This is a genomic window from Pseudomonas sp. 1152_12 (assembly GCF_052850675.1).
Genome location: NZ_VXCW01000014.1, coordinates 1 through 57,671, shown reverse-complemented (window position 1 = coordinate 57,671; position 57,671 = coordinate 1). Strand labels below are relative to the sequence as shown.

Sequence of the window (57,671 nt, the reverse complement as noted above, 5' to 3'; positions counted from 1 at the left end):
TTGGTCAGCAATCGCCTGATTAGAGAAGCGATCCACCAACGTCTGCTTGTACTCAGTCAGGTCTATGCCTGGCACCGGCGCCAGGTTCGGCGTGACGTCCAAGTCCATGTAAGCGCGCATATACGCCACCAATACCGGGTCATTCATGGTGTCGTGAACAAACCGATAGCCCTTGAGAAAACCCAGGTAAGTCAGGGCCAGGTGGCTGCCATTGAGCAGGCCGATTTTCATCTCTTCGTACGGGGTCACGTCATCGGTGAACTGTACGCCGACCTTTTCCCAGGCCGGGCGGCCGTTGACGAATGTGTCTTCCAGCACCCACTGCACGAAAGGTTCGCACACCACCGGCCAGGCATCGTCGATGCCATGGTCATCATGCAATTGCAGGCGGTGGGCGGTGCTGGTCATCGGCGTGATGCGGTCGACCATGGCGTTCGGGAAGCTCACGTGGGCCTTGATCCAGTCATGCAGCTCGGCGTTGTGCAGGGCGGCGAAGGCCAGCAACGCCTTGCGCGTGACGGCGCCGTTGTGGGGCAGGTTATCGCAGGACATTACGGTAAATGCCGCAACACCGGCCGCACGGCGTTGGGTCAGCGCGGCGCAGATAAAGCCGAACACGGTTTTCGGCGACTTCGGGTGCGCCAGGTCGTGCTGGATCTGCGGCAGGTGAGCCATGAATTCGCCGTTGCTGTCGTCGATGCAGTAGCCGCCTTCGGTGATGGTCAGCGAGACGATACGAATCTGCGGGCTGGCCAGTTTGTCGATCAGTGCCTGGGCGCTGTCTTCGGCCAGTAACATGTCGCTGATCGAGCCGATCACGCGCACTTCGGTGTCGTCGGTGTCACCCAGTTCATACAGGGTGAACAGATAGTCCTGACCGGCAAGGTCATCGCGGGCTTTGCGGTCTTCGCTGCGTAAGCCAACGCCGCAAATGCCCCAGTCGAGGCCCTCACCGGTGTTCATCAGCGCGTCGGTGTAATACGCCTGGTGCGCGCGGTGGAAGCCGCCGACGCCGATATGCGCGATCCCTTGCGTGGTGCTGGTAATGGCGTAGGCCGGGATTTTCACTTGCGGCGCCAGTTGGGTGAGGTTCTGTTTATTCAGTTTCATCACAAGTCTCGCGAAATCAGGCGGCGGCGCGCAGTGGTCGGGTCACGGCCACGCCGTCGGTGTCGAACAGATGGCAGTGCGCCGGGTCCAGGTGCAGCTGCAGGATTTCGCCGTACTGGCTGGCCATGTCGCCGCGAATCCGCATGGTCAGCGGCTCGCCGTTGGCGGTGATGACGTGGCAGAAGGTGTCGCTGCCCAGGCGTTCGCCGACGTCGGCGGTGACGGTCAGCGTGGTTTGCCCTGGCGAGGCGATTTCCAGATGCTCTGGGCGAATGCCCAAGGTCACCGCGCTGCCCACGCTCAGGGTGGCGCCGCTGAGCGGCAGACTAATCAAGGTACCCGCGTCCAACTGGACTTCGCAGCCCTGGCCTTCGACGCGGGTGACTTTGCCCTTGAGGAAGCCCATTTTCGGCGTGCCCAGAAAACCTGCCACAAACAGGTTGGCCGGTTGGTGGTACAGCTCCAGCGGCGAACCGACCTGTTCGATGCGGCCGCTATTGAGTACCACCACTTTGTCGGCCAGGGTCATGGCTTCAACCTGGTCGTGGGTCACGTAGATCATGGTCGCCTGCAGCTCTTTATGCAGGCGCGCCAGTTCCAGGCGCATCTGCACGCGCAGGGCGGCGTCAAGGTTGGACAGCGGCTCATCGAACAGGAAGATTTTCGGATTACGCACAATCGCACGGCCGATGGCCACACGCTGACGCTGGCCACCGGACAGCTGCTTAGGCTTGCGCTCCAGCAACGGGCCGAGTTCGAGAATGCGCGCCGCCTCGCTGACTTTGCTCTCCACCAGCTTCTTGTCGACGCCGGCCAGGTCCAGGGCAAACGACATGTTCTTGCGCACGCTCATGTGCGGATACAGCGCGTAGGTCTGGAATACCATGGCCAAATCGCGCTTGGCCGGGGTGACTTCGGTGATATCGCGGCCATCCAGCTCGATAGTGCCTTCGGTGACTTCCTCAAGGCCCGCGATCAAACGCAGCAGGGTGGATTTACCGCAACCCGACGGGCCGACGAACACCACAAATTCCTTGTCGTTCACTTCCAGGTCAATGCCCTTGATGATCGAGAAACCTTCGAAGCCTTTTTGCAAATTCTTGATTTTGAGGTTGGCCATGATGGGCCTCCGCTTGGAATTATTATTTAACTGCGCCGAAGGACAAACCACGCACCAGCTGTTTCTGGCTGAACCAGCCAAAGATCAGGATCGGCGCACAGGCGAGGGTCGAGACGGCGGACAATTTGGCCCAGAACAAACCTTCGGGGCTGGAGTAAGAGGCGATCAGCGCGGTCAATGGCGCGGCATTCGAGGAGGTCAGGTTCAGCGACCAGAACGCCTCGTTCCAGCACAGGATCAGCGACAGCAGCACGGTAGAGGCCAGGCCGCCCTTGGCGATCGGCAGCAGCACGCGGACCATTTCCTGCCACAGGGTGGCGCCGTCCAGGCGCGCGGCTTCGAGGATGTCCTTGGGGATGTCCTTGAAGTAGGTGTACACCATCCACACCACAATCGGCAGGTTGATCAGGGTGTAGATGATGATCAGCGCAATGCGCGTATCCAGCAGGCCAAGGCTCTTGGCCAGCAGGTAGATCGGCATCAAAACGCCCACCGGCGGCAGCATCTTGGTGGACAGCATCCACAGCAAGGTGCCTTTGGTGCGCTGGGTTTCGTAGAACGCCATGGAGTAGGCAGCCGGCACCGAGATCAGCAGGCACAGGGCAGTGGCGCTGAACGAAATCACCACCGAGTTCCAGGCGTAGGCGAAGTAGTTGCTGCGCTCGTTGATGTGCAGGTAGTTCTCCAGCGTCGGCGTGAAGATGAACTGCGGCGGCGTGGCGAACGCGTCGATTTCGGTCTTGAAGCTGGTCAGCACCATCCAGAAGATCGGGAAGAAAATCAGGATTGCGATGGCCCAGGCCAACGTGCCAAGCAGCAGGCTTTGCAGGCGGCGGGATTGTTGAAGCGTCATGGCGCGGCCCTCAAGGCTTGTCAGTCAGGTTTTTGCCGATCATCCGCACCAGGATGATCGCCGCGATATTGGCGATGACCACGGCGATCAAGCCGCCAGCCGAGGCCATGCCCACGTCGAACTGCACCAGCGCCTGGTTGTAGATCAGGTAGGCGAGGTTGGTCGAGGCGTAGCCGGGACCACCGTTGGTGGTGGTGAAGATTTCGGCGAAGACCGAGAGCAAAAAGATCGTTTCGATCATCACCACCACGGCAATCGGGCGCGCCAGGTGGGGCAGGGTCAGGTGCCAGAAGATCGCGATGGCGCCGGCACCGTCCAGGCGCGCGGCTTCTTTCTGTTCCTGGTCGAGGGACTGCATGGCGGTCATCAGCAGCAGGATGGCGAAGGGCAGCCACTGCCACGACACAATGATGATGATCGACAGCAATGGGTAGTGCGCCAGCCAGTCCACGGGTTCGGCGCCGAACAGCTTCCACACGGCGGCGAGAATCCCCGACACCGGGTGGAAAATCAGGTTCTTCCAGATCAGCGCACCGACGGTGGGCATGATGAAGAACGGCGAAATCAGCATCACCCGCACGATGCCGCGGCCCAGGAACTCGCTGGCCTCCAGCAACGCGCTGATCAACACGCCGAACACCACGCTGATCAGCAACACGCTGCCCACCAGTAACAGGGTGTTGGTGGCGCCAGGCAGGAAGCCCGAGTCGGTGATGAAGTAGGTGAAGTTTTCCAACCCCACGAATTGGTTTTCGCCAGGGTAGAGCAGGTTGTAGCGGATCAGCGAAAAGTACAGGGTCATGCCCAGTGGCACGATCATCCACAGCAGCAGCAAGGCCACCGAGGGGCTGACGAGGAACCAGCCGGGGTTGGCCAGGCGGTTTTTGGGTGTTGTATTCATGGTATTCAAGGCCAATGCAGAGCAAGAATCGGAGTGCAGTCAATGTGGGAGCGGCGGTGCGACGATTCGACTTGCTCGCGAAGGCGGTGTGTCAGCCACAAGTGCATCAACTGGAAGACCGCATTCGCGAGCAAGCCCGCTCCCACATTTACAGAGGTGAGTCAGGGCTATTTGGGATAACCCGCCCGCTTCATTTCACGCTCGGTGGTGGTCTGCGCGGCGCTCAAGGCTTGATCCACCGTCTGTTGACCGGTCAGCGCGCCGGAGAAGAACTTGCCTACCTGAGTACCAATCGCCTGGAACTCAGGAATGGTCACCAACTGGATACCGATATACGGCACCGGCTTGAGGGTCGGTTTGGTCGGGTCGGCAACTTTCAGCGACTCCAGCGTCACCTTGGCGAACGGCGCGGCCTTCATGTATTCGTCGCTGTAGGTCGATTTGCGCGTGCCAGGTGGTACGTTGGCGATGCCGTCGGTCTTGGCTACCAGTTCGCCGTATTCCTTGGACGTTGCCCAGGTGGTGAACACCTTGGCGGCATCCTTGGCTTTGGAACTGGTCGGGATCGCCAGGCTCCAGGAGTACAACCACGAGGTGCCCTTGTCGGTCTTCTCGTGCGGCGCGAAGGTGAAGCCGACGCTGTCAGCGACCTTGCTCTGAGACTTGTCGGTGACGAACGAACCGGCCACGCTGGCGTCCACCCAGATCGCGCACTTGCCACTGTTGAACAGCGCGAGGTTTTCGTTGAAACCGTTGCTGGAAGCACCCGGCGGGCCGGATTTCTTCATGTTGTCTACGTAGAAGTTCAACGCGTCCTTCCATTCCGGACCGTTGAATTCCGGCTGCCATTTTTCATCGAACCAGCGCGCGCCGTAGCCGTTGGCCAGGGTGGTGATCAGCGCCATGTTCTCGCCCCAACCGGCTTTGCCGCGCAGGCACAGGCCGTATTGCTCTTTGCTCTTGTCGGTGAGTTTTGCCGCGAATTCGCCGATCTGGGTCCAGGTCGGGTGCTCGGGCATGGTCAGCCCGGCGTCCTTGAACAGGTCGGTGCGGTAGTAGGTGATCGAACTTTCGGCGTAGAACGGCAGGGCGTACAGCGAACCCTTGACGGACAAACCGTCACGCACCGAAGGGAATACGTCATTGAGGTCGTAGGACGCCGGCAGATCCTTCATCGGCTCCAGCCAACCTTTGGCACCCCACAGTGCAGCTTCGTACATGCCGATGGTCAACACGTCGAACTGTCCGCCTTGGGTGGCGATGTCGGTGGTCAGGCGTTGACGCAGCACGTTTTCTTCGAGCACCACCCAGTTCAGCTTGATCTCCGGATGCTCGGTCTCGAAGGTTTTCGAGAGCTTTTGCATGCGGATCATGTCGCTGTTGTTGACGGTGGCAATGGTCAGGGTTTGCGCGCCAAAGCTGACGGCGCTGAGGGTCATGCATGCAGTCATACACGTCGATGCAAGCAGAGTTTTTGCTGTGAACTTCATCGCGCACTCCATTTCTGCGCCCAGGGGGCTACAGAAGGACAGTTATTGTTGTTGTGTCTTCCTACAAGCAGTCAGGAAGAGTGTGCGTTGATTACAGCCTTGAAATGGGCGTGTGACAAATCCTTGGGCACACTTGAGCTGATACTTTTTTGCACTCGGCAATCGATTGCATGAAACCTTTCAGCAACGCCCGGCCTGGTCAGCCGCTGAACCACCAGGGTCTTGAACCGGGTGATTCAACGGCTTGGCGTAAGTGGGGACTGGCGCGTTGAGGTCTACTAGGCCGGTGTGGCAGGTGTAAATGTCTTCCACTCATGATCGTGCGGGCGACGTGGGTTTGGGAATTTCTCTAGAATCCAGTACCTGTCTTTCATGACTTCAAATTGAGTGACGGTACCCACGGGCGCTTTGACGGGCACGTTCAAGCGTTTTGAGAGCTCTTCCGAAAAGCCGGTACTGCCTGATTTGCAACTGATCATCCTGATATGGGTGGCCCCGGTTTTTTTCAGCATGGGGGCAATCAATTTTGCAAATGCTTCAGGCGAGTGGGACGCTGCGCCTTTCAGATCGCTTTTGAATGTAGCGCCGCCTTTATCACCATGCCCGATGATGTTTAGTCTGATTTCCGTGCTGCCCACTGTCCGGTCCAGAAAGTACTCATACTGACCGTCTTCCGAGGTCGTAAAAGCAATGCTGTTTTTCAGTTTGTCAGCCTCGGACAACGCCTTGAAGGCTTTATATTCACCCATGTTATGCAGCTCTTTTGAGGTGTCTTGAACTTCTGCAGTGCCCGCAATTGTTCGGGTCTTTGGCGGGCCGAAGCGCTTGGGACGGTAGTCGACTGACACCTCTTCATAGATTGGATTTTGCATCGTTCCCCAGTTTACTTTTACTTTTTCACCACTCTTCTTTTCCACATGGTTAAAAATATCCATGTCTCTAATTTGGTTGTTCAGCGCTATCTCTGCCAGTTCTTTCCTGGCGGCTTCAGAAAATTCTGGACGCCGGATTCTGAGTTTTTCAAGGGCTGTTTTGTATATATCTTCCGGGTCCACGGCTGTACCAGATATATACCCTACCTCGACGGTGCCTTCATATCCCTTTACCGGGACGCCAGTGAGCGCGTGCAGTTGTGCCGCCAGAGAGTTGTCACCCCCTTTGGCGGAGTAGCACACCAGCAAGCGAACTTCCGGGTAATCTCGAATGTTAATGCCCCGCCCAATGAGTTCATTATCGAGTTGTTCAGCCGTATAGACTTGTTCACCTTCAGCGACAATCACCGCTGATTGCTCTCCCTCAGGCTCATTGGCATGACCAATGATGTTCAGCCGCTTCACTTCCTGGCCTTTACGATTGTAAGTGTCTACGTTGGTCTGGATTTCCCCGTCCAAAGGTATGATTCTTTCCAGCGGCCCCCCCATCCGAAAGCGCTGTAGGGGCGGGGTGAGCGGTACTGCTTCATCCACCATCACGCTGGCGCCGGTTGCCGGGCTTGTCGATGTGACGGAAGAGGGCTGCGACAATGAGCGTGCCTTGAAGTGGATAAACAACGTTGCCAGGTTGACCAGCAGATCGGTCAGGGCTGCTTGTTTCTTTTGTGCGTCATCGTCGAGCAGGATGCCCAAGTCGCTGATAATGCCTTGAGCCTGCATCATCAAGCCGAGTATGGCGCCGGGGCCGCGCAGCACAGGCAGCACTGAATTGAGCAGCAGGAAACCACCCTCCTTGAGGGATGCCCACCGGCTTTGAGCGTCTGTTGTTGATTGGTGCTCAGCCAGGGTGATCAAGTTCTGGGCATTGGCCTCGTACAGATGCTCCAGCAATTTTCCCTCCTGTAACGTTTGCTGCAGTCGGGTATCGATGGCCAGAGGGTGGGTTTTGTTAAGGGGAACGGACCCCAGGTTCAAACCGAATATCACCAGGTTGGGATGCTTGAAACCGTCGCCGCTGTAGAGTTTTCGCGTGTTTTCATCCGGGAGCCAGGCGAGGATGTCATTTTGCAGCTTGCCTTTGTTCTGTATGGCTTCCAGCAGTGCCTGGCGGGTTGGAAATTGCAGCAGCGGAGCATCGCTGATCAGCGGCCTATACAGAATATGCGGGCCGGTCGTACTGTCCTTGGGTTCGATCAGATAGGCACCTTCCACCTCATCGGGCTTTCCATTGGCTTGATTATCAAAAGCCAGCGGTCGGATGACGATTTCCTTGCCATCAACGACCCTGGGGCCAAGGCCAGGCTTGAACACTTCCTGGATGTACCTGAAACCTGTTGCGTTGAAACCGGACGCTCCCTGGATGCTCAGTTCCAGGGCTTTGAACTGTAGTTCGAGCGGTACTTGCTGAGCGAAAAGTGACTGGCGCTGCGCTTTTTCGGTGGGGTCGTCGAGCAATTGTTTTTTGAGCAAATCCGTGTAGGTTTTGCCAATATCGAGCTCGTCAACGAGCTGCTTGAGCACACCCTCTTTTTCCAGCGTGGGCACTCTGACTTTTATTTCTGCACCGTTCTCATCTTTGAGCCCTGTCTTGAAAAAGACCTCTATCTGGCCATTAGGCAGCCCCGATAAGTTATTGAGGAGCATGTCCGTCAGGCTCATGGTTTGCCGGTCAATGAAGCCGGAGGTCAGCGTTCCATAAGGCACTTTGAAGACCACCTCAAGGTTTGCGGCCGCGTGCGCCGTCAGCTTTTGGTTTTCGGGCAGGCTGTCAAATCGATGCTGCGCAAAACTGCGAATGTCCTCAATGCCGCTGTTGTAGCTGCGGCCTTGGTTAGTTTGGTGGGTGCTTGCCAATCCCAGGCTGAGTTCATGCATGACAAAACGTTCGGCTTCGCCGGCTTTGCTCATCCAGTCGGGTAGAGGGATGGTCCCCTTCGTCGAGCCGTCTGTGCCTGAGCGCGTTGAAGGCGCAGACAAACTGTCGCCCAGATGCTGATCGATGATGATGTCGGCCTGGGCGCTGAACATATTGCCGGTCAGCCTGTCATTCACAGCACCCAAGCTGTTGAGTTCATCCCAGCTCTTAAACGGGGTGATTTTCCCGCTGGGCTCCACTAATAGAAGAATGTCGCGATTGATGTTCGCCAAGTAGCGATGAATCACCATCTTTGGTGCTGTACCGACCAGGCTATAGACGGTGGCCCCTGATGAGTTGGGGTCAGTTGGGGCGGGACGTGTTGCTTCTTCGGGATGTCTTGCGACCATGTCTACGGTCTTGCGCTGCTCATCATCCAGGCCGGGTTGTTTCAGACCGGCCAGTTGCAAGTTGCTTCGCAGAATTCGACTAACCAATGCCCTGTGGCTGCCGGTAAAGGCTGCACCCGCATCAGTGCCCCCAGCGAAGGCCGGCTTATCCCAATACTCACCCATGGCCGTTTCGTAGTAGTGGTTCAGTCGAGCCGGCAATGCATTTATGATACCGCTCAACGCTGACAAATCCAGATCGAGCGGGGTGTCGGCAGAGTTGCCCGTCCGTGCCAGTAGATCAGGACGTGTGTCAAACGCTCTATCGGTGCCTGTGAAGCGCGGGGCCTCCCCACCCGTCAAGTAGTCGAAGACACGTGCCATTAATTGTGTTCGCTTGAATGCACCAGGGGTGTCCGGATCGGGCGTTTCAATAGATATCTGGTTGACGTCGACGTCCAGTGCGGGGGCCGCCTCCTTTATCCAATCGCTTAGCGCGCGCGCGACCACTGAGTAAACATTGGGCTCACCGGCAAACTGACGGCGCGCAATGGCGGCCACCGGGTCAGTGGTGGCGGTTGGCGTTTGCACCGGCGTTTGCACCGGCGTTGTGGCCGGTTGCGCAGGGTTTGGCGGCGCGAGCTGAGGAATGCCAGCTTGACGCTGCAGGGGAGGAAATTTCCCCGGCTCCCGAACCATCTGAAGTGCGAGGTCCTGCTCTGCTTCGTCCTGCATTTGCCTGGCGTGCCGGTATTCGTGTCGACTGGGGCGTGGTGCGTTGGCGTCAGGAGAAAACACGGAGGGGAACCTCATGTTCTCCTGCAATTGACGGATATCCGCGAGCGTCCCGGCTTTTGTATTGGGAACCTGCACGCCGTAAAAGTTACCGACAGCACGCGTAGTGGCGCTGTGTTCGTCTACGTATACAAACGGCTTGTTGTTAGGGCTCAGTTTGCGGGCAGCCATCAAAACGTCGACAGTGGCTTGCTCAAAGCCTGTTTCGTATTTGGAGAAGGTCCTGCGCTTGCCGTTAATGGTGCAATCCAGCCAGCCGCTGGGCGTCACTTTCAGGTTTGAAAGATCAATGTGGTTATTTTTTGCAAACGTGGCAAACGGCTCGCTCTTGAGCGTGTGAGTAAGCCCTGCCCAGAGTTGTCCGAACGTGGAGTTGGCGGGAATATCAGAGACTACCCCGGAGGAGATGGGCTGCTGGCGGCCTGTGCTATTTGAATTGGCCTGTTCCATCAAGGCGGTGGCGAATTTTCCGGCCAGGTCGGCGTCCGCCTGGCGTACCAATGTCTGGGCAGCTTTTTGGACTTTCAGGGAGATTACGTCAGCCGATGTGCTGCGCCGTATCCGCGCTTTATTCGGTTGCCCCTCAACGGGCGCAGGGGATGGGCTTAGGGGGTGGGCAGCAAAGGTCAGGGGTGAGTGCGTCAGGTAACTTCTCATGGGGCATTCCGATTTGGCGACTTTGGGTGAGCAAACAGTCAGGCTGCGGGCTGTTAGCTTGTTGGTCGCCAGAAGGAATGTGTTCCGCCCCATGTATTGCGGGATTTAAGCGAGAGAGGCGAGAGGCGTATCTCAGCAAATGGTCGATTAAGGCCTGCGGCCCTCGAGTTGAAGTGCTAAGCGCCTATCGGCGTCAGGTTCTGATCCGTGAGCCGTTGCACCGCCAGACGTCGGTAATGGGACGGCGTCATGCCCTTGAGTTGCTGAAAACGCCGGTTGAAGTTGGAAATATTGTTAAAACCCGACTCAAAGCACACATCCGTCACGGCTTTGTCGCCATCGGCCAGCAGCTCGCAAGATTTGCTGATGCGTAGCCGGTTAACAAATTCTATAAACGTGCGCCCAGTGGCTTGTTTAAACACCCGCGAGAAATACGTCGGCTTCATCCCCAGGTACTGCGCCACTTCCTCCAGCGACAATTCGCGGGCGTAGTGGGCAAAGATATAGTCCACCGCGCGGTTGGTGCGATCAATGCTGTGCTCGTCGGCCACTTGCGGTGTCGTCCCGCCGGACAGCAGCTGGTAATCCTCACAGGCGCTCAACACCTCCAGCAGAATAAAGAAGTGCCCCAGGCGCGCTATACCTTGGGCGTCTTCAATGCGCTGCATCAAGCTCATGGCTTGGGCGATGGTTTTTTTGCAACGGAACTCGATGCCGTACTGCGCCCGTTCCAACATCGGCGCCAGCGTCTTGAGTTCGGCAAACACTGGGCTGCCCTGTTCAAACAGTTCGTCGGTGAAATTCACCAGCATGTCGCGCTTGGGCACCACCTCGTCTTCCTCCACCTGGCTGATCCAGTTGTGGGGCAGGTTGGGGCCGGTAAGGAATAGGCTTTCGGGGTAGAAGTTACCGATGTAGTCGCCGATAAACACTTTGCCCGAGCTGGCGACGATCAGGTGCAGCTCGTATTCCTTGTGGAAGTGCCAGCGCACCAACGGGCAGGGGAAACCGTGCTGGCGATAGATGATGGACAGGCCGTTGTGATCGTCCATCAACTCGTAGGAAGGGTCGGTAATGCGCATTGCTCGGGTCATGCTGCCGTCGCTTTATTGTGGTTGCTGCGTAGGATAATGCCCCCTTGCGCGCAACCTCGCCAGCGCCAACCTTTACAGGCTGCGGTTTTTTGCCTCGATCCACTGCGACATGTACTGGGTACTTTTATGCGCATGGTGGCGCAGCATGCTGCCGGTGAAGTTGTCCCGGCGATGGGCCGAGAGATTGCTGCGGCACTGCTCCAGGCATTGCACCAGCGCCGGGCCGTGGATGGCCAGGTCGTAGCGACGGGCTAATAACCGGCGGCCATCTTCCTGGGCCTGGGTCCAGCGTTCACGGTCTTGATACAGCGCCACGGCGGCTGCGGCCAGGGCCTGTGCGCTGTGCTCGATCGCACCCGGCCATGGTTGCTCATCGCCCATGCCTTCGGCGCCAATCGGCGTGGTGATATTCGGCGTGCCGCACAGCATGGCGTCGGCCAGCTTGCCCTTGATGCCGGCGCCAAAACGCAGCGGCGCCAGGCAGATACGCGCGGCGCTCATCACCACCAATGCGTCCTCGGCCCAGTTCATCACGTGGAAACCCTGGGCGGGGTTGTGCAGGGCGGTGGCCTTGGGTGGTGTGTAGGAGCCGTAGATATGCAGTTGAGCGCCCGGTAACTGCTGGCGAATCAACGGCCAGAGGCTGTTCTTCATCCACAGCACCGCATCCCAGTTGGGCGCGTGACGGAAATTGCCGATGCTGAGGAAGTGCGCGCGGTCTTCGAACGGTGTGAAGGTCTCCGTCGGCGGCTCCAGCATCAGCGGGCACCAGTGGAGCAGGGCGACCGGCACCTTGAACTGCTCGGTGAGCAGGCGGGCTTCGACGTCGGAGATCATCAGGCTGATGTCGCAGCGCAAAATCGCCGCGATCTCGCGCTTGGCCACATCGGTATCGGCCATCCGTTGAAACTCTTCCAGCAGCGCAGGGGCGAACAACGGGCTGAAGTCATCGTCGTGAGGATGCGCCTTGAGGTGGTCCTTGAGGCGTTGCTGGCGGGCGTCGCGCAGGCTTTGCAGGTCGCAGGTCTCCAACACGCGCAGGGCGTCGGGGCAGTGCTTTTCCACGCGCCAACCGAATTGCTCTTCCATCATGAAGCGGTCGAACAGCACGATATCCGGGGCCAGTTCGCGGATAAAGTCATCGAAACTGCTGTTATTCAGCGCGATGGCGCATTCGTGGATGCCCAATGCTGGCAAGTCGGCCTTGTGCTCGCCGACCGCCGCGGGGCTGGCGAAGGTAACGTCCCAACCTTGTGTAAGAAAAGTCTCAAGTATTTGCATCATGTGCCCGCCAGCAGCCGAGGAACGGGGTTCCGGCCAGACATAACCAATGACCAGGACTGTGGTGGCGGGCTGATTCATCAACAACGGTTTCCTTGCAGGGTGGGCGAAAAGCGCGCAATTAAACCATAGCCGCCGCTAAACGGGCGCAGGCATGACAATTTACGCCGGATGATAGGTAGCTACGGCTGTTTGTGGTTAACTTCCGCCTCTCGAATTCGTTTTATCAAAACCAGCATAAGGATTCCGTTCATGGCTCAAGTCACCCTCCGTGGTACCCCTGTCCAGGTTGAAGGCGAATTGCCTCAAACCGGTTCCACCGCTCCAGATTTCGCCCTGACCACCGTGGAACTGTCGGAAGCGACCCTGAACACTTTCGCCGGCAAGCGCAAAGTGTTGAACATCTTCCCAAGCGTTGACACCCCGACCTGCGCGACTTCGGTGCGCAAGTTCAACGCCCAGGCCAACGATGTGAGCAACACGGTCGTGCTGTGCATCTCCTCCGACCTACCGTTTGCCCAGAAACGTTTCTGCGGCACTGAGGGTCTGGACAACGTGCTGAGCCTGTCGGATTTTCGCGACCCAGGCTTCGCGGTCGACTACGGTGTGTCTATCGTTGATGGCCCACTGAAAGCCCTGACCGCCCGTGCCGTGGTGGTACTGGACGAGAACAACAACGTGCTGCACAGCGAACTGGTCAGCGAAATCGGCCAAGAGCCAAACTACGAAGCGGCCCTGGCTGTTTTGAAGTAACTGTTTCAGCGCATGACTGTCTTTTGGCAGTCACACGTTTGATAGATGATTGCGGCCTGGCCTAGTCCAGGCCGTTTTCATTTAATGTCAGCGGCTTAGCTAAATAGCGACTGGACTAAGGCCAGAAGTTAAACGTTGTAAGTTCAAGGTAAATAGCCGGTAAAGGCGCTTTTCTTAATGCGCCCCAGTGCTTATCTTTCAGCCTCCTAAAGAAGAAGCTCTCGCGCCCAATGGTTGATCACTCCATGCAATCCTCCTCCCGCAACTCCCGTCGCTGGCTGTTCGGCCTGCTCGTGCTGCTGGTTATCATCGGCCTATGCTGGAAGTTCTGGCCCGCCAGCCATAAGGATGGTGCCGCCCAGGAACCGGCCGGGCACACCGGCAAGACGGGGATGGCGCGCCCCGGCTTCGGCGGTTCCACCGGCCCGGTGCCGGTGCGTGTGGCACCGGCGGTGCTGGGGGATTTCCCGGTGTACTACAAGGCTCTGGGCACGGTCACTGCGCTCAACACTATTAATGTACGCAGCCGGGTGGGCGGTGAGCTGGTGAAGATTGCCTTTGAAGAAGGGCAGAGGGTCAAGGCGGGCGACCTGTTGGCCCAAATCGACCCACGCAGCTACCAGAACGCCTTGCTCCAGGCCCAGGGCACCCTGATGCAGAACCAGGCCCAACTGAAAAACGCCCAGGTCGACGTGCAGCGTTACCGCGACCTGTATGCCCAGGACAGCATCGCCAAACAGACCCTGGACACCGCAGAAGCACTTGTCCTGCAATACCAAGGCACGGTCAAGACCAATCAGGGTGCGGTGGACGATGCCAAGCTCAACCTCGAGTTCACCAAGATCCGTGCGCCGATCAGCGGCCGGGTAGGCTTGCGTCAGGTCGATGTGGGCAATCTGGTGGCCGCCAACGACACCACCTTCCTCGCGGTAATCACCCAGACCCAGCCGATCAGCGTGGTGTTCACCCTGCCGGAAAATACCCTGGACACCGTGCTCGCCCGTTACCGCGCCGGCAACAAGCTGCCGGTGGAGGTCTGGGACCGTGGCGACACGAAAAAACAGGCCGTTGGCGTGCTGCAGAGCCTGGATAACCAGATCGACGTGACCACCGGCACCCTGAAATTCAAGGGTCGCTTCGATAACAATGACCAGGCGCTGTTCCCCAACCAGTTCGTTAACGTGCACCTGCTCGCTGATACCTTGCATAACGTGGTGCTGGCACCGTCCGCTGCGATCCAGTTCGGCAACAACGGCACCTTCGTCTACAAGCTCGACGGCGACAAGAAGGTCAAGGTCCAGCCCTTGGTAGTCGGCGATACCGATGGCGACAACACCGTGATCAAGGAAGGGTTGGTCGCAGGTGACCGCGTCGTCATGGAAGGCACTGACCGCTTGAAGGACGGCAGCGAAATCGAAGTGGTCAACGACAGCAGTGAAGTGCCGACCACGCCGACTGAGCACCTGCAAGGCAAACCCGCGGCGAAAGGGGAGACCGGCGCTGACGCCGGCAAGGCGCAAAAGGTCGGTTCATGAACCTGTCACGCCTGTTTATCCTTCGCCCGGTTGCCACCACGCTGAGCATGCTGGCGATTGTCCTGGCCGGTATCATTTCGTATCGCTTGCTGCCGGTTTCGGCGTTGCCCCAGGTGGATTACCCGACGATCCGGGTAATGACCCTGTACCCCGGCGCCAGCCCGGATGTAATGACCAGCGCGGTAACCGCGCCGCTTGAGCGCCAGTTCGGGCAAATGCCTGGGCTGACTCAGATGGCGTCGACCAGCTCCGGCGGTGCGTCGGTGCTCACGTTGCGTTTCAACCTCGACATCAATATGGATGTCGCCGAGCAACAGGTGCAGGCCGCGATCAACGCCGCGACCAACCTGCTGCCCAAGGATTTACCGGCGCCGCCGGTGTACAACAAGGTCAACCCGGCGGACACCCCAGTGTTGACCCTGGCGATCACGTCCAAGACCATGCTGCTGCCCAAGCTCAACGATTTGGTCGATACGCGCATGGCGCAAAAAATCGCCCAGATCAGTGGCGTCGGCATGGTCAGCATCGCCGGTGGCCAGCGCCAGGCCGTGCGGATCAAGGTCAACCCCGAGGCCCTGGCCGCCAATGGCTTGAACCTGTCGGACGTGCGCAGCCTGATCGCCGCCTCCAACGTCAACCAGCCCAAGGGCAACTTCGACGGCCCCACGCGGGTGTCGATGCTCGACGCCAACGACCAGTTGGTCTCGCCCCAGCAATATGCCGAATTGATCCTGGCCTACAACAACGGCGCGCCGTTACGCCTTAAAGATGTGGCGCAGATCGTTGACGGCGCCGAAAACGAGCGCCTCGCCGCCTGGGCCAACGAGAACCAGGCTGTGCTGTTGAATGTCCAGCGCCAGCCGGGCGCCAACGTGATTGAGGTCGTCGATCGCATCAAGGCGTTGCTGCCGAGCATCACCGACAACCTGCCGGCCGGCCTGGATGTGACGGTGCTCACCGACCGTACCCAGACCATCCGCGCGTCGGTCACCGATGTGCAACACGAATTGCTGATCGCCATTGCCCTGGTGGTGATGGTGACGTTCCTGTTCCTGCGCCGCTTCAGCGCCACGATCATTCCGTCGATTGCCGTACCGCTGTCGCTGATCGGCACCTTCGGCGTGATGTACCTGGCGGGTTTCTCCATCAACAACCTGACGCTGATGGCGCTGACCATCGCCACTGGCTTTGTGGTGGACGATGCCATCGTGATGCTGGAGAACATCTCGCGTCACATCGAAGAGGGCGAGACGCCGCTCAATGCTGCGCTCAAGGGCGCCAAGCAGATCGGCTTCACCTTGATTTCCCTGACGCTGTCGTTGATTGCGGTGTTGATCCCGCTGCTGTTCATGGCTGACGTGGTCGGGCGGTTATTCCGCGAATTCGCCATTACCCTGGCGGTGGCAATCCTGATTTCCCTGGTGGTCTCGCTGACCCTGACGCCGATGATGTGCGCGCGCCTGCTCAAGCGTGAACCCAAGGAAGAAGACCAGAGCCGTTTCTACAAAGCCAGCGGCGCCTGGATCGACTGGTTGATCGCGCGTTATGCAAGCCTGTTGCAGTGGGTACTCAAGCATCAGCCGCTGACTCTGCTGGTGGCCATCGCCACCCTGGGCCTGACCGTGGTGCTTTATCTGGTGGTACCCAAAGGCTTTTTCCCGGTGCAAGACACCGGGGTGATCCAGGGGATCTCCGAGGCGCCGCAGTCGATTTCGTTTGCCGCCATGAGCCAGCGCCAACAAGAGTTGGCCAAGGTCATCCTGGCTGACCCTGCGGTTGAAAGCCTGTCGTCCTATATCGGCGTGGATGGCGACAACGCCACGCTCAACAGTGGGCGCTTGTTGATCAACCTCAAGGCCCACGGCCAGCGTGACCTCAGCGCGGCGCAGGTGATCACACGGTTGCAGCCGCAAATCGACAAACTGGTGGGTATTCGTCTGTTCATGCAGCCGGTGCAAGACCTGACCATCGAAGACCGCGTCAGCCGCACCCAGTACCAATTCAGCATGTCCTCGCCCGACGCCGAGCTCTTGGCGCTGTGGAGTGACAAGCTGGTACACGCCCTCAGCCAATTGCCGGAACTCACCGACGTCGCCAGCGACCTGCAGGACAAAGGCCTGCAGGTGTACCTGGTGATCGACCGCGATGCCGCCTCCCGCCTGGGTGTGAGTGTATCGACCATCACCGACGCGCTGTACGATGCCTTCGGCCAGCGGCAGATTTCCACCATTTACACCCAGGCCAGCCAATACCGCGTGGTGCTGCAGGCGCAGTCCGGTGAAACCCTTGGCCCAGCGGCGCTGAACCAGATCCACGTGAAAACCACCGACGGCGGCCAAGTACGGCTATCGAGCCTGGCCCACGTGGAGCAGCGCCAGGCGCAGTTGGCGATCTCGCATATCGGCCAGTTCCCTGCGGTGATGATGTCGTTCAACCTGGCCCCCGGCGTCGCGCTCGGTAAAGGTGTGGAGCTGATCAACCAGACCCAGAAAGACATCGGCATGCCGATCGGCGTGCAGACCCAATTCCAGGGCGCGGCGCAGGCCTTCGAGGCGTCGCTGTCGAGCACCTTGCTGTTGATCCTGGCGGCAGTGGTGACCATGTACATCGTGCTCGGCGTGCTCTATGAGAGCTATATCCACCCGATCACCATCCTTTCGACGTTGCCATCCGCTGCCGTGGGGGCCTTGCTGGCGTTGCTGCTCAGCGGCAATGACCTGGGCATGATCGCGATCATCGGCATCATCTTGCTGATCGGCATCGTGAAAAAGAACGCGATCATGATGATCGACTTCGCCCTCGACGCCGAACGCAATCATGGCCTGGACCCGCAAACCGCGATCTATCAGGCAGCGCTGTTGCGTTTCCGGCCGATTCTGATGACCACCCTGGCGGCGTTGTTTGGTGCGGTGCCGTTGATGTTGGCCACCGGTTCCGGCGCCGAGTTGCGCCAGCCGCTGGGCCTGGTGATGGTCGGCGGCTTGCTGGTGAGCCAGGTCTTGACCCTGTTCACCACGCCGGTGATCTACCTGTACTTTGATCGCCTGGGCCGTCGCTGGCGTAAAGAGCCGCAAAGCCTGGAGCCGGTTGAGTCATGAACCTGTCCGGACCGTTTATTCGCCGGCCGGTAGCGACCATGCTGCTGAGCCTGGCGATCATGTTGCTGGGCGGCGTCAGCTTCAACTTGCTGCCAGTGTCGCCGTTGCCGCAGATCGACTTTCCGGTGATCGTGGTCTCGGCCAGCTTGCCCGGCGCCAGCCCCGAAGTCATGGCGTCCACCGTGGCCACGCCGTTGGAACGCTCATTCGGCGCGATTGCTGGCATCACCACCATGAGCAGTTCGTCGAGCCAGGGCTCAACGCGAGTGATCCTCGCGTTTGACTCCGACCGAGATATCAACGGCGCCGCGCGGGAAGTGCAGGCGGCGATCAACGCCTCGCGTAACTTATTGCCCAGCGGTATGCGCAGCATGCCGACCTACAAAAAGATCAACCCGTCCCAAGCACCGATCATGGTGCTTTCGCTGACCTCCGATGTGCTGCAAAAGGGCCAGCTGTATGACCTGGCTTCGACGATTCTCTCGCAAAGCCTGTCGCAGGTGCCGGGTGTGGGCGAAGTGCAGATCGGTGGCAGCTCGTTGCCGGCGGTGCGTATCGAGCTGGAACCCAAGGCCCTCGACCAGTACGGCGTGGCCCTGGACGATGTGCGCAACACCATCGCCAACGCTAACCAACGCCGGCCCAAGGGTTCGCTGGAAGACGGCGAGCGTAACTGGCAGATTCAGGCCAACGACCAACTGGAAAAGGCCAAGGATTACGAACCGCTGCTGATTCGCTACCAGAACGGCGCGGCCTTGCGCCTGGGCGATGTGGCGAAGATCAGCGACGGTGTGGAAGACCGCTACAACAGCGGTTTTTTCAACAATGATTCGGCGGTGTTGCTGGTGATCAACCGCCAGTCCGGCGCCAACATCATCGAGACGGTCCGACAGATCAAGGCGCAGTTGCCGGCGTTGCAGGCGGTGCTGCCGTCCAGCGTCAAGCTCAACCTGGCCATGGACCGCTCGCCGGTGATCACCGCCACCTTGCATGAAGCCGAGATGACCTTGCTGATTGCCGTGGCCCTGGTGGTGCTGGTGGTGTACCTGTTCCTGGGTAACTTCCGTGCCTCGTTGATCCCGACCCTGGCGGTGCCGGTGTCGTTGGTGGGCACCTTTGCGGTGATGTACCTGTTCGGTTTCTCGTTGAACAACTTCTCGCTGATGGCATTGATCCTGGCCACCGGTTTGGTGGTGGACGATGCCATCGTGGTGCTGGAGAACATTTCCCGGCATATCGACGACGGCGTGCCGCCGATGAAGGCCGCGTACCTGGGCGCGCAGGAAGTCGGCTTTACCTTGCTGTCGATGAACGTGTCGCTGGTGGCGGTGTTCCTGTCCATCCTATTTATGGGCGGCATCGTCGCAAACCTGTTCCGTGAGTTTTCGATCACCTTGTCGGCGGCGATCATCGTTTCGCTGATCGTCTCGCTGACCTTGACCCCGATGCTCTGTGCACGTTGGCTCAAGCCACACGTCAAAGGCCAGATGACCGGTTTGCAGCGCTGGAGCCACAGGATCAACGAGCGCATGGTTGCGGCATATGCCACCAGCCTGGACTGGGTGCTGCGCCACCGGCGCCTGACCCTGCTCAGCTTGTTGCTCACTGTGGGCGTGAACATCGCGCTGTACGTGGTGGTGCCGAAAACCTTTATGCCGCAGCAGGACACCGGCCAGTTGATCGGTTTTGTGCGCGGCGACGACGGGCTGTCTTTCAGTGTGATGCAGCCCAAGATGGAGATCTTCCGCAAGGCGGTCCTCAAAGACCCGGCGGTGCTCAGCGTGGCCGGCTTTATCGGCGGCAACAGCGGCACCAACAACGCGGTGATGCTGGTGCGCCTAAAGCCGATCGCTGAGCGCAAGCTCTCCGCCCAGGCGGTGATCGAGCGCCTGCGTAAAGAAGTTCCGCGGGTGCCGGGTGGGCGCCTGTTTCTGATGGCCGACCAAGACCTGCAATTTGGCGGCAGTCGCGACCAGACCAGCGCGCAATACTCCTACATCCTGCAAAGCGGCGACTTGGCCGCATTGCGCCTGTGGTACCCGAAAGTGGTCGCGGCCATGCGTGAGCTGCCGGAGTTGACCGCCATCGACGCCCGCGAGGGCCGTGGGGCGGCGCAGGTGACGCTGGTGGTCGACCGCGACCAGGCCAAGCGCCTGGGCATCGACATGAACATGGTCACGGCAGTGTTGAACAACGCCTACAGCCAGCGGCAGATTTCCACCATCTATGACAGCCTCAACCAGTACCAGGTGGTGATGGAGGTCAACCCCAAATATGCCCAAGACCCGATCACCCTGAACCAGATGCAGGTGATCACGTCCACCGGCGCCCGGGTGCCGCTGTCGACCATTGCCCATTACGAAAACAGCCTGGCCGATGACCGCGTAAGCCATGAAGGCCAGTTCGCCTCGGAAGACATTGCCTTCGACATGGCGCCTGGGGTGACGGTGGAGCAGGGCACGGCCGCCATCGAGCGGGCGATTGCCAAGGTGGGCTTGCCCGAAGATGTGATCGCCAAGATGGCCGGCACCGCCGACGCGTTCGCGGCTACCCAGAAAGGCCAGCCGTTCATGATCCTCGGCGCGCTGGTGGCGGTGTACCTGGTGCTGGGTATCTTGTATGAAAGCTATATTCACCCGCTGACCATCCTCTCGACCTTGCCGTCGGCCGGTGTCGGCGCGTTGCTCTCGATCTACTTGCTGGGCGGCGAGTTCAGCCTGATCTCGCTGCTGGGGTTGTTCCTGCTGATCGGCGTGGTGAAGAAGAACGCGATCCTGATGATCGACCTGGCCCTGCAACTGGAGCGTCACGACGGCATGAGCCCGTTGGAATCAATTCGCAGTGCCTGCCTGTTGCGGCTGCGGCCGATCCTGATGACCACCCTCGCCGCGATTCTCGGCGCCTTGCCATTGCTGCTCGGCTCCGGCGACGGCGCTGAAATGCGCCAGCCGCTGGGCCTGACCATTATCGGCGGCCTGGTGTTCAGCCAGATCCTGACCCTTTACACCACTCCGGTGGTTTACCTCTATCTCGACCGCGCGCGCCACCGTTTCAACGCCTGGCGCGGTGTGCGTACCGATGCTGCCTTGGACACTGCGCTATGACCGATTCAACGAATGCCAAATTGGCCATGAGCATGCCCCGTGGTTCCCGCGTCGCCAGCCTGGTGCTGTGCGGGGCGTTGCTCAGCGCCTGTGCCATCGGCCCCGATTACAAGCGCCCGGAGGTGATCGAACCGGTGCAATTCAAGGAGGCCCAGGGCTGGCGCCAGGCGACGCCGAGTGACGCCCTGGCGCGTGGCGCCTGGTGGGAGCTGTATGGCGACCGTCAGCTGAATGACTTGGTGACGCGCCTGAACAACGCCAACCAGACCGTGGCCCAGGCCGAAGCACGTTTTCGCCAGGCCCAGGCCCAAGTGCGCAGCGCGCGCGGCGCGTTCTTCCCGACGGTGGACTTGAGCGCCGGGAAGACCCGTGCCAGCCAAGGCACCGGCAGCAGTAACGCGAGCCTCAGCAGTTCCAGCAGCGGCATCCGCGACACCCTAAACGCGCAACTGGGCGTGAGCTGGGAGGCAGATGTGTGGGGCAAACTGCGCCGTGGCTTGGAAGCCAATGAAGCCACCGCCGAGGCCAGTTCGGCGGACCTGGCAGCGATGCGCTTGAGCCAGCAATCGGAGTTGGTGCAGGACTATCTGCAATTGCGTGTCATGGATGAACAGACGCGTTTGTTGCAAGCCACGTTGGACACTTACCAGCGCTCGCTCAAAATGACGGAAAACCAGTACCGCGCGGGTGTGTCCGGCAAGGATGCGATTGCCCAGGCGCAAACCCAGCTCAAGACTACCCAGGCGAGCCTGATTGATTTGATCTGGCAGCGGGCTCAGTTAGAGAACGCCATTGCGGTGTTGATCGGCGAGGCGCCGGCCAACTTCAACCTGGCGGTGAGCAAGGACATCCCGGCCTTGCCGCAGATTCCGGTGAGCCTGCCGTCGCAACTGCTGGAACGGCGTCCGGATATTGCTTCGGCTGAGCGTTCGGTGATCGCTGCGAACGCGAATATCGGGGTGGCCAAGGCGGCCTATTATCCTGACTTGACCTTGAGCCTGGCGGGCGGGTATTCCAGCAGCACCTATGCCGATTGGATCAGTTTGCCCAATCGCTTCTGGTCGGTTGGGCCGAAGTTGGCGATGACGCTGTTCGACGGTGGGCAGCGGTCGGCGGAGGTTGATCGGACCGTGGCGTCGTATGACGAGACAGTGGCCAAGTATCGCCAGACGGTGCTGGATGGGTTCCGTGAAGTGGAAAACTACATGGTGCAGCTCAAGGTGCTGGAAGACGAGGCGGTGGTGAGTAATGAGGCCTTGGATGCAGCGCGCGAGTCGCTGCGGTTGACCGAGAACCAGTATAAGGCTGGGTTGATTGCTTATCTGGATGTGGTGACGGTGCAGGCGACGGCGCTTAGTAATGAGCGGACCGTGCTGACGTTGCTGCAAACGCGGTTGGTGGCCAGTGTGCAGTTGATTGCTGCCTTGGGGGGTGGGTGGGATGGGCAGACGGCGGTTGCTGGCAAGGAGTGACTGAGTACATATCCGTTATTTAGGTAACGGTATCCGTAGGGTTCCGCTCTTACCCAAACAACGGATATGTACACGAATCCACCCCCCCACCTCACCATTCCCAAGCCAGCAAATTGACGTCAAAGCGCCACTAATGGCCCCTTGATAATTAATCAACTGTCCAATAATTATTCTCGCTACAATCGCCTGCTTTGCCACCTGGCACGGGCGTTCCACGCCCGTCAGTCTTGAGAAGCCGCATGCTGATTGGTAGTTATTCCCCCTCCCTGGTCGTGATCTCCCTGTTCGTCGCGATCCTGGCGTCCTACACCGCGTTAGACCTCGCCGGCCGCATCGCGACCGCCAAGGGGCGCGCGGTTTATGTATGGATGACGGGCGGTGCATTGGCGATGGGCGTAGGCATCTGGTCCATGCACTTTATCGGCATGTTGGCCTTGCGCCTGCCATTTGCGCTCGGCTTTGACCTGGGCATCACTGCGTTGTCGCTACTGATCGCGGTGTTATCCAGCGGCTTTGCGCTATGGCTGGTCAGCCAACCACGCCTGCCCGCGTGGCAACTGGCGTTTGGCGCGCTGATCATGGGGACGGGCATCAGCAGCATGCACTACACCGGCATGGCCGCCATGCGTATGACCCCAGGGATCGACTACGATCCAACCCTGTTCGGCGCCTCGTTGTTGATCGCAGTGGTAGCCTCCGGCGCTGCCCTGTGGATCGCTTTCAACCTGCGTCGCAACACCCCTTACGTGCGCTTGGCGCGCGGTGGGGCAGCGGTGGTGATGGGCATTGCAATTGTCGGCATGCATTACACCGGCATGGCCGCCGCGCAGTTTGATGACAACAGTTTCTGTGGTGCTGCGCTGTCGGGCGTGAGCGGTAAGGGCTTGGACAACTTGGTGTTGGTCACCACGCTGGCGGTGTTGACCATCGCGTTGCTGACCTCGCTGCTCGATGCCCGGCTGGAAGCGCGCACCGGCGTGCTCGCGGACTCCCTGACCCTGGCCAACCAGGAACTGACTCACCTGGCCCTGCATGACATGCTCACCGGCCTGCCCAATCGCACGTTACTCGCCGACCGTATTCAACAAGCCATCCAAGCCGTGAACGAACAGGGCGGCTGCTTTGCCCTGATGTTTATCGACCTGGATGGGTTCAAGCCGGTTAACGACGCTTTCGGTCATCACATGGGCGACCAATTGCTGCGCGAAGTGGGCCAGCGTCTGCGCGAGGACCTGCGTAGCCAGGACACCTTGGCGCGGATCGGCGGTGACGAATTTGTGTTGCTGGTGCAATTAACACAGCCGGACGATGCCATGGGCCTGGCCGAACGCCAGGTCGGCTTGATCAATCGTGCGTTCAAGGTTGCTGAGCATGAGCTGAAAATTTCCGCCAGCATTGGCATTGCGCTGTTCCCCGGCAATGGCAGCACCCCCCAGGAACTGTTGATGAATGCCGACGCCGCGATGTATCACGCCAAGGGCATGGGCAAGAACGGCTACAGTTTCTTTGATGTGTCGATGAACACCAATGCGCGCAAACAACTGCAGTTGTTGCAGGACCTGCGCAATGCCCTTGAACACGAGCAATTACGCCTGTATTACCAGCCCAAGTTTGATGCGGCCAGCGGTCGGCCGATCGGTGCCGAAGCGCTACTGCGCTGGGAGCATCCGCAGCAGGGTTTATTGTTGCCGGCCGCGTTTATCGAGCTGGCGGAAAAGACCGGGTTGATCATTCCCATCGGTGAATGGGTGCTGAACGAAGCCTGTCGCCAGATGCGTGTGTGGTACACGCAGGGCTATGAAGACTGGCGCATTGCGGTGAATCTGTCGGCCCTGCAGTTCTGCCATGCCGGGTTGGTCAACAGTGTCGCGGCTGTCCTCGAGTATCATCAGTTACCGGCCAACAGTCTGACCCTGGAAATCACCGAAACTACCGCGATGAGCGATGCCGATGCGAGTATGGCAGTGTTACAGCAGCTGTCGGACATGGGCGTGGACCTGTCCATCGATGACTTCGGCACCGGTTATTCCAGCCTGATGTACCTCAAACGTCTGCCGGCTAACGAGTTGAAAATTGACCGCGGTTTTGTCCGCGATCTGGAACACGACAGCGACGACGCCGCGATTGTCTCGGCTATCGTTGCCCTCGGCCAGGCCCTTGGGCTGCGAATCGTCGCCGAAGGCGTGGAGACCGATGTGCAGCAAAGCTTCCTGACCCGCTTGGGCTGCAACTCCCTGCAAGGCTACCTGTTGGGGCATCCGCTGCCGGCCGACGGTTTCATGGCCGACATCCAACGTGCCGAAGCCGCTGTCGCGCCTGACAAAAGCCGTGAGTGACGGGTATTCTTGGCTCCAACCCTAACCATCAGGTTGAATCAGGAGGCCACACGCATGGACAAAGTCATCATCATCACCGGGGGCAGCCGTGGCATCGGCGCCGAGACCGCATTGCTGGCTGCTCGCGAGGGCTACCGTATCTGCATCAACTACCAGTCCGACGAAAAAGCCGCCCATAGTGTGCTGGAACAGATTCGCGGCCTGGGTGCCCAGGCGATTGCGGTGCGTGCGGATATCAGCATCGAAGATGAAGTGATCGCGCTGTTCAGTCGCGTGGATGCCGAACTGGGCCGTGTCACTGCGTTGGTGAACAACGCTGGCACCGTAGGGCACAAGTCGCGGGTCGATGAGATGTCTGAATTTCGCATCTTGAAGATCATGAAGACCAACGTGCTCGGGCCGATCCTGTGCGCCAAGCATGCGGTGCTGCGCATGTCACCCAAGCATGGCGGACAAGGCGGCAGTATCGTCAACGTGTCGTCGGTGGCGGCGCGCCTGGGTTCGCCGGGTGAATACGTCGACTATGCGGCCTCCAAAGGCGCGCTGGACACCTTTACCATCGGCCTGTCGAAAGAGGTGGCGGGCGAAGGGATTCGCGTCAATGCGGTGCGCCCCGGCTATATCTTTACCGACTTCCACGCCCTCAGTGGTGACCCGGACCGCGTCAGCAAACTGGAGTCGGGCATTCCCATGGCCCGTGGCGGGCGCCCCGATGAAGTGGCGGAGGCGATTATCTGGTTGCTGTCGGATAAGGCTTCCTACACCACCGGGACGTTTTTGGATTTAGGCGGCGGGCGTTAACGATTCGATCTTCAGGTCGCCAGACTGCGCAGCACTTCATACCCTTGGCGGGAAAAGGCGGTGAGCAGCCCGGCTTCTGAGTTTTCTACGCTGCCATAGCCACGTTTGTCGAAACCATCAATGCGGCCGTTGCGGCTATGACTGCCATTGAGGACACGATCGTCCACGTTGTCGATGAACCGCAATACTTTGTCCAAGTCGCAGGCTGCATCGGCCCTGGCCTCGGGGTCTGGATTGGCGTCAGTCCAGTCGCCGACCTGCTTCATAAGGTCATCACTGATCTGGTAATGATCGCGCCCTTCCAGGAAGTGTTTCATTACCGGGCTTTGCTCGATAATCCGGTCTGCCGAGCGATGGTCAGCCGTCGGGCGGCCAGCAGGTCCTGTCATCTCGCGTAGTTGATTCTGCTCGGCCGCATGCATGTAGTGGGGTGGGATGGGCAGCAGTGCGTGGCGGCCAGGTGTGGATATGCTCACGGAAAACCTCCAAGTTGAACCAGGGATAGCACACTTCGCTATTTACGAAGAGTGTGCCTTGTGTGTGGTTTTTTCCCATGTTGGTTCCGGCCTAGAACGACCGCACAATCCGCCCCAGCGTTACCATCGCCTGCTCCGACGCCTCGGTCCACGGGCTGCCATAGTTCAAGCGAATGCAATTCCTGAAGCGCTGGGTTGCCGAAAATATTGGCCCTGGCGCAATGCTGATGCCTTGCGCCAAGGCCATCTGGAACAGCTTCAGTGAGTCAATTTGCTCCGGCAATTCCAGCCACAAAAAATACCCGCCGGCCGGCTGGCTGACCCGGGTCTGTGCCGGGAAGTAACGGGCGATGGCCGCCAGCATGGCGCTTTGCTGTTCCTCCAGCGCATAGCGCAATTTACGCAGGTGCCGGTCGTAGCCGCCGTGTTGCAGGTAATCGGCAATGGCCGCCTGGGCCGGCATCGAGGGGCACAACGAGGTCATCAACTTCAAGCGCTCGACCTTCTGCGCATAGCGCCCGGCCGCTACCCAGCCGACGCGGTAACCCGGGGCCAGGCTCTTGGCAAAGGAGCCGCAGTGCATGACCAAACCTTCGGTATCGAAGGCTTTGGCCGGTTTCGGCGCGTGTTGCCCGTAATACAACTCTGCATAGACATCATCTTCGATCAGTGGCACTTGATGGCCGCGCAGCAGTTCCACCAGCGCCTGTTTCTTGGCTTCCGGCAGGGTGGCGCCCATGGGGTTCTGGAAGCTGGTCATGGTCCAGCAGGCCTTGATCGGGTAGCGCTCAAGGCTTTGCGCCAAGGCGTTGAGGTCGATGCCATCACGCGGGTGCACGGGGATTTCCACCGCTTTTAGCTTCAGGCGCTCAAGTACTTGCAGGCAGGCATAAAAGGCCGGCGCTTCAATAGCGACCAGGTCGCCCGGCTCGGTCACAGCCTGCAGGCACAGGTTCAGCGCTTCGAGGGCGCCGTTGGTGATCAGCAGTTCTTCCATGGGCAGCATCAGGCCGCCGACCATGTAACGCAGGGCAATTTGCCTGCGCAGTTGCGGGTTGCCGGGGGACATGTCGGTGACCACCAGGCGGGGGTCCATCTCGCGGCTGGCACTGGCCAGGGAGCGGGCCAGGCGCGGCAGCGGAAACAGCATCGGGCTGGGGAAGGCCGAGCCGAAGGGCACGGTGTTGGGGTCCTTGATGGAATCGAGCACCGAGAACACCAGTTCGCTCACATCCACCTCTGTGGACTCATGCACGTGCTCGCTCACCACTGGCTCGGAAAACGGACTCGGCGCATGGGTGTTGACGAAGTAACCGGAACGCGGTCGTGCGCGAATCAGGCCGCGGCGCTCCAGCAGGTAGTAAGCCTGGAACACCGTGGACGGGCTGACGCCGTAGGTCTGGCTTGCATAGCGTACCGACGGCACCCGCTGGCCGGGCCCGAGGACGCCGGAGCGGATCAGTTCTGCGATGTCATCGGCGAATTTTTCGTAGCGTTTCATGGAAACCTTAAACAATTTCAGCGTGGGGACACTGGCATAAAATGGGCCCTCGGCGCGTTCAAAACGCAGACCTCAGCGGTTCATCGGCGCCACGAAGCGGCTGTCGGCAGCACTGTAGATCCACGGCTCGTCCACATCTGTGACTTTGAATCGCAGGGTTTGCGAACTGCTCGCCGGTTTGTCTGCCAACAACGCCACCGACACGGGTACATCGCTGATTTCCCCTGGCGCCAGGCTGATCTCGGTCTTGCCTTGTAACTGGAAGCCGTCGGCCTCGACCAGCTCCAGACGGTAGTCCTGGCGCTGCTGGGTCTTGTTGATGACCTTGAGGCTGTAGATGTTTTCGATCAGTCCCTGGCTGTTTTCGCGGAACATGCCACGGTCCTTGGTCACGTCGAGCGACACCATCGGCCGCCCCACCAACGCCATGACTAACGCGCCAATCATCACCAGCAACACAGCACTGTAGCCGATCAGCCTCGGCCTGAGCAGGTGAGTCTTGCCACCTTGCAGTTGGTGTTCGGAGGAATATCTCACCAGGCCACGGGCATAACCCATTTTGTCCATGATCGAATCGCAAGCGTCGATGCAGGCCGCGCAGCCGATACATTCCATCTGCAGGCCGTCACGGATGTCGATGCCGGTGGGGCACACTTGCACGCACAGCTGGCAGTCGATGCAGTCACCGAGGCCGACGTCGGCAGGCGTCACCTCACGTTTGCGTGGCCCGCGGTGTTCTCCCCGTGCCGTGTCGTAGGAGATGGTCAGGGTGTCTTTGTCGAACATCACGCTCTGGAAGCGTGCATACGGGCACATGTGCATGCACACCGCTTCACGCAGCCAGCCAGCATTGAGGTAGGTGGCAGCGGTGAAGAACAAGACCCAGAACAGGCTTACACCGCCCATTTGCCAGGTCAGCAACTCCAAGGCCAAAGGGCGAATGGGCGTGAAGTAACCGACGAAGGTCAGCCCGGTGAGCACGCTGATGCCCAGCCACAAAGTATGTTTGGCTGAGCGTCGCACCAGTTTGTTCAGGCTCCACGGCGCCGCTTGCAGCTTGATGCGCTGGTTGCGTTCGCCTTCGGTGACTTTCTCACACCACATGAACAGCCAGGTAAACGAGCTTTGCGGACAGGTGTAGCCGCACCACACGCGGCCGGCGAACACGGTGATAGCGAACAAGCCGAAGGCGCAGATGATCAGCAGTGCCGACAGCAGGATGAAGTCCTGTGGCCAGAAGGTTGCACCGAATATGTGGAATTTGCTTTCGGCCAAGTCCCACAGCACCGCTTGGCGCCCACCCCAGCTCAGCCACACAGTCCCGAAAAAGGTCAGGAACAGCACAGCGGCGCCGCTTACGCGCAAGGTGCGGAACAGGCCGCTGAAACTACGGGTATGGATCAGGTTGTCGCTCGATTTGGCCTTCACCTTCTTTGGGTGTATGGGCTCAAAGGTTTCCACGGTTGGGATTCTTTCGCTCATGGTCATTCGCTCATCAGCCTCCATCAGGCGAATGAACTATGCACGGCGCTCTGTTTGCATAACAGGCTCAGCTATGGCGATAAAAAGCGGATCAGATTGTGTACGCCCGCAGGCCTGCGACGATCTGCTGCACCCGGTGGCGCCTGGAGTGCAGCGTTATTGAGCGGGTGCTGATACAGATCAATTAAATCACCGAATCACTGTCGGTCGCCTTCAGGTGTCTGCGCCCGTCTATGGCGCCGGCGACGGTCAAGGCGTCGGCCTCGGCTTCGGTGATGTAGATCCGTTCCTCATTCAACACCACGAAAGACATGGCCTTGAGGCTGTCGGTACTCACCGTCACTTCAGGTGTGGGCAGGCTGCATTCCGGGCCGATTTCGTCGACCTTGAAGTAGCACGTCTGGTTGTCAATGCGTACAGGCATGGTGATGTCCTTTTCCATAGGCGTGGGATCGTTAGGGTTTGCGGTGTGGCCAAGCGTTCAAGGCAACTGACTGGCGGTCGCCGCTGTCCATCTGTTTACCAACCCTGAAAAAGGAGCGCTTCCATGGACGCCTGGTGGCAAGACGTGTGGCAAACCCTGCACGCTGAATTCGCCGACATTGGCGATGCCAAGCAACTCACCCAGATTACCGTGCGCCTGCTGATCGCCGCGATCCTGGGCGGCATTCTCGGCTTTGAGCGCGAGCACAAGGGCAAGGCGGCGGGCGTACGTACCCACATGCTGGTGGCATTGGGCGCGGCATTGTTTGTGTTGGTGCCACAGATGTCCGGCAATCAAGCCGATGCCATGAGCCGGGTGGTGCAGGGGGTAATCGCGGGGGTAGGGTTTCTCGGTGCTGGCACGATCCTCAAAGGCAAGGAAGATGAGGAGGGCCAGTATGTCAGAGGCCTGACCACCGCTGCCGGCCTGTGGATGACCGCTGCGATTGGCGTGGCTGCCGGTATGGGACGCGAATCGACAGCAGTGCTCAGTACGCTGTTGGCCTTGATGGTGTTCAGTGTGATGCCTCGGATCGTCAGAGCTTTCGAGAGCAATGATGATCATCGATCAGGCTAATAGGTGCTTTTCTTTCACCTGGCCGAATATCGTTGCAACCAATGCGGGCTCGCCTCGGTTGCCTGAACTCACCAGAACACTGGCGTTATTGGCGCGCGAGTATTTCACGTGTATTTCGCCGCTGGCGCCCGATAGCTGGTTGACGCACTGCAGCGGTTTAGTGAGTGGCCTGCGAATACCGGTGACGTCGAGTTTGTCTCGATCAGTTACGAAGTTGTTGATTTCGCAGGGGGGCAAGGGTGGATTCGACCATCAGGGGCCGCTCGTGGCCTGTGGTTCGACAGCCAGCAATATGCTGACCTCACGAGCGGACGCTGGACGGGCGAGACGTGCGTCAAAGGACGACCGGCGGCTCGCTTGTTGGGGGTTCCTGCACCGGCGGCGGCTCATTCTCAGGGGGTTCCTGTTCAGGAATCGGCGGCGCCTCAGTCGGCGGCAGGCTCGGGTCGTCAATGTTGGGGTCAGGTGTTTCAGCCGGAATCGGGATATTCATCGGTATGGCCTCCTTTGTGCTTTGCTCTATCGGTGGACAACCGCCGGGGAGTTTTGATTCCCCCCGCTCAATGGCGACATATCCACCTGAACTTTTCCACGGGCAGCAGGTTCGGACCTATTACGGCCCTGCTCAGGGAGAGTGCTGCCGTATCAGAATTCGGATCAAGCAAAGAGCGTCCACAGGGCGTAAGGGGAAGATGCTCGATGACTGCTGAAACACTCGCTCCAGATGATTCTTTATTGCCACTGTCCCAGGCGCTGTTGTTGCCCAGGATTGCTATCGAAAGCACCGCGCCCGTGATCGACGGCGGCGAATTTGCGGTAAAGGCGGTGGTTGGCCAACGCGTCAACGTCACCAGCAAGGTGTTTGCCGATGGTCATGACACGCTCGCCGTGCTGGTTCGCTGGCGCCCGCTGCAGGATGAAAGCTGGCACAGCGTGGTCATGGCCGACGTGGGTAACAATGGCTGGGAAGGCGCGTTTACTGTGACCCAGCAAGGCCCCCACGAATATTGCATCGAAGCCTGGATCGATACGTTCGCCAGCTTCTGCTACGAGTTGCGCAAGAAGCACGAGGCCGGGGTGCCGGTGAGCCTGGAGTTGCAGGAAGGCCGCAGCCTGGTGTTGCAGGCGGCCGAGCGCAGTGACAATGAACTGCGCGAGCGTCTGATGCTGTTGCACCACGAACTGTCCGGCCTGCTGGAAACCGAGCAGGTCGCGCAATTCCTGCACGAAGACAGTGCGCACTTGATGACCCAGGCCGACCATCGCGCCTACTTAAGTGTCAGCCCCGCCTATCTGATTGATGTCGAGCGTGAGGCTGCGCAGTTTGCCAGTTGGTACGAGTTGTTTCCCCGCTCTATCACCGACGATCCTGCACGCCACGGCACCTTCAACGATGTGCACTCACGGCTTTCGATGATCCATGACATGGGCTTTGACGTACTGTACTTCCCGCCCATCCACCCGATTGGACGCAGCCATCGCAAAGGCAAGAATAATTCCCTGACGGCGGGCCCGGATGACCCAGGCAGCCCGTACGCGATTGGCAGTGAGGAGGGTGGCCATGAAGCCATTCACCCACAACTGGGCAGCCGTGATGACTTCCGGCGCCTGGTCAAGGCCGCCGCTGACCACGGCCTGGAAATCGCGCTCGACTTCGCGATCCAGTGCTCCCAAGACCACCCGTGGCTTAAACAGCACCCTGGCTGGTTCAACTGGCGCCCGGACGGCACGATCAAATACGCGGAAAACCCGCCGAAAAAATACCAGGACATCGTTAACGTTGATTTCTACGCTGCCGACTCGATCCCGAGCCTGTGGACAGAGCTGCGCGACGTTGTGGTGGGTTGGGTGGAAGAGGGCGTGAAGACCTTTCGCGTCGATAACCCGCACACCAAGCCGCTGCCATTCTGGCAATGGCTGATCAGTGATGTGCGCGCCAAGCACCCGGACGTCATCTTCCTGGCCGAGGCGTTTACCACGCCAGCGATGATGGCGCGCCTGGGCAAGGTCGGGTACTCGCAGAGTTACACCTATTTCACCTGGCGCAACACCAAGGCGGAACTGAGCGAATACTTCGCGCAATTGAATGACTCACCGTGGCGCGAGTGCTACCGGCCGAACTTTTTCGTCAATACGCCGGATATCAACCCAGGCTTCTTGCATGAGTCGGGCCGCTCGGGCTTTCTGATCCGCGCCGCGCTCGCCACCATGGGCTCGGGCCTGTGGGGCATGTATTCGGGTTTCGAGCTGTGCGAAGCGGCGCCTGTGCCGGGCAAGGAAGAGTACTTGGATTCGGAGAAGTACGAGATCCGCCCGCGCGACTTCACGGCGACCGGCAACATCATTGCCGAGATCGCCCAGCTCAACCGCATTCGTCGTCAGAACCCGGCGTTGCAAACGCACCTGGGCTTGAAGCTCTACAACGCTTGGAACGACAACATCCTGTACTTCGGCAAGCGCAGTGAAGACGCCAGCAATTTCGTTCTCGTCGCCGTCAACCTTGACCCTTTCAACGCCCAGGAGGCGCATTTTGAGTTACCGCTGTGGGAAATGGGCTTGCCCGATGATGCCCAGACCCAAGGCGAAGACTTGATGAGCGGCCATCGCTGGACCTGGTACGGCAAGACCCAGTGGACGCGCCTTGACCCGCAGATGCCGTTTGGCATCTGGAGAATCACCGTTTCCTGAGCCCGGCGACGTTCCAAGTGTGGCAGGGGAGCAAGCCCCGCTCCACATTGATCCGGTTTAGTTCGCAAGATTTCTCGAATTTTCAGGAGTATCCAATGGCGAAGAAACCCAAGGCTGCCACCTTCATTAAAGACCCGCTCTGGTACAAGGACGCGGTGATCTACCAGGTTCACGTCAAGTCCTATTTCGACTCCAACAACGACGGCATCGGTGATTTTCCTGGGCTGATCGCCAAGCTCGACTACATCGCCGACCTGGGCGTGAACACCATCTGGCTGTTGCCGTTCTACCCCTCGCCACGCCGTGATGATGGCTATGACATCGCCGAATATCGAGGTGTGCACAGCGATTACGGGACCCTGGCCGACGCCAAGCGTTTTATCGCCGAAGCCCACAAGCGCGGGCTGCGGGTTATTACCGAACTGGTGATCAACCACACCTCCGATCAGCACCCTTGGTTCCAGCGCGCGCGCAAAGCCAAGCCAGGTTCGGCGGCAAGGGACTTCTATGTGTGGTCCGACGACGACCAGAAATACGACGGCACCCGCATCATCTTCCTCGACACCGAGAAGTCCAACTGGACCTGGGACCCGGTCGCCGGCCAGTACTTCTGGCACCGGTTCTATTCGCACCAGCCGGACCTCAACTTCGATAACCCGCAGGTGATGAAAGCGGTGCTGTCGGTGATGCGCTACTGGCTGGACATGGGCATAGACGGCCTGCGCCTGGATGCTATCCCGTACTTGATCGAGCGCGACGGCACCAACAACGAGAACCTGCCGGAAACCCACGATGTCCTCAAACAGATCCGCGCCGAGATCGACGCGCATTACCCGGACCGCATGCTGCTCGCTGAAGCTAACCAGTGGCCGGAAGACACGCAGCTGTACTTTGGCGACAAAAAAGGCGATGACGGCGATGAGTGCCATATGGCGTTCCATTTTCCGCTGATGCCGCGCATGTACATGGCCTTGGCCCAGGAAGATCGCTTTCCCATTACCGATATTCTCCGTCAAACCCCGGAGATCCCCGCCAACTGCCAATGGGCGATCTTCCTGCGCAACCATGATGAGCTGACCCTGGAAATGGTCACTGATAAAGAGCGCGACTACCTGTGGAACTACTACGCGGCTGACCGCCGCGCGCGGATCAACCTGGGCATTCGTCGGCGCCTGGCGCCGTTGGTGGAGCGTGACCGCCGCCGTGTGGAGTTGCTCAACAGCCTGTTGCTGTCGATGCCGGGCACACCGACCCTGTATTACGGCGATGAAATCGGCATGGGCGACAACATCTACCTGGGCGATCGCGACGGCGTGCGCACGCCGATGCAGTGGTCTATCGACCGTAACGGTGGCTTCTCACGCGCCGACCCGGCCAGCCTGGTGTTGCCGCCGATCATGGACCCGCTTTACGGCTATCAGTCGGTCAACGTCGAAACTCAAGCCCAGGACCCGCATTCGCTGCTGAACTGGACTCGGCGCATGCTCGCGGTGCGCAAGCAGTCCAAGGCCTTTGGCCGTGGCAGCTTGAAAATGCTCTCGCCGAGCAACCGCCGCATCCTGGCTTATACCCGTGAATTCACTGGGGAAGACGGGCGTACTGAACTCATCCTGTGCGTGGCCAACGTGTCGCGCAGTGCCCAGGCCGCCGAGCTGGACTTGTCGGCCTTTGCGGGCATGGTGCCGGTAGAGATGCTTGGCGGTAATGCATTTCCACCGATCGGCCAACTGAATTTCCTGCTGACCCTGGCGCCGTACGGGTTCTATTGGTTCGTGCTGGCGGCGGAAAACCAGATGCCAAGCTGGCATGTGGAGCCGGCGCAAAGCATTCCGGACTTCACCACGCTGGTGCTGAAAAAACGCATGGAAGAGTTACTCGAAGAATCCTGCCGCACCACGCTGGAGCAGACGTCGCTACCCGCCTGGTTGCCCAAGCGTCGCTGGTTTGCCGGCAAAGACACGGCCATCGACAGTGTGCGCATTGCCTACGGCGTGCGCTTTGGTGACCCGCAGCACCCAGTGCTACTCAGTGAGATCTTGGTGAGCAGCGGTGGTCAGGTTAATCGCTATCAACTGCCGTTCGGCTTTCTCGGGGAAGACCAGTTCACCAGTGCCTTGCCGCAGCAATTGGCGTTGGCCCGTGTGCGCCGTGCGCGTCAGGTTGGCTTGGTGACTGATGCGTTCAGCCTCGAACACTTTATCCGCGCGGTCATTCAAGGCTTGCAGGCTGGCACAGTGCTTAACACCCGCGACGGCGACCTGCGCTTTGAGGCCACCGCGCATCTGGCTAAGTTGCAATTGAGCGAGGAGTCGCAGGTGCGCTACCTCGCGGCCGAGCAGTCCAACAGTTCGGTGGTGGTGGGTGAGAGCCTGGTGCTCAAACTCATCCGTAAAGTCGCCGCCGGAGTGCACCCGGAGCTGGAAATGAGCGCCTACTTGACCGCAGCCGGTTACCCGAATATCTCGCCGTTGCTGGGTTCGATGATTCGCCGTGATGCCCAAGGGGAAGACAACCTGCTGATGATCGCCCAGGGCTATCTCAGCAACCAGGGGGATGCCTGGTCCTGGACCCAAAACAGCCTGGAGCGCGCGATCCGCGACGAACTGGCTGAAGCCATTTCCGAACAGGAGCAACACTACAACGCACTGGGCGAGCTGCAAGACTTCGCCGGTCTGCTCGGCCAGCGCCTGGGTGAAATGCACGTGGTGTTGGCGGCGAAAACCACCGACATGGACTTCAAGCCGCAAACCACCACTCTCAAGGACACCCAGGCCTGGGCCAAGGATGTCGGCGCGCAGATCGACCGTGCGCTGGACTTGCTCAAGCTCCATCAAAACCTATTGAACCCAGCCGATCAGGCGCTGGTCAGTGAATTGCTGGCACAGAAAAAAGCCATCGGCAGTCACGTCCAAGCTTTGGCGAAAGCCACGGCAGGCGGCTTGCGGATTCGTGTCCACGGTGACTTGCACCTGGGTCAGGTGCTGGTGGTCAAAGGCGATGCCTACTTGATTGACTTTGAAGGCGAACCGGCGCGCCCGCTGCATGAACGGCGCGGCAAACACAGCCCGTACAAAGATGTGAGCGGCGTGCTGCGCTCGTTCGATTACGCGGCCGCCATGGCCTTGAATGTGCAAGGGGTGGATCACTCGCCCGAAGCGGATATCGCCCGCAAACGCGTGACCGACCGTTACCTGGGCGAAGCGCGTGAGGCATTTACCCAGGCTTACCATCAGGCGACGACTACACTGGCGCATGACTGGCAGGATGCCAAAGGCCAGAGCGCCGCGCTAACGTTGTTCAGCCTGGAAAAGGCTGCGTACGAAGTGGCCTACGAAGCGGAAAACCGCCCGACCTGGTTGCCGGTGCCGTTGCAAGGTTTGCACGGCCTGCTCAGCGGGCTAACACCTATATCGAAAACTGCACGCGGTGGGGAGACGTCATGAGCTTTACAAATAAAGAACCGCTGCAACCGAAGTTGACTGCAATGCCGGCGCCAAAGGACATCGAGGCACTGGTTCGCGCCGAGCACCCTGATCCGTTCTCGATTCTGGGGCCACATGATGACGAGCACGGTGGGCAGTTTATCCGCGCGTTTCTGCCAGAGGCCTTGAGTGTTCAAGTATTGGCGCGCGCCAGCGGTGAGCCGATCGGCAGCCTGGAAGCGACCCAGGTGCCGGGCTTGTTTGTCGGGCATTTCGCCACTCGCCAGGGTTACCTGCTGAAAATCCAGTGGGCCGGCGGTGAGCAGATCACCGAAGACCCTTACAGCTTCAACCAATTGCTCCTCGGTGAAATGGACCTTTACCTGTTTGCCGAAGGCAATCACCGTGACCTCGGCAGTTGCCTGGGCGCCCAGGTGACCAGCGTCGATGGCATACAGGGCGTGCGCTTCGCCGTCTGGGCGCCAAATGCTCGGCGTGTGTCAGTGGTGGGTGATTTCAATATATGGGATGGCCGTCGCCATCCGATGCGCTTGCGTCACCCATCGGGAGTGTGGGAAATCTTTATCCCGCGCTTGCAGCCCGGTGCGGCCTACAAGTATGAAATTCTCGGCGCCAACGGGATTTTGCCGCTCAAGGCCGACCCGATGGCACTCGCTACCCAACTACCGCCGGACACCGCCTCGAAAGTCGCCGCGCCGTTGCAGGTGGACTGGCAAGACCACGAGTGGATGCAGACGCGTGCCGACAAGCAAAAGCCCACGGCGCCGCTGTCGATCTATGAATTGCACGTGGGCTCCTGGCAATGCGAGCTGGACGAGGCCGGCGAAGTGTCCCGTCAGTACGGTTGGCGCGAACTGGCCGAGCGCTTGATTCCGTATGTGCAGCAATTGGGCTTTACCCATATTGAGCTGATGCCGATCATGGAGCACCCGTTCGGCGGCTCATGGGGCTACCAGGCGCTGTCGCAGTTCGCACCGAGCGCGCGTTTTGGTTCACCGGAAGATTTCGGCTTTTTCGTCAATGCCCTGCACCTGGCCAATATCGGCGTGATCCTCGACTGGGTGCCGGCGCATTTCCCGACCGACACTCACGGTTTGGCCCAGTTCGACGGCACCGCGCTGTACGAATATGCCAACCCGCTCGAAGGCTTCCACCAGGATTGGGACACGCTGATCTACAACCTGGGCCGCACGGAAGTGCACGGTTTTATGCTGGCCTCGGCGCTGCACTGGCTTAAGCATTTCCATGTCGACGGTTTACGCGTGGATGCAGTGGCTTCAATGCTCTATCGCGACTATTCGCGCAAGGCTGGGGAGTGGGTGCCCAATCGCTATGGCGGTCGTGAGAACCTGGAAGCCATCGACTTCCTGCGCCACCTGAACGATGTGGTGGCCCTGGAAGCAGCGGGCGCGTTGGTGATTGCCGAAGAATCCACGGCGTGGCCGGGTGTCAGCCAGAGCACCCAGCAAGGTGGCCTGGGCTTTAACTACAAGTGGAACATGGGCTGGATGCACGATTCGTTGCATTACATCCAGCAAGACCCGGTGTATCGCGCTCATCATCACAATGAGCTGAGTTTCGGCCTGGTCTATGCCTGGTCCGAGCGTTTTATCCTGCCGATCTCTCACGATGAAGTGGTGCACGGCAAACACTCGTTGATCGACAAGATGCCCGGTGACCGCTGGCAGAAGTTCGCCAACCTGCGGGCCTACCTGAGCTTCATGTGGATGCACCCCGGCAAAAAACTGCTGTTCATGGGGTGCGAATTCGGCCAATGGCGCGAGTGGAACCACGACCAGCAACTGGACTGGTACCTGCTGCAATATCCCGAACACCGGGGCGTGCAAAAGCTGGTTGGCGACCTCAACCGCCTCTACCGTGAAGAGCCCTCGCTGCACGAACAGGATGATGCGCCTCAAGGCTTCCAATGGTTGATTGGCGACGACGCAATTAACAGTGTTTATGCCTGGTTGCGGTGGAGCAGGGACGGCAAGCCGGTACTGGTCGTCGCCAACTTCACCCCGGTGCCACGTGAAGCCTATTGCGTGGGTGTGCCGATTGCCGGGCGCTGGAGCGAGGTGATAAACAGTGATGCCGATACGTACGCTGGCTCCAATTACGGTAATGGGGGAGAGGTGTTTACCCGAGATGAACCGCACCATGGGCAACCGGTGTCGCTGTCGTTGAATTTGCCGCCATTGGGCGTGTTGATCCTGCGGCCGGAACTGCTTTAAAGGCTCTATCATGGCGGATTCTGTTGTCCGCGCTACTGGCAGGGTGCCACAATGGCGCCTTTGTCGTGGCAGTCGAAACAGGCGTACTTCATGAATGGCCTTGGACGTGGGCAGGACCAAGATGGCTTTATCGAAAAGCAGGTGCGAACTGACCGTTTGCACCAGTTGTTTCGCCAATCGTTCTCCGCGATTTTCGGCAGTTATCTGGCCGCCATCATGCTTTGCTGGCTGTGTTGGGATCGCTTTGACCACGAGGTCATGCTGGTCTGGCTTTCAGTGCTGACGGTGACCTCGCTGTTGCGGATCAAGATGTTCCTGGAATGGTTTCGTTGTCCCACTAACAAGCGTACGCCCCAGCGTTGGGAGCGCCGTTACTGGGTGACGCTGATGCTGTCGGCGGGCGTGTGGGGCATTGGCGCATTGGCGGTGATGCCCATGGACGACCGTGTCTCCCAAGTGCTGGTCATGCTGTTTGCCGTGGGCATGTCGGTCAGCGCCGTTTCGTGTTATTCGGCCTATCGTTATATGACGCTGGGCTCCATGGCCCTGGTGCTGTTTCCGTGCACAGTGTGGCTGCTGTTCCAGCCTTCGCCGATGCAGGTGGGTATGGCCATTGCTGTGCTGGTGTTCTCAACCTTCGTCGCCAGTGCCACGTGCAAGCTTTCGGATGCCCTGGAAAAAGCCTTTCGCCTGACGCGACAAATGGAGCGTGCGCACACTATTTCGGCGCGCGCCGCCGAGACCGACGAACTCACTGGTTTGATGAATCGGCGCGCTTTTTTCGAACACGCTCAGGTGCTGTACGAGCAATGCCGCCACAATCAGCAACCGCTGTGCGCGCTGATGCTGGACATGGATCACTTCAAGGCTATCAACGACACCTATGGCCACCAGGCTGGCGACCAAGTGTTGCGTCAAATTGGCGGCGTGATCAGCGCGTCGTTTCGTCAGGCTGATGTGTATGGCCGCCTTGGAGGCGAGGAGTTTGCCGTGTTGTTGCCCAATACCTCATTGGAAACCGCGCGGGGTATCGCCGAGCAACTGGTCAAGGCGATTTCGGGCATGGCCTGCGAACCGGTGCAGGGCTTGACCGCGAGCCTCGGGGTTGCCACTACGCGCAGCCTCGACCAAGACCTGCATAGCCTGATGAATACCGCTGACAAGGCGCTGTACCGCGCCAAGGCCATGGGCCGTAACCAGGTCGCGGTGGCGGAGTAAGCGTCAGCTCGACTGCATTGACTTGGCCAACGCGCGTGCCACCTGATCGGCAGAGTAGGGCTTGGCCAGGAACTCGACACCTTCGTAACCACTGTCAGCCAGCTCTTCGCTGTAGCCTGATGTAAGAACCACCGGCAGGTCGGGCCGCCTTTGGCGCAACAGCTTGGCCATCGCCACGCCGGTCATGCCCGGCATCACCACATCCGAAAAAATCGCGTCGAACGCCATGCCATCCGGGCCGGCCAGCGCCAGTGCCTGCTCGGCATGGGTGGCCCAGGTGGTCTGGTAGCCCAGGTCCTGCAAGATCTGATTGGCGAAACGCCCGACTTCCAGGTTGTCTTCGACGATCAGAATGTGGCGCAGCGCGGTGTTGTGAGCCGAGCTGTGGTCGCCCTGCGGCGCGATGGGCTGCACAGCCTGCGGTTTGGCTTCGGGCAGGTAAAGGGTGAAGACGCTGCCTTGGCCAACGTGGCTGGCCACATCAATGTTACCGCCCGACTGCTTGGCAAACCCGAACACCTGCGACAGACCAAGACCTGTGCCTTTGCCGATGGCCTTGGTGGTGAAAAAAGGCTCGAAAATACGTTCGACGGTGCCGCTGCCGATCCCGATGCCGGTGTCGGCCAACGCAATGGCCACAAACGGCTGGTGGGCTTCGGCATCGCCACGAATGCGTGGCAGCGCCGCCACGGTCGACACCCGCAGCGTCAGCGTGCCTTGACCTTCCATGGCGTCGCGGGCATTCAGTGCGATATTGATCAGTGCGGTTTCAAACTGGCTGGGGTCGACGCGCACATGGCACGAGCGCTCCGGCAACTCGACCTGCACATGGATGCGGGCGCCGGTCAGGCTTTCGAGCATCTCGCCGATGTTCCTGACCCGAACGCACACATCGAAGACTTCCGGGTTGAGCGGTTGGCGACGGGCAAAGGCGAGCAACTGACTGGTGAGCTTGCTGGCGCGCTCAACCGTGTCAGAAACGGCGCTCATGTAGCGTTGGCGCCGCTCCTCGGACAGCCCCGGCTGGCGCAGGAAATCCACCGAGGAGCGAATGATCGTCAACAAATTGTTGAAGTCATGGGCCACGCCGCCGGTCAATTGGCCAATGGCTTCGAGCTTTTGCGACTGGTGCAATGCCGCCTCGGCTTGGGTCAAGGCGCTGGTGCGTTCCTCTACGCGTTGCTCTAGGGTGGCGTTCAGTTCGGTAATGGCGGCCAAGCCCTCGCGCACGGCGGCGTCGGCGCGCACGCGTTCGATGTGCGCCCAGGAGCGCTCGGTGACTTCACCCACCAACGCCAGGTCGTAAGGCGACCAGACGCGTGCGCAATGGTGATGCACGGACATCAGCGCGGTCAGGCGCCCGTCCTTGATCAACGGTAAGCACACGGTCGCCGTGACGCCCAACGCCTGGTAGGCCGCTGACTCTTCGGGGGTGAATTCCATGCGGTTGTCACTCACCACAAACGGTTCACCCGCCCGCAGGCAACGCACGGCCCGTTCCCCGAACGCCGCCAGGCTGTAACGCCCGACAATACTCGGCGAACCGGGTGCCGCCCAGTTGCCCCGGATCGTGAAGCCGTCTTCGTCGGCATCCATGTCGGCGTAAGCGCAGTTGGACACGTGCAGGTGCTCGGCCAACAGGCGCGTGGTGGTGGTCATGATGGCTTCAGCGTCTGTGGCGCTGGCCACCGCGCTGCCGATGGCGTCCAGCACCGTTAAGCGGCGGGCGAAAAACACGGTGGCGGTGGTCTCGGTGACGGTGTCGAGCATGCCGACGACCTTGCCCAGCGAGTCGCGAATCGGGCTGTAGCAAAAGGTGAAATAAGCTTGTTCGGCACCTGCACCGCGCTCGATCACCAGCGGATAGTTGTCGATATAGGTCGCATGCCCTTCAAAGGCGGCGTTGGCTATAGGGCTGATCTCTTCCCAGACTTCGCTCCACACCTCACTGAACGGGCGCCCCAATGCCTCGGGTTTGTCGCCTAAGATCGGGATAAACGCGTCGTTGTAGAGCATGATCAGAGACGGTCCCCAATTGATGGATTGGGGAAAGCTTGAGGCAAAGCACAGCGCTACCGTGGTTTTGAGTACATCGGGCCATTGCTCCAGCGGGCCTAATGGCGTAGCGGCCCAATTATACTGACGAACCCTCTCAGCCATGTCGCTGCTGCCTTGCAGCCAATTCATCATCGAGTGAACACCTTAATTACCACGGTCTCTGGGGCGCTGGAATGTGTCAGCACATCTGAGCTACAGACCTGAATCAGCGCCGCCAGTTCAGCGCTATTATCCATGAGATGGCAATTTGATGCTCCATTCAAATGAAGGGGTAAGTGCGGCGGGATCTACGCCGCCGATCCGCGATTATTTCGCGCCGAAAACCGCCGTCCAATAAATCCCCGCATCACTCTTCGGGTCCATGGCGTAAGCGGCGCCGAGTTCGCGAAATTGCGGGTTCATCAAGTTGGCGCAATGGCCGGGGCTGGCGAGCCATCCGTCGACTACCTTGCGCGGAGTGTCGAGGCCCGCTGCGATGTTTTCGCCGATGTTCTTTGCGATATACCCGGCCAATTCTGCACGATCGCCAGGGGTGCGTCCGTCGTGGTCGAGGTGGTCGAAGAAGTTGCCGTTGGCCATATTGCGTGTATGGCTGTTGGCGGCACCGGCCAGGTCGTCGTTCCACGACAATGGTGTGGTCGCCGTGAACGTTTGGCTGCCACATTGACGGGGTGTTTGACGGGCAGCGTTGACCAGGTTGAGCAATTGCTTGCCCTCGGTTTGCCAATCGCCCAGGCCGCTGGAGAGCAGCGGGCGCGCGAGCACGATGCGCCAGTCCTGGCCGCTGTTGCTCACGCCGATGTCGACATATTGCGGGTCGAGTACCACGCGGCAGAAGCTTTCGCGCACCGCCTTCATCGCCGCCTCGGCGTTTTTGGGGCCGGACAGGCTGATAGCCTGCACATTGACCATCGGGTACGCGGCCCGCGCCAAGGCCTGCTGCAAGTCGCCGACATTGGTGGCCGGCAGCACCAGCCGCGTATCGCTGGCCAGCGGCGGCAGTTCCTGGGAACCTTGGTCACCGCAGCGCTGCACCTGGCTGCGGTATTGATTGATCTGTTGCACCAACTGACTTTCTTCATTCGCCATCGCGCTGGCGCAGAACGCCAGACTGGCGGCCAGCGTCGTAAGACCCATCATCAATGACAGCACGCGCATGGACATTACCCTTGAGCTTGAAAGTGCCCATGATGCGCGATTTAACCCGGTGTGGCGCAACGCCTTTTTTGTTTTTTTGCCTCAACGGGTGTTCTGCAGGCCGTTTACGGCACTGTGGCGGCGCCAGGCAACGGTGCCAGCGATGGCAATCAGTGCCAGCGCGACGGCGAAGGTCGCGTGCAGGCCATTAGCCACGGTCTGCGCCGTCGCGCGAGTCACATCGGGGCTGGCCCAGGCAAACACCGCGCCCAGTCCCCACGCGCCGAAAATCAGGCCGAGGTTGCGTGACAGGTTCAGCAAGCCGGAGACTGCGCCTCGGCGTGACGTGTCGACATCGCTCATCACCGCGGTATTGTTGGCGGCCTGGAACAGGCTGTAGCCCATCGTCAGCAGCATCAGCGCGGCAAGGTAAGCCAGCAGTCCCGAGGCCAACGACAGCGACAGTGCACCGAGGGCCATGACGCCCAACCCCGTGAGGGTCATGCGCTGGCTGCCCAGGCGGTCGGTGAGATGGCCTGCAGGCACGCCGGTGATGGCTGAGACGCAGGGCCCGACGGCCATCGCCAGGCCCATCCAGGCAGCGTCCAGGCCCAGGCTACGGGAGAGATAGAACGGCCCGACCACGAAGGTGGTCATGATCACTGCTGATACTAAGGCACTCATGGCCAACCCGGCGCGCAAGTTCAGGTCTCGTAATGGCGACCAAAATGTGTCGCGCGCAGCCAGGGGCTGGCTCTGCCGATCCACCGGCAAATAGCGCCAGGCGAGGGTGGCGGCCAGCAAGCCCAGTGGCACGCCTACCAGAAACAACGCGCGCCAGCCCCACACACTGAGCAGCACGCCGCCGACGCTGGGGCCCATGGCCGTGCCCACGGCTGACATCGTGCCGAGCAAGCCCATTACGCGGCCGGTGCGTTGCTGGGTGACTGTGTCGCCGACCATTGCCAGGGTCATTGCCATCATGATCGCGGCGCCCAGGCCTTGCAGGATGCGCGCGCCAATCAGCCATTCAAGCGTGGGCGCGAAGCTGCACGACGCGCAGGCCAAGGCGAACAGCAACAAACCGGCGAGCAGCAACCGACGCCGACCCAGCCGGTCGCCGAGCCTTCCGGCGCTGACAATCACTGCCGTGATCGCCAGCAGGTACGCCAGCACCACCCATTGCACCGCGTGAAACGACGCCTCAAACACCTGCGCCAAACGGGGCAGGCCGACATTGGCGATGCTGGTGCCGAGTGAGGCGAGCAACATGGACAGCGACAGGCTGACGAGACTGCCTTTTGAGGCGGGATGCATGGGGAAATTCCTTGAATGAACGCAGCTGTCGCAACTCTACGTCGTCGCCTAATATGGCGGAAGGCGCATGATTTGCAGTCTATACCTGCGTCTAACGCCTTATGAGGATTGCCGATGCCTGATCTCAACCTGCTGATCACCCTGGATGTGCTGTTGACCGAAGGCAGCGTTGCGCGCGCTGCCCAGCGCCTGCGTCTGAGCCCGTCAGCCATGAGTCGCGCACTGGCACGCTTGCGCGAAACCACCGGTGACCCGTTGCTGGTGCGCGCCGGTCGCGGCCTGGTGCCGACGCCGCGCGCCGTGGCGCTGCGTGAACAGGTCGGCCGGCTGGTGCAGGAGGCCCAGGCCGTGCTGCGCCCCGCACAATCCTTGGACATGGGTCAGGTGACGCGCACGTTCACACTGCGTGCCAGTGAGGAATTCGTAGAAAACCTTGGCCCGGCGTTGCTGGCGCGTATCGCCCAAGAGGCACCCGGCGTGCGGCTGCGCTTCGTCAACAAGACCGACAACGACTACGCCCTGCTGCGCGAAGGCAGCGTCGACCTGGCCATCGGCGTGGTCGACCCTGGCGCGAGCCCCGAGGTGCTGACCCAGGCGCTGTTTCGTGATCGCCTGGTCGGCGTGGTTCGCAGCGGCCACCCATTGAGCCAGGGTGAGGTCAGCGCAGCGCGTTTTGCCCAGGGCCAGCACGTTTACGTATCAAGGCGCGGGCTCGAGCGTGGCCAGGTTGACGACGCCCTGCAAGCCCAGGGTCTCGCGCGCGACATCAGCACCATCGTCGCCGGGTTCGCCACCGCCATTGCCCTGGCCCGTGACACCGACTTGATTGCGAGCGTGCCCGAACGCTACACCGCCCATCAGCGCGAAGGGTTGTACAGCTTTGCGCTGCCGTTCGCGATACCGACGTTTACCGTGGCGATGCTCTGGCATCCACGCTTGGATGCCGACCTGGCCCATCGCTGGTTGCGCAGCTGTTTGCGTGAGGTGTGCGGGCAATGAACCGACCGCAGCAGGTACAATCGCCGCTGCCTTGACGCGAAACCCCAGGAATTTGCATGTTCAGCCTTACCCGCTACACCACGCCGTGCCCCGAGCCGATCAACAGCCAGATCCTGCAGATGGTGGTGGATAACCTCACCGACATCAGCAGCGTCGCATTGCCGCCGAGTAACCTGCTCTACAACATTTATCAGTACGCCGTCGGCTTTGAGGTGCACCGGTATCTTGAAGCGCTGGATGGCTCGAAGGGCATTGCCGTTGAGCTGGTTGTGGCAATGGATGAAGAAAAGCTGGTTGGCTTCTGCCTCTATCTGCCGGTGAAAGATGATCCACAAGCCTGCGGTATCGCGTTCATGGCGGTTCAGGCGGGTTTGCGCCGCCAGGGTGTGGCACGCGCAATGCTGCAGGAGGTGCTGGCGCGCTATCCCCACGCCGAGTTGGCATGTGCTGTGGAAAAGGTCCCGGCGTTCACCGCCATGGGCTTTCAAGTGCGCGGTGCGCGGGGCACACAGGTGCTGATGAACACGCGCAGCTATGGCACTGATGGGTTGATGGGCGTGCTCGACGTGGCGGCTATCTATAGTTCGCTGGAAGTGCGGCAGATTCATACGTACCTGCTGCAAAAGCACGGCAAGCGGGCGATGGTGGACGCGGAGAAACAGCGCGATCGGCACCTTGACCAACTGGCGCGCAAGGTTCAGCGGTTTATCGCTGAACGCTAGTGGCAAGTGGGCTAAACACGCCCGCGATTGACCATGGCCAGGATCGTCGCCAGCAACTCCTGCTGCGCCTCGTCACGGCTGATCTCGCCACTCACGGCTGCCTGGGACAAGGCCTCCGCCGCGCCGAGCATCGCCCGCAACCCGGCCTGGGACACTGTGGCTCGCGGCGCAAACGGTGCCAGGGCAGCGCGGCATTTGTCGAGGAAGATCGCCTCGCACTTGCGCTTGAGGGTTTCCAGCTCTGGCGAACAGCTCAGAGCGGCAACCACTCCCGGAATTTCCCGGCCCTGCAGCAACACGCAATCGACATAGCACGAGGCGATCACCTGTGCGCGTTCATCCAGTGTGGCGCCGCGGGTGTCGAGGGCCTCGGCAAATACTTGGTTCTGACGCCCGTCGAAGTCTTCATATAGCGCGGCGAGTAACCCTGCACGGGTGACGAAATGGTCATACACCACCGGCTTGGTAACGCCCGCCAGTACCGCCAGGCGGCCCAGGGTCAGGGCTTCGGTGCCTTCCTCGCGCACCAGTTGCCAAGCCACGTCGAGCAATTGGCGCAGGCGATCCTCGCGTGAAAGACGGCGGCGTGGGGCAGGGGATTCAGTGCTTGACATGCTTATATACCAAAAGTAACTTAAATGGCGTAACTTACCAAAAGTAGCTTATCCTAGGCCGAAAGGGAGTCCTTGTCATGCACGCACTAATCGTTGTTGCTCATCACGACCCACAATCGCTCACCCACGGCCTCGCCGCACAGGTGGCGGCGGGGCTGACAGCCTCAGGCCACACCTTCGAGATCGCCGACCTCGCCGCCGAAGGTTTCGACCCGCGCTACAACGGCGCCGACCATCGCGTACACCGCAGCCGTGCCATCCCGCCTGCCGACGTGCTTGCCGAACAAGCGCGCCTGGACCGCGCGGACGCCCTGGTTCTCGCGTTCCCGATCTATTGGTGGTCGCTGCCGGCCTTGCTCAAAGGCTGGATCGACCGCGTATTCGTCAACGGCTGGGCCATCGACTACGGCCCCGATACGCCGGTGGTTAAAAAGCTGCGGCACTTGCAGGTGCACCTGCTGGCGCTCGGCGCGGCGGATGCCGGCGCATTTGATCGCCACGGCTATGCCAAGGCGATGCGCACGCAGATCGACTACGGGATCTTTGATTACTGCGGGGCGCAGGTGGTGACGTCCGAGTTGCTGTTGGAATCTGAAGGCGGTAGCGCCCAAGCGCATTTGCACACGGCGAAAGCCGTAGGGCAGGGGCTGTTTCAGGGCGAGGCTGTAGCGGGCTGATTCAACCTTCGCGAAACAGATCGTGGGCATCCAGCAACCGGTAAGCAATCTCCGGGCGTTTCTCCATGCTGCGACGAATCGCTGCCGGAATTGATTGCCGGCTCTTGCGGCACATGCCCGGCAGGTCGTCGATGACGATCTGAATCCCGCGCATGCTCTTGACCTCGGTGTGGCCTGGTGCGACATGCACACGAATGCCCAATAGCTCGTACATCCGCTGCTGCAGGTGTTCTAGGTCTTGCAGGCTCTTGAGGTCTTCGAGGCGTTCGATCAGCTTTTTCTCCTCCTGGCGCGTCAGGTTGAGAATGCGCAAGTCGGCGTCGGGCGTCTGCAGCAACTTTTCACGCTCGCAGACACAAGCGCCGGGTGGGCAGGGTTGGCGAATTGTCATGTGCTTGCCCTCCCCGAACCGACGCGGCTGCTTCAGTAGCTCAGTGCGACCCCAAGGCTGCCCAAGGCCTTCCAGTACTCAGGATAGGTCTTGGCCACGCAGTCCGGGTCTTGAATACGGATTCCCGATACTTTCAACCCGGCCAGCGCAAAGCACATGGCGATGCGATGGTCGGCGTGGGTGTCGATCAGCGCGTTGCACGCGGTGCCGGCCAGTGCAGGGTCGCTGGCGACCAGCAGGTCGTCGCCTTCGATGGTCGCAATGCCCGGGCGAATTTCGTTGAGGCCGTCGTGCAGCGCCTGCACGCGGTCGCATTCCTTCACACGCAGGTTGGTCAGCTCGGTGAAACGCACCGGGGTGTTGTTGAAGGCGGCGAGTACCGCCAGCGTCGGGATCGCGTCCTGCATCTGCGAGCCGACTACCGTGGCCTGCATGTTCGGGAACTGCGCGATCACGGCTTGCGCCTTGGCATCCGGTTGGGTGAAGTCTTGCGCGGCGACGCCGATGTCGATGTGCCCGCCGGTCAACACTTCGGCGGCCCACAAATAGGTGGCCGCAGAGGCGTCGGGTTCGATCAAGTAATCATGCGCGGTGTAGCCGGTCGGGGCCACACGCCAGGTGGTGTCGTCGACCACTTCGACCTGCGCGCCGAAGGCCCGCATGCAATCCAGGGTCAGGTCCACATAGCCGCGCGCGCCAATCTCCTTGCCAGTCAGCGCCACTTCAATCGGCGCCGCGCCACAGGCGGCGAGCATCAGCAGGGCAGACACGTATTGACTGGACAAGCCTCCATCGATTTCAAAGCGCTTGGCCTGGACTTTGCCCAAACCATGCACGGTCACTGGTGGGCAGCCGGTGGGGCTGTCGACGCGGATACCGTTCTGGCCAAGGGTCGCCAGCAGCGGGCCGATCGGACGCTTTTGCATGTAGTCGTCGCCGTCCAGCACCACGGTGCCTTCGACCGTCGCTACGGCTGCGGTGAGAAAGCGCATGGCGGTGCCGGCATTGCCGAGGAACAACGGCTGCGCTGGTAATTGCAGCTTGCCGCAGCCAGTGACGACGAAGGTGGTGTCGTCCGGCTCGTCGATGGTCACGCCCATCTGGCGCAGGGCCACGGACATGTGGCGGGTATCATCGCTTTTCAGCGCACCGCTCAATCGGCTGGTGCCCTTGGCCAGGGCCGCCAGCAACAAGGCGCGGTTGGTAATGGATTTGGAGCCGGGGGGCGCAACCTTGCCGTTCAGGGGGAAATTGGGCGGTGTAACGGTCACGGTTTTCTGCGAACTCAAGGTACAAGGCTCCTGATCAAGGCAAGGTGGCGTGGAGTGGCCGACGGGCGGACCCGAATAATCAGCCAAACACGCCACGCTTGTCGAGCGGGGATCGTTGTACGGCGCGTATTTGCGGCGTGATCAGCTTATGGACACTGCTTGTAGCTGTATCGCCCTTCACTGGGTAGGACAAGTAACTCTTCCTATGCAGGGCAATAGCCTTTACTCCGCGATACTTGACCGATGTACGAGCTTTCCGAGAGAAGCAGCGCCGCCCACGTCTCCCGGGGCTATTGTCGGCTTATCACGAAGGATGGCGGGGCTCCCAAGCAGCGCATCAGTCGCGCCCAATTGAAGGCCAAGCCGTTCTTTGAAGACTTCTACACCCAGGTGCCTTACTACCAGCACGCCGATGAGGTGAAAGCCAAGGCCGTGCATCAAGTGATGTTGCCCAAGGGCAAGAAAGGTCGGCACGTAGTGGTACGGATGTGGATCGTGGCCAACACCGGCAACGCGTTCTATCAGGTGTTTGACCTGGGCTTCAAGTAAGCCCGGCTCAGCGCTGGCTCAACCAGTAGTCATGTAGCGCCCGTGCAGCCGGTTCGATTGCGCTGGCCCGCTGTTGATGGGCGTTTACATCCAGGTCCGCCGGCAATTCGAAGTTGTCTTGCTCGGCGCACCAGGAAATTTTCTCCAGTTGCCCGGCCTGTTCGGCGGGCAATTCGGGCCAGTTGCCGATCGTGGCACCGCGGATATAGCCAAAGCACCATTCCTCCGCGAGCGTTACGGCTTGGCCCTGATGGTCTGTTTCGTCGAAACGCGCCTTGAACGCCTGGGCATCGGTCGCCAGTTGCGCTGCCAGCGTATTCATGTGGCGCACGCACAGTTCCAGGAAACGCTGGGCCTCTTCCACGCTTTCCCAGTCCGGGTTCTGCCCGCCCCAGATCGCCGGGAACCATTCATCGACTTCCACTTGGGCCGGGCTTGAGACCAGTGCGGTGAAGTAGCCGTCGAGTTCGGCCAGGTTCAGCACCGAATGATCGTCGCCGTACTTGAGCAGGGTGTCTTCGATGAATTCGAAATCGGCGGGGGCCAGGGGGTGGGCGTGCATGGCAATTCCTTTGGGCGTCGAGCGCCGCTGCGGGCGGCTTAAAGCGTGAAGGATGGCGCTTAGGCTGGCTTTTTTCCAGCCTTTTCACCGTGCTGGCACAGCTTGCTCACGCACATCGCACCCACCGCCGCGAGAATGATCGGCACCAGAAAGTCATGCTCGATCCGGGTGAACTCCGCCACCAGCACAATCGCCGTCAGCGGCATGTTCATGCTCGCCGCCAGAAACGCCGCCGCACCGATGATCGCAAACGCGCCCAGCGGCACGCCGGGCCACACCAGGCTCCAGGCGCCGCCGAGGATGATCGCCAGCAACGCGCCATTGGCCAGGCCTGGGGTCAGCAACCCGCCCTCGGCGCCGGCGCGCAGGCTGCTGGCCGTGATCAGCACTTTGACCAGCAGCAAGATGGCGGCCAGGCCGATGGTCAGCTCATTGTCGAAACCCAGCTGCGCCGGGCCTTTGCCGTTGCCAAGGATCTGCGGCAGCAGCATCGCCAGCCCACCGATGAGGGTGAAGTTGATCAACGACAGCACCGGCAGCCGCCAGCCGCGCGCCGCATTGGCCCTGGCGGCACCGGTAAAGCGGCTGAAACCGTAAGCTGCCACGCCAAACACCGGGCCGCAGACCACGGCCCAGGCGATCAATGCCGGGCTTAGCACAAAATGCGGCACTGCGTATTGCGCCTCCGCGCCGAGCCCGACCCACGCCACCGCCGCCGCCATCGCCGACGTCGCCAACGCAATAATCGCCGCCGGCCAACTGAATGCACCCAGCAGCCCTTCCAGCACAAACACCGCGCCACCCAACGGCACGTTGTACACCGCCGCCAGCCCGGCACCCGCGCCGCAGGCGACGATCAACCGATGCATGCCGGGTTCCAGCCGCGCACGTTGCGACAACCACGTCGCCGCCAGCGCGCCAACCTCACGCGGCGCCACTTCACGGCCCAATGGCGAACCGAGGGCCACGGTAATGATCTGCAGGATGGCGTGGGCGAGGGTGGTCTTGGGCGGCATGATCGGTCGCTTTTGCGAGACGGCCTGCTTGATGCTCACCAACGGGCGCCCGTAGCGATAGATCGTCCACCAGCCCACGCCTGCGACCAGCCCGCAGATCACTAACACTCGTAAGCGCCGCTGCGGCGCCGCTGCCGTGACGCCCCATAAAAAGGTTTCATGGCTGACCAGGCTGTCGAGACTGTAGCCGTAGGCCAGGTGCTGAATACCATGCAGCAGCAACGCGAGGAGCAGCCCACCCATGCCGGCGCTAACGCCGGTCAGCACGACCACCAGGGCCAGCATCAACGAGGAACGCAACGTGGGCGGCATAGGCGGCTCCAAGCAAGGTCCTTGATTGTATAGCCGATAATGCGGGCCCTTTGGGGTGAAATGTATCGGCGCTGCAGGCAGCCCGCGCCCACAACATTTCATTACGTTTGCCAGTCCCGTTTTTGGCCGATGCGCCGTCGCGCTCCCTTGTTATAGTTCGGGCCTTATCACTCGCCAGTCAGGGATCACTGCCATGTCCGAATACCAAGCTTTCGTCGTCGAACTCACCGGCAACGTTGCCCATGTGCAGATCAACCGCCCGGAAAAGATCAACGCGATGAACGCGGCGTTCTGGAGCGAAATCATCGACATCTTCCAGTGGGTCGACGACACCGACGCTGTGCGCGCCGTAGTGCTCAGCGGCGCCGGCAAGCATTTTTCTTCCGGCATCGACCTGATGCTGCTGGCTTCGGTGGCCAACGCGTTCGGCAAGGACGTAGGCCGCAACGCGCGCCTGTTGCGTCGCAAGATCCTCGAACTGCAGGCCTCGTTCAACGCCGTCGACACGTGCCGCAAACCGGTACTGGCGGCGATTCACGGCTATTGCATCGGCGGCGCCATTGACCTGATCAGCGCCTGTGACATGCGCTATGCGGCAGACGACGCGCAATTCTCGATCAAGGAAATCGATATCGGCATGGCCGCCGACGTCGGCACCTTGCAGCGCCTGCCGCGCATTGTCGGCGACGGCATGTTGCGTGAGCTGGCTTACACCGGCCGCCCATTCGGCGCCGAAGAAGCGCGCAGCATCGGCTTGGTCAATCGCGTGTATGCGGACTACGACAGCCTGTTGGCTGGCGTCATGGAAATCGCCCAGCAGATCGCCGCCAAATCGCCGATTGCCGTGACCGGCACCAAGGCCATGATCAGCTATATGCGTGACCATACGGTCAATGATGGTTTGGAATACGTTGCCACTTGGAACTCGGCTATGTTGCAATCCAACGACCTGCGCGTGGCCATCGCGGCCCATATGAGCAAGCAGAAACCCGAATTCGTGGATTGACTGACATGACCCCAGGCTGGATTACCACAACGCTGCTGGACAACGACACCCCCGGTGGCTGGGCCGTCGCGCGCAGCCGCGAAGGTTTTTTGCATGACACCAACGGCCCGCTGTTTCCGCGCGAATGGCTCAAGCGCCAGGACCTGTCGGTGTTCGCCGAACACGGCATCGGGCACCTCGACGGCGAACCGGTGTACTTGCTGGAGCTGAATTCGGCCAGCGACGTGCCGGGCTGCAGTTGGCAGGGCCTGCGCGGCTTCATGCTGCAAGGCGACCACACACTGTACAAAGTGCTCGGTTATGCCGCGCAAATCGGCACCTGGGCCCGGGAGCACCGGTTTTGCGGCAGTTGCGGCCAGGCGATGGTGCAGGTGCCGCGCGAGCGCGCGATGTTTTGCCAGGCCTGCGACCTGCGCAGCTACCCGCGCATTTCGCCGAGCATGATTGTGCTGGTGACCCGTGGTGACGAGGTCCTGCTGGCGCGCTCGCCGCGCTTTGTGACCGGGGTCTACAGCACCCTGGCCGGGTTTGCCGAACCGGGTGAATCAGCCGAAGACTGCCTGGTCCGCGAGGTGCGCGAAGAAGTGCAGGTGGAGGTCAAGAACATCCAGTACATGGGCAGCCAGTGCTGGCCTTTCCCGCATTCGATGATGTTGGGCTTTCATGCCGAATACGCCGGGGGCGACATCGTGCCCCAGGCCGATGAGATCGAAGACGCGCAGTGGTTCAACATCCACGAGCTGCCGCCGTTGCCGGCGTCACGCTCGATTGCGCGTTACCTGATCGACCTCTATTTGGCCCGCCGTTTAGGCCACGCTGAACCAGTGCTGCCAGGCTAGTCGCACCGTCAGGCCGAGGACCACGGTGATAAACACCGGGCGAATGAATTTGGCGCCGCCGCTGATCGCGCTGCGTGCGCCAAAGAACGCGCCACCCATCACCGAAAAACCCATCGCCAGGCCGACGATCCAGTCCACCGAACCGTTGAAGATGAACACCGAGAGCGCCGCCGCGTTGCTGACGAAGTTCATGCTGCGCGCCACGCCGCTGGCTTTGACCAGGTCGATGGGGTGCAGCAGCATCGTGCTCACCGTCCAGAACGCGCCAGTACCGGGGCCGGCCACGCCGTCGTAAAAGCCCAGGCCGAAGCCTTGGGTGCTTTGCCATTTCTTCTTGATCGGCGCGTTGGCATCCAGCGGTGCCTTGGGCGTGCCACCGAACAGCAGGTAAATACCGCAGCCGAATACGATTACCGGGAGCATTTTGTTCAAGGTTTCAGCGGGTAGGTAGTGGGCGACTACAGCACCGGCGAGGGCGCCGATCAGGGTGCCGACGATGGCGTGCACCCATTGACGCGGGTGAAACAGCTTGCGCCGGTAAAAAGTGAAACTGGCGGTGGCGGAGCCGAAGGTGGAGCTCAGTTTGTTGGTGCCCAGTACCAGGTGCGGCGGCATGCCAGCGGTGAGCAGGGCCGGTGTGGTGAGCAGGCCGCCACCACCGGCGATGGCGTCGATGAAGCCGGCGATGAACGCGACGACGGCCAGAATGGCGAGGGTGGTGAGGTCTACGCTGAGTTCGAAGGGCATGGGCAGGGCTTATTATTGGCAGGGTACAGCGAAGGGGCTGTACCGAAGGCCTGCATCTTACCTGTCAGATTGATGCAGATCCAAATGTGGAAGGGAGCTTGCTCCCGATTGCAGTGTGCCAGTCACTTAGTGCATTGACTGATCCACCACTATCGGGAGCAAGCTCCCTCCCGCTTTTTCACGTGTGCCCAGGTTGTTATTTGTGGGTGCCGATCCACTCCAGCGCTGTGCGCCACACACAAATCCCGAGGAAATAAGCCGACATCAGCGACCACAGCCCGAAGGTCCACGGGTTGGTGTTCGGATAATCCACCACCATCAAAAAGCTGCACAACAGCCAGATCGTGGTAACGGCGATGTTGATCGGCATAAACCGTTTTACCCGAAACGGATGCAAAAACTTCATCGGCGTCACGGTCAACAGTGCCAGGCCGATCACCGTCAGCAAGGTGACCCAGGCTTGCGGCTGGATAATGTAAACGCACAGAGCAACCACGTTCCAGGCAGCAGGAAAGCCGACAAAGTAGTTGTCTTTACTCTTCATGTTCACATTGCAGAAGCAGAACAACGACGACACCAGAATCACTGATACGGTGAACAGGTGAGTAAAGTCCGGCAGATCGATATAGCGGTAAATAAACAGCGCCGGAATAAACACATACGTCAGGTAGTCAATCACCAGGTCCAGCACCGAGCCGTCGAAGCTCGGTAATACCGTACTGACATTCACCCGCCGCGCCAGGGAGCCGTCAACCCCATCGACCACCAGCGCCAGGCCCAGCCAGAGCAGGCAAGCCTTGGGTGAGTTTTCCAGCAGGGCCAACGTGGCCAGAAAGGCCAGCACCACACCCGTGGCGGTAAAGCCGTGGGCGCCCCAGGCTTTGAGTCTGGCTACATGCAGGGTCGATATCACGGGCGGTTCTCCAAAAGGTGAAACGGGGCAGCCGACGACGTAACGCCGTCGAGTCTGGCCAGGGAATGCAGGTATCGACCGGGAAGGGGGGGATAAGGTTCACCACCCCGGTGCATCACTTAGCGTAGCAAGCGTAGGGCGTTTCAGCATCACCCCTGACGGAACACCAGCGCCTTCAGGCCACATTGCGCATCAATGTCCGGAAACTCAGGTGGGTTTTGCAGCCTCTCGACAAAGCGCAGGCCCGGTGCTTCGCGGGTTACGCCGTCGATCAGAAAATCTTCGCCAAACGCCGGGTCGTTCATGCACGCCAGTACGGTGCCCTGTGGCGTGAGCAAATCCGGCAAACGGCGCAGTACGCGCTGGTAGTCCTTGGTCAGCAGGAAGCTGCCTTTCTGGAAGGACGGCGGGTCGATGATCACCAGGTCATAAGGGCCGCTGTGGGTGACTTTGGCCCAGGATTTGAATAGGTCGTGGCCCAGAAACGTGACTTTGCTCAGGTCATGGCCATTCAGGCGATGGTTGTCACGGCCACGGCTAAGGGCACCACGCGCCATGTCCAGGTTCACCACGTGATCGGCGCCGCCGTCGATGGCCGCCACCGAGAACCCGCAAGTGTATGCAAACAAGTTCAGCACGCGCTGGCCCTTGGCCTGTTCGCGCACCCAGTTGCGGCCATAGCGCATGTCGAGGAACAGCCCGCAGTTCTGCTTTTTACCCAAGTCGATCAGGTAACGCAGGCCACCTTCGGTGATGGTCAGTTCATCAATCGCCTCGCCGACCAGCCATTCGGTGGTGCTTAGCGGCAGGTAGCGGTGCTGCAGGGCGACCGTGTGCGCACCGTGTCGGGCCCATTCGAACTCGACCAACAGCTGTTTCAAAGCGTCCAGCTGCGCGGCCTCGGGTTCCTTGAACAAGGCGACCAGCACCACGCCTTGCAACCCGTCCACCGTCAGTTGTTCCAGGCCCGGCCAGCAACGGCCACGACCGTGGAACAGGCGTCGGGTCTCTGCGGGTGGGGGGGCCAGGGCGGTGAGCAGGTGGGCGTGCAGGGTGGCGAGTGCGTCTGGGGTCATCGGTCAGCGTCGGTCATTGAACGGGCGGCATTTTAAACACAATTGCCGCCCGCCGGGGTTACCTGCGTCCTGTGCAGTGGCTCGTGCACTGCAGCGCCGCCTGCTTGAGCAGCACCAATGAACCTGCCAGCAGCACCACGTCCTTGATCAGGAACGAGGTGGCGCCACCCATGGCAGGGAACCCGCCCGCCGAAGCTTCCCAGCCGCCGGGGGTGCTCAGGATCATGCTGACGGTGGTCAGGTAAGTCACGCAGGAGGCAGCTGCCGCTAACAGTGCGACCCGCGGGGACCAAGCGCCGATGGCCAGGCCCAGGCCAATGGCCCATTCACTGGCGCCCAGTGCATAGCTGGCCCCCTGGACCCCAAACACGGCGTACATCCACGACATGAGCGGGCTGTTGCCAATCAGCGGGAGCAACGCCTGAGCTTCGTAGTCGAACCATTTGGAGTAGCCGAAGATGAAAAAAATCAGCACCAGCGCCCAGCGCATGAATTCGATTTCAAACGGGCGATGAAGAAAGCGAGAAAATATCTGCGGGTACATAGCGTGTCCTTAATACAAGGTGAGAGGTGCACTACTAGAGAGCGCTGTGGGCCATGCGTTACAACCCTTGGGTTTTTTTTCGCAGCGCGCCCGGCATTTATGCCCGCGCCGACCTGGAAGGCCACCTGAGTGAAAACGACCTGGCGCACTATCGTCAGCAGATAGGAGGGCCAAAGACCGGCGCACGCGGGCTTTGTGCTGGCGGCGCTGGCGGAGCAGGGGAGTTTGGAGTCGCGGGTTTGCCAGGAAGCGATTGGACGGTCTGGCTTGCAGACGGCGCGGGATGGGTTCTGGCTCTGCTGACTGACGCAAATCCAAATGGGGTGCTTGTTAGGCTGTGGCGATCAGGGCTGGCCCAAATGCCTCTTTCAGAAACACCGGTGCGATGTAGCGCTCGTAGTGCGCCTCTGACAACAGGAAAAACTCCCGATCAATCGCATCACGCAAATCTGCCAAACTGCGTTCACGAAACGCCGGCAGCAACGTCAACCCATACGCATCCAGTTTAGAAATCACCCGCGCGCCCCGTGCAATAAGCTGATACGCCCAACAGTACGGCGACTGAAGCGGCATAAAGCGAATCTTGCGGTCTTCCAACTGCTGGCGCAGGCGTTGCGGGTCGAGCACTTCAAGTTTGCTGCACATCACCTGCACCAGCAACTGCTCCAGGCGCAGCCAAACAGCCTGCTTTTCGTCGGCGTTGTAGCCATTCCACTGAATCACCTCATGGTGATAACGCTTGCAGCCCCGGCAGACCAGGTCACCGTAAACGGTGGAGCAGAGGCCGACGCAGGGGGTCTTGATGGTTTGATTGGGCATAAAGGGTAATTTGCAAAATCTGTAGAACATCGCGGACCCAGGTGGGAGCGGGCTTGCTCCCACCTTTTCAGATCTGCGTCGTAGTTAGTCCCAGCTCAGCGCGCCGCCGGTTTGATACTCGATCACGCGGGTCTCGAAGAAGTTCTTCTCTTTCTTCAAGTCCATGATCTCGCTCATCCAAGGGAACGGGTTAGTCGTGCCTGGATACTCTTCTTTCAAGCCAATCTGCGACAAACGACGGTTCGCGATGAACTTCAGATAATCCTCCATCATCGCCGCATTCATCCCCAACACCCCACGCGGCATGGTGTCACGCGCGTACTCGATCTCCAACTGAGTCCCTTGCAGGATCATCTGGGTCGCTTCTTCCTTCATCTCGGCATCCCACAAATGCGGGTTTTCGATTTTGATCTGGTTGATCACG

Annotated in this window: 45 protein-coding genes and 1 pseudogene (1 of these 46 running past the window's edge); 18 read left to right on the top strand and 28 right to left on the bottom strand. The window is 60.3% G+C overall.

Features of this window, described 5'->3' with window-relative positions; all coding sequences use genetic code 11:
* The 8 genes from FW764_RS23290 to FW764_RS23255 form a co-directional block, all read right to left on the bottom strand.
* A protein-coding gene (locus tag FW764_RS23290) for a mannitol dehydrogenase family protein (RefSeq protein ID WP_446435920.1) crosses the window boundary here: on the bottom strand, window positions 1-1,110 show its 5' portion. Its footprint begins 372 nt before the window's first position; only the first 1,110 of its 1,482 coding nucleotides appear in the window; the start codon lies at window positions 1,108-1,110; its stop codon lies off the left edge, out of view.
* A 16-nt stretch (window positions 1,111-1,126) separates the two neighbouring features.
* Window positions 1,127-2,230, bottom strand: coding sequence for an ABC transporter ATP-binding protein (locus FW764_RS23285; protein WP_446435919.1), 1,104 nt, complete (start codon window positions 2,228-2,230; stop codon window positions 1,127-1,129).
* A 22-nt stretch (window positions 2,231-2,252) separates the two neighbouring features.
* On the bottom strand, window positions 2,253-3,083 hold the full coding sequence (locus tag FW764_RS23280) for a carbohydrate ABC transporter permease (protein ID WP_446435918.1): 831 nt from the start codon (window positions 3,081-3,083) through the stop codon (window positions 2,253-2,255).
* Window positions 3,084-3,093: 10 nt separating this feature from the next.
* On the bottom strand, window positions 3,094-3,984 hold the full coding sequence (locus FW764_RS23275; protein ID WP_446435917.1) for a carbohydrate ABC transporter permease: 891 nt from the start codon (window positions 3,982-3,984) through the stop codon (window positions 3,094-3,096).
* 167 nt (window positions 3,985-4,151) lie between these two features.
* Window positions 4,152-5,474 (bottom strand): ABC transporter substrate-binding protein, encoded by a 1,323-nt coding sequence (locus tag FW764_RS23270; protein ID WP_446435916.1) that lies wholly within the window; start codon window positions 5,472-5,474, stop codon window positions 4,152-4,154.
* 278 nt (window positions 5,475-5,752) lie between these two features.
* Window positions 5,753-10,102: a dermonecrotic toxin domain-containing protein gene (locus FW764_RS23265; protein ID WP_446435915.1), complete on the bottom strand. Its 4,350-nt coding sequence runs from the start codon at window positions 10,100-10,102 to the stop codon at window positions 5,753-5,755.
* Window positions 10,103-10,278: 176 nt separating this feature from the next.
* Complete coding sequence (locus tag FW764_RS23260; protein ID WP_446435914.1) at window positions 10,279-11,196, bottom strand: helix-turn-helix domain-containing protein; 918 nt, start codon at window positions 11,194-11,196, stop codon at window positions 10,279-10,281.
* A gap of 72 nt (window positions 11,197-11,268) precedes the next feature.
* The gene (locus tag FW764_RS23255) at window positions 11,269-12,558 is read right to left on the bottom strand and encodes a glycosyltransferase (RefSeq protein ID WP_446435913.1); all 1,290 of its coding nucleotides are present in this window, start codon (window positions 12,556-12,558) and stop codon (window positions 11,269-11,271) included.
* A 171-nt stretch (window positions 12,559-12,729) separates the two neighbouring features.
* Between FW764_RS23255 and tpx the strand changes: the two genes are divergently transcribed.
* From tpx to FW764_RS23220, 7 genes are all read left to right on the top strand, one after another.
* Window positions 12,730-13,230 carry a thiol peroxidase gene (tpx, locus tag FW764_RS23250; RefSeq protein ID WP_446435912.1) on the top strand — a complete coding sequence of 167 codons (501 nt, stop codon included), beginning with the start codon at window positions 12,730-12,732 and terminating at the stop codon, window positions 13,228-13,230.
* 230 nt (window positions 13,231-13,460) lie between these two features.
* Window positions 13,461-14,765, top strand: coding sequence for an MdtA/MuxA family multidrug efflux RND transporter periplasmic adaptor subunit (locus FW764_RS23245; protein ID WP_446435911.1), 1,305 nt, complete (start codon window positions 13,461-13,463; stop codon window positions 14,763-14,765).
* A complete protein-coding gene (locus tag FW764_RS23240) occupies window positions 14,762-17,863 on the top strand; it encodes an MdtB/MuxB family multidrug efflux RND transporter permease subunit (protein ID WP_446435910.1) in 3,102 nt (1,033 codons plus the stop codon). Before FW764_RS23245 ends, FW764_RS23240 begins: the two co-directional genes overlap by 4 nt.
* Window positions 17,860-20,967, top strand: a complete 3,108-nt coding sequence (locus FW764_RS23235) for an efflux RND transporter permease subunit (protein ID WP_446435909.1) — start codon at window positions 17,860-17,862, stop codon at window positions 20,965-20,967. The genes FW764_RS23240 and FW764_RS23235 overlap by 4 nt, the downstream gene beginning before the upstream one ends.
* Complete coding sequence (locus FW764_RS23230; RefSeq protein WP_446435908.1) at window positions 20,964-22,439, top strand: efflux transporter outer membrane subunit; 1,476 nt, start codon at window positions 20,964-20,966, stop codon at window positions 22,437-22,439. Before FW764_RS23235 ends, FW764_RS23230 begins: the two co-directional genes overlap by 4 nt.
* Before the next feature lie 239 nt (window positions 22,440-22,678).
* Window positions 22,679-24,775, top strand: a complete 2,097-nt coding sequence (locus FW764_RS23225) for a putative bifunctional diguanylate cyclase/phosphodiesterase (RefSeq protein ID WP_446435907.1) — start codon at window positions 22,679-22,681, stop codon at window positions 24,773-24,775.
* A gap of 54 nt (window positions 24,776-24,829) precedes the next feature.
* Entirely contained in the window at window positions 24,830-25,576 is a 747-nt protein-coding gene (locus tag FW764_RS23220; RefSeq protein ID WP_446435906.1) for an SDR family oxidoreductase, read from the top strand.
* Between the two features lie 11 nt (window positions 25,577-25,587).
* Here the strand turns inward: FW764_RS23220 and FW764_RS23215 are convergent, their stop codons facing one another.
* The 4 genes from FW764_RS23215 to FW764_RS23200 all read right to left on the bottom strand — a co-directional run bounded on the left by FW764_RS23215 (window position 25,588) and on the right by FW764_RS23200 (window position 29,459).
* A complete protein-coding gene (locus FW764_RS23215) occupies window positions 25,588-26,052 on the bottom strand; it encodes a hypothetical protein (RefSeq protein ID WP_446435905.1) in 465 nt (154 codons plus the stop codon).
* Between the two features lie 91 nt (window positions 26,053-26,143).
* The gene (gene mapR, locus FW764_RS23210; protein WP_446435904.1) at window positions 26,144-27,553 is read right to left on the bottom strand and encodes a GntR family transcriptional regulator MpaR; all 1,410 of its coding nucleotides are present in this window, start codon (window positions 27,551-27,553) and stop codon (window positions 26,144-26,146) included.
* A 72-nt stretch (window positions 27,554-27,625) separates the two neighbouring features.
* Window positions 27,626-29,035 (bottom strand): cytochrome c oxidase accessory protein CcoG, encoded by a 1,410-nt coding sequence (ccoG, locus tag FW764_RS23205; protein ID WP_446435903.1) that lies wholly within the window; start codon window positions 29,033-29,035, stop codon window positions 27,626-27,628.
* Between the two features lie 184 nt (window positions 29,036-29,219).
* On the bottom strand, window positions 29,220-29,459 hold the full coding sequence (locus FW764_RS23200) for a DUF3203 family protein (protein ID WP_446435902.1): 240 nt from the start codon (window positions 29,457-29,459) through the stop codon (window positions 29,220-29,222).
* A 123-nt stretch (window positions 29,460-29,582) separates the two neighbouring features.
* Here FW764_RS23200 and FW764_RS23195 point away from each other — a divergent pair, with 123 nt between their 5' ends.
* Window positions 29,583-30,095, top strand: a complete 513-nt coding sequence (locus tag FW764_RS23195; RefSeq protein WP_446435901.1) for an MgtC/SapB family protein — start codon at window positions 29,583-29,585, stop codon at window positions 30,093-30,095.
* Here the strand turns inward: FW764_RS23195 and FW764_RS23190 are convergent.
* Window positions 30,087-30,332 carry a M10 family metallopeptidase C-terminal domain-containing protein gene (locus FW764_RS23190; RefSeq protein WP_446435900.1) on the bottom strand — a complete coding sequence of 82 codons (246 nt, stop codon included), beginning with the start codon at window positions 30,330-30,332 and terminating at the stop codon, window positions 30,087-30,089. The two genes, FW764_RS23195 and FW764_RS23190, sit on opposite strands and share 9 nt — an antisense overlap.
* Before the next feature lie 97 nt (window positions 30,333-30,429).
* Window positions 30,430-30,588, bottom strand: a complete 159-nt coding sequence (locus tag FW764_RS23185; protein WP_446435899.1) for a hypothetical protein — start codon at window positions 30,586-30,588, stop codon at window positions 30,430-30,432.
* Between the two features lie 206 nt (window positions 30,589-30,794).
* Here FW764_RS23185 and FW764_RS23180 point away from each other — a divergent pair, with 206 nt between their 5' ends.
* The 4 genes from FW764_RS23180 to FW764_RS23165 all read left to right on the top strand — a co-directional run bounded on the left by FW764_RS23180 (window position 30,795) and on the right by FW764_RS23165 (window position 39,678).
* Window positions 30,795-32,783 carry an alpha-1,4-glucan--maltose-1-phosphate maltosyltransferase gene (locus tag FW764_RS23180; RefSeq protein ID WP_446435898.1) on the top strand — a complete coding sequence of 663 codons (1,989 nt, stop codon included), beginning with the start codon at window positions 30,795-30,797 and terminating at the stop codon, window positions 32,781-32,783.
* A 95-nt stretch (window positions 32,784-32,878) separates the two neighbouring features.
* A complete protein-coding gene (treS, locus tag FW764_RS23175; protein ID WP_446435897.1) occupies window positions 32,879-36,226 on the top strand; it encodes a maltose alpha-D-glucosyltransferase in 3,348 nt (1,115 codons plus the stop codon).
* A complete protein-coding gene (gene glgB / locus FW764_RS23170; protein WP_446435896.1) occupies window positions 36,223-38,460 on the top strand; it encodes a 1,4-alpha-glucan branching protein GlgB in 2,238 nt (745 codons plus the stop codon). The genes treS and glgB overlap by 4 nt, the downstream gene beginning before the upstream one ends.
* 51 nt (window positions 38,461-38,511) lie before the next feature.
* The gene (locus FW764_RS23165; protein WP_446435895.1) at window positions 38,512-39,678 is read left to right on the top strand and encodes a GGDEF domain-containing protein; all 1,167 of its coding nucleotides are present in this window, start codon (window positions 38,512-38,514) and stop codon (window positions 39,676-39,678) included.
* A 3-nt stretch (window positions 39,679-39,681) separates the two neighbouring features.
* Here FW764_RS23165 and FW764_RS23160 read toward each other — a convergent pair whose 3' ends face one another.
* From FW764_RS23160 to FW764_RS23150, 3 genes are all read right to left on the bottom strand, one after another.
* Complete coding sequence (locus FW764_RS23160) at window positions 39,682-41,868, bottom strand: response regulator (RefSeq protein WP_446435894.1); 2,187 nt, start codon at window positions 41,866-41,868, stop codon at window positions 39,682-39,684.
* Between the two features lie 174 nt (window positions 41,869-42,042).
* Window positions 42,043-42,894 carry a CAP domain-containing protein gene (locus tag FW764_RS23155; RefSeq protein WP_446435893.1) on the bottom strand — a complete coding sequence of 284 codons (852 nt, stop codon included), beginning with the start codon at window positions 42,892-42,894 and terminating at the stop codon, window positions 42,043-42,045.
* 81 nt (window positions 42,895-42,975) lie between these two features.
* Window positions 42,976-44,190, bottom strand: coding sequence for an MFS transporter (locus FW764_RS23150; RefSeq protein WP_446435892.1), 1,215 nt, complete (start codon window positions 44,188-44,190; stop codon window positions 42,976-42,978).
* 114 nt (window positions 44,191-44,304) lie between these two features.
* Here FW764_RS23150 and FW764_RS23145 point away from each other — a divergent pair, with 114 nt between their 5' ends.
* Together FW764_RS23145 and FW764_RS23140 are read left to right on the top strand one after the other, a co-directional pair.
* Window positions 44,305-45,189: a LysR family transcriptional regulator gene (locus FW764_RS23145; protein WP_446435891.1), complete on the top strand. Its 885-nt coding sequence runs from the start codon at window positions 44,305-44,307 to the stop codon at window positions 45,187-45,189.
* A 56-nt stretch (window positions 45,190-45,245) separates the two neighbouring features.
* Complete coding sequence (locus tag FW764_RS23140; protein ID WP_446435890.1) at window positions 45,246-45,911, top strand: GNAT family N-acetyltransferase; 666 nt, start codon at window positions 45,246-45,248, stop codon at window positions 45,909-45,911.
* Between the two features lie 11 nt (window positions 45,912-45,922).
* Here the strand turns inward: FW764_RS23140 and FW764_RS23135 are convergent, their stop codons facing one another.
* Window positions 45,923-46,525, bottom strand: a complete 603-nt coding sequence (locus tag FW764_RS23135) for a TetR/AcrR family transcriptional regulator (protein ID WP_446435889.1) — start codon at window positions 46,523-46,525, stop codon at window positions 45,923-45,925.
* Window positions 46,526-46,602: 77 nt separating this feature from the next.
* Between FW764_RS23135 and FW764_RS23130 the strand changes: the two genes are divergently transcribed.
* Window positions 46,603-47,202: an NAD(P)H-dependent oxidoreductase gene (locus FW764_RS23130; protein ID WP_446435888.1), complete on the top strand. Its 600-nt coding sequence runs from the start codon at window positions 46,603-46,605 to the stop codon at window positions 47,200-47,202.
* Between the two features lies 1 nt (window position 47,203).
* On the opposite strand, the gene FW764_RS23125 is transcribed toward FW764_RS23130, so the two are convergent.
* Together FW764_RS23125 and aroA are read right to left on the bottom strand one after the other, a co-directional pair.
* The gene (locus FW764_RS23125) at window positions 47,204-47,593 is read right to left on the bottom strand and encodes a hypothetical protein (RefSeq protein WP_446435887.1); all 390 of its coding nucleotides are present in this window, start codon (window positions 47,591-47,593) and stop codon (window positions 47,204-47,206) included.
* Between the two features lie 32 nt (window positions 47,594-47,625).
* Window positions 47,626-48,882, bottom strand: coding sequence for a 3-phosphoshikimate 1-carboxyvinyltransferase (gene aroA / locus FW764_RS23120; RefSeq protein WP_446435886.1), 1,257 nt, complete (start codon window positions 48,880-48,882; stop codon window positions 47,626-47,628).
* 252 nt (window positions 48,883-49,134) lie between these two features.
* Here aroA and FW764_RS23115 point away from each other — a divergent pair.
* Window positions 49,135-49,413: pseudogene (locus tag FW764_RS23115) on the top strand (lytic polysaccharide monooxygenase); the annotation flags it as partial.
* Window positions 49,414-49,420: 7 nt separating this feature from the next.
* Here the strand turns inward: FW764_RS23115 and FW764_RS23110 are convergent.
* Window positions 49,421-49,975, bottom strand: coding sequence for a UPF0149 family protein (locus FW764_RS23110; protein WP_446435885.1), 555 nt, complete (start codon window positions 49,973-49,975; stop codon window positions 49,421-49,423).
* A gap of 59 nt (window positions 49,976-50,034) precedes the next feature.
* Entirely contained in the window at window positions 50,035-51,303 is a 1,269-nt protein-coding gene (locus FW764_RS23105) for a chloride channel protein (protein WP_446435884.1), read from the bottom strand.
* 193 nt (window positions 51,304-51,496) lie between these two features.
* Between FW764_RS23105 and FW764_RS23100 the strand changes: the two genes are divergently transcribed.
* Together FW764_RS23100 and nudC are read left to right on the top strand one after the other, a co-directional pair.
* A complete protein-coding gene (locus FW764_RS23100) occupies window positions 51,497-52,309 on the top strand; it encodes a crotonase/enoyl-CoA hydratase family protein (RefSeq protein ID WP_446435883.1) in 813 nt (270 codons plus the stop codon).
* Between the two features lie 5 nt (window positions 52,310-52,314).
* Window positions 52,315-53,148, top strand: coding sequence for an NAD(+) diphosphatase (gene nudC, locus FW764_RS23095; protein WP_446435882.1), 834 nt, complete (start codon window positions 52,315-52,317; stop codon window positions 53,146-53,148).
* Here the strand turns inward: nudC and FW764_RS23090 are convergent.
* The 6 genes from FW764_RS23090 to FW764_RS23065 all read right to left on the bottom strand — a co-directional run.
* Window positions 53,116-53,895 (bottom strand): TSUP family transporter, encoded by a 780-nt coding sequence (locus FW764_RS23090; RefSeq protein ID WP_446435881.1) that lies wholly within the window; start codon window positions 53,893-53,895, stop codon window positions 53,116-53,118. The two genes, nudC and FW764_RS23090, sit on opposite strands and share 33 nt — an antisense overlap.
* A gap of 196 nt (window positions 53,896-54,091) precedes the next feature.
* Window positions 54,092-54,808 carry a phosphatidylcholine synthase gene (gene pcsA / locus FW764_RS23085; protein ID WP_446435880.1) on the bottom strand — a complete coding sequence of 239 codons (717 nt, stop codon included), beginning with the start codon at window positions 54,806-54,808 and terminating at the stop codon, window positions 54,092-54,094.
* A gap of 149 nt (window positions 54,809-54,957) precedes the next feature.
* Window positions 54,958-55,884, bottom strand: coding sequence for a class I SAM-dependent methyltransferase (locus FW764_RS23080; RefSeq protein ID WP_446435879.1), 927 nt, complete (start codon window positions 55,882-55,884; stop codon window positions 54,958-54,960).
* 58 nt (window positions 55,885-55,942) lie between these two features.
* Entirely contained in the window at window positions 55,943-56,428 is a 486-nt protein-coding gene (locus FW764_RS23075; protein WP_446435878.1) for a YkgB family protein, read from the bottom strand.
* A 330-nt stretch (window positions 56,429-56,758) separates the two neighbouring features.
* Window positions 56,759-57,247: a DUF1289 domain-containing protein gene (locus FW764_RS23070; RefSeq protein WP_446435877.1), complete on the bottom strand. Its 489-nt coding sequence runs from the start codon at window positions 57,245-57,247 to the stop codon at window positions 56,759-56,761.
* Window positions 57,248-57,331: 84 nt separating this feature from the next.
* Window positions 57,332-57,671, bottom strand: a 340-nt coding sequence (locus tag FW764_RS23065) for a ribonucleotide-diphosphate reductase subunit beta (RefSeq protein WP_032873688.1), incomplete at its 5' end; no start/stop codon positions are given.

Coding starts and splice junctions, on each gene's coding strand:
- FW764_RS23225 (WP_446435907.1), top strand. CDS start 22,679: ATGCTGATTGGTAGTTATTCCCCCTCCCTGGTCGTGATCTCCCTGTTC.
- FW764_RS23080 (WP_446435879.1), bottom strand. CDS start 55,884: ATGACCCCAGACGCACTCGCCACCCTGCACGCCCACCTGCTCACCGCC.
- FW764_RS23235 (WP_446435909.1), top strand. CDS start 17,860: ATGAACCTGTCCGGACCGTTTATTCGCCGGCCGGTAGCGACCATGCTG.
- FW764_RS23090 (WP_446435881.1), bottom strand. CDS start 53,895: ATGCCCTTCGAACTCAGCGTAGACCTCACCACCCTCGCCATTCTGGCC.
- FW764_RS23070 (WP_446435877.1), bottom strand. CDS start 57,247: ATGCCCAATCAAACCATCAAGACCCCCTGCGTCGGCCTCTGCTCCACC.
- FW764_RS23105 (WP_446435884.1), bottom strand. CDS start 51,303: ATGCCGCCCACGTTGCGTTCCTCGTTGATGCTGGCCCTGGTGGTCGTG.
- FW764_RS23140 (WP_446435890.1), top strand. CDS start 45,246: ATGTTCAGCCTTACCCGCTACACCACGCCGTGCCCCGAGCCGATCAAC.
- FW764_RS23125 (WP_446435887.1), bottom strand. CDS start 47,593: ATGACAATTCGCCAACCCTGCCCACCCGGCGCTTGTGTCTGCGAGCGT.
- FW764_RS23130 (WP_446435888.1), top strand. CDS start 46,603: ATGCACGCACTAATCGTTGTTGCTCATCACGACCCACAATCGCTCACC.
- FW764_RS23245 (WP_446435911.1), top strand. CDS start 13,461: ATGGTTGATCACTCCATGCAATCCTCCTCCCGCAACTCCCGTCGCTGG.
- ccoG (WP_446435903.1), bottom strand. CDS start 29,035: ATGAGCGAAAGAATCCCAACCGTGGAAACCTTTGAGCCCATACACCCA.
- treS (WP_446435897.1), top strand. CDS start 32,879: ATGGCGAAGAAACCCAAGGCTGCCACCTTCATTAAAGACCCGCTCTGG.
- FW764_RS23285 (WP_446435919.1), bottom strand. CDS start 2,230: ATGGCCAACCTCAAAATCAAGAATTTGCAAAAAGGCTTCGAAGGTTTC.
- glgB (WP_446435896.1), top strand. CDS start 36,223: ATGAGCTTTACAAATAAAGAACCGCTGCAACCGAAGTTGACTGCAATG.
- nudC (WP_446435882.1), top strand. CDS start 52,315: ATGACCCCAGGCTGGATTACCACAACGCTGCTGGACAACGACACCCCC.
- mapR (WP_446435904.1), bottom strand. CDS start 27,553: ATGAAACGCTACGAAAAATTCGCCGATGACATCGCAGAACTGATCCGC.
- FW764_RS23200 (WP_446435902.1), bottom strand. CDS start 29,459: ATGCCTGTACGCATTGACAACCAGACGTGCTACTTCAAGGTCGACGAA.
- FW764_RS23100 (WP_446435883.1), top strand. CDS start 51,497: ATGTCCGAATACCAAGCTTTCGTCGTCGAACTCACCGGCAACGTTGCC.
- FW764_RS23150 (WP_446435892.1), bottom strand. CDS start 44,190: ATGCATCCCGCCTCAAAAGGCAGTCTCGTCAGCCTGTCGCTGTCCATG.
- FW764_RS23195 (WP_446435901.1), top strand. CDS start 29,583: ATGGACGCCTGGTGGCAAGACGTGTGGCAAACCCTGCACGCTGAATTC.
- FW764_RS23185 (WP_446435899.1), bottom strand. CDS start 30,588: ATGAATATCCCGATTCCGGCTGAAACACCTGACCCCAACATTGACGAC.
- FW764_RS23155 (WP_446435893.1), bottom strand. CDS start 42,894: ATGCGCGTGCTGTCATTGATGATGGGTCTTACGACGCTGGCCGCCAGT.
- FW764_RS23260 (WP_446435914.1), bottom strand. CDS start 11,196: ATGACCCGAGCAATGCGCATTACCGACCCTTCCTACGAGTTGATGGAC.
- FW764_RS23145 (WP_446435891.1), top strand. CDS start 44,305: ATGCCTGATCTCAACCTGCTGATCACCCTGGATGTGCTGTTGACCGAA.
- FW764_RS23075 (WP_446435878.1), bottom strand. CDS start 56,428: ATGTACCCGCAGATATTTTCTCGCTTTCTTCATCGCCCGTTTGAAATC.
- FW764_RS23275 (WP_446435917.1), bottom strand. CDS start 3,984: ATGAATACAACACCCAAAAACCGCCTGGCCAACCCCGGCTGGTTCCTC.
- FW764_RS23280 (WP_446435918.1), bottom strand. CDS start 3,083: ATGACGCTTCAACAATCCCGCCGCCTGCAAAGCCTGCTGCTTGGCACG.
- FW764_RS23160 (WP_446435894.1), bottom strand. CDS start 41,868: ATGATGAATTGGCTGCAAGGCAGCAGCGACATGGCTGAGAGGGTTCGT.
- FW764_RS23265 (WP_446435915.1), bottom strand. CDS start 10,102: ATGAGAAGTTACCTGACGCACTCACCCCTGACCTTTGCTGCCCACCCC.
- tpx (WP_446435912.1), top strand. CDS start 12,730: ATGGCTCAAGTCACCCTCCGTGGTACCCCTGTCCAGGTTGAAGGCGAA.
- FW764_RS23180 (WP_446435898.1), top strand. CDS start 30,795: ATGACTGCTGAAACACTCGCTCCAGATGATTCTTTATTGCCACTGTCC.
- FW764_RS23270 (WP_446435916.1), bottom strand. CDS start 5,474: ATGAAGTTCACAGCAAAAACTCTGCTTGCATCGACGTGTATGACTGCA.
- FW764_RS23240 (WP_446435910.1), top strand. CDS start 14,762: ATGAACCTGTCACGCCTGTTTATCCTTCGCCCGGTTGCCACCACGCTG.
- FW764_RS23165 (WP_446435895.1), top strand. CDS start 38,512: ATGGCGCCTTTGTCGTGGCAGTCGAAACAGGCGTACTTCATGAATGGC.
- FW764_RS23230 (WP_446435908.1), top strand. CDS start 20,964: ATGACCGATTCAACGAATGCCAAATTGGCCATGAGCATGCCCCGTGGT.
- FW764_RS23135 (WP_446435889.1), bottom strand. CDS start 46,525: ATGTCAAGCACTGAATCCCCTGCCCCACGCCGCCGTCTTTCACGCGAG.
- FW764_RS23110 (WP_446435885.1), bottom strand. CDS start 49,975: ATGCACGCCCACCCCCTGGCCCCCGCCGATTTCGAATTCATCGAAGAC.
- FW764_RS23220 (WP_446435906.1), top strand. CDS start 24,830: ATGGACAAAGTCATCATCATCACCGGGGGCAGCCGTGGCATCGGCGCC.
- FW764_RS23255 (WP_446435913.1), bottom strand. CDS start 12,558: ATGAATCAGCCCGCCACCACAGTCCTGGTCATTGGTTATGTCTGGCCG.